Origin of the sequence: Rhizobium sp. ERR 1071 (assembly GCF_007828675.1) — a bacterium.
Taxonomy (GTDB): Bacteria; Pseudomonadota; Alphaproteobacteria; order Rhizobiales; family Rhizobiaceae; genus Rhizobium; species Rhizobium dioscoreae.
Genome location: NZ_VITM01000015.1, coordinates 1 through 57,671 on the forward strand (window position 1 = coordinate 1; position 57,671 = coordinate 57,671).

The window sequence follows — 57,671 nt, forward strand, 5'->3', positions numbered from 1 at the left end:
GGCCGCCTTCAAATCGGAACGCCGGCCGGAATGAAATCGGAATGACTGGCCGGCTTCAAATCGGAATCGATGGCCGGCTTCGTCGGAATACGCACTCGTCAAAAGCGGCGGGATCATATTCCGCGACGCGGTCCTCAACCAAGCGACTCTTGCGGGATCCTCAAGCGGATGCGCAAGCCGTCCGACATCCAATCTCGTGTAATCGAGCCCTTGAGGGCTTCCACTGCGACACTTTCCAATTGCGAGCCAAAACCAGTTGTGCCGGTCGGCGCCTGAACAGGGGGGCCGCCGGTTTCCACCCAATTCAAGTCGAGGCCATCTTCGTCCCGGACCTCGACATTGACTTGGCCTTCCGGTGACGATAGCGCGCCGTACTTTATCGAGTTCGTGACCAATTCGTGAAGAACCAAGGCGATCGACGTCAGTGCAACCGCACCGACCTCAATGTCGTTGCCTTTGGCAGTGATGCGTACGCTCTCCGAGTCCAGGTGGGCTGCGAAAATGGCTTGAATGAGCGCAAAGAGGCTGGCCGAACCGCTGGAGTGTGCCACGCCGCCGCCCTTGCCCAAAACGAGGTCGTGGGCGACGGACAGTGCTCTGATACGCGCGCGTAGGTCACCGGCAAGGTCGCCAGCGTTCGTGGTTGTTCGTTCGCTCAGGGACACGAGCGAATGCATGATGGCGAAGAGGTTCTTCACCCGGTGGCTCATCTCGCGCAACAGAAGATCTTGCCTCTCAATCAACCGCTTTCGCTCCGAGATGTCCCGGACAATCTTGGAAGCGCCGACAATTACGCCATCCTTGTCACGGACGGGTGAAATCGTCAGTGAAATCTCAACAAGGGTACCATCTTTGCGGCGCCTCACCGTTTCATAATGCTCAATCCGCTTGCCAGCCCGAATTGAGGCGATGATGGCCGCTTCCTCGTTCAGTCGATCGGGTGGCACGATAATGGTGATGGGCTGTCCGATTGCGTCGGCGGCGAGAAAACCGAACAACCGCTCGGCGCTCTTATTCCAACTCGTGATTACGCCGTCGACGGATTTGCTGATGATGGCGTCCTCGGAGCTTTCGACGATGGCGGCAAGCCAAGCGTCAGCCGATAGGGACAGGGCGGCCGAATGAACATCTTTGCGTTCCTGTGACAATTGCTTCTCCTTCTCTTGCGCTGTCGCAGATTGCGAGAATCAATTCACCTTTCCGTCTCTCCGATTGACCGCGTTTCGACTCCTTGGATCGATCGGAGGAACCGCATGATTATTTCCACTGTATAATGACTACCGGGCCCAGAAGTTTCAACATTGATGATGTCTCCAGCGGGCGCGCGGTAGAGTCTCCCGCTGGACATGGCGATTGTCCATTTAGAATGCGCAACCCTCATAGCCTGGCATCCGGAACCTTTCTATTGATGAGATGTTGTAATGCCTAAAAGCGCCGCCGCCTGCCGGACCAATGATGTCCAGCAAGGTGCACAAGAGCCTCTTCGGGACCTCCATGCGAATTCTTGTGGTTGAAGATGAAGCCCTGATCGCCATTGATATGGAATATGTCCTGCGCTCGTCCGGCTATGACGTTGCGGGGCCGGTCGGCAATCGAGAGGATGCGTCCCGGATGGGAGCCAACGTCGATATCGCCCTTGTCGATGTTCATCTCAGCGATGGTAAGACAGGTCCGTTACTGGCAGCAGATCTTGCTCAGGTGCACGGTGTCACCGTTATATTCGCAACAGCCAATCCGGAAATCGTCGCCGCCGATCCTCACGCCATCGGGGTGCTTGTGAAGCCTGTCTTTGCTTCCGATCTCCTTAACACCATAGAGTATGCCGTCGCCCTTCGCAACGGCGTGCCCGCCGAGGCGCCCCCTTGTCTGATACGGCATCAGCCATAGCCTTCTTGCCGCCGACCTCCGGCGATGTCGACGCTCAACCAGCCTAGGAGCGAGCCGAAACATCGCCTGCCTGCCGGCTTAACCTGAGGAGAAAAGGTGATGCGCAATCAAATTCTCATGCCTCCGGCTGGCCTCAGCTTGACGCCCGCGCGACCGTATTCGCATCGGGCGGGGAGTAACTGGATTTTCGGATTTGGAAGCCTCCGCAGAGGTAGTCAGAAAGACTTGTGAGCGCGGAGACGACGCGGGCATGCGCGACATGGACGATGAAGAGAACCTCTATCCGGAAGGAAGCACGCGCACCAAGGTCTTCGAGCATGGTTATCTTAATGGTCAAAAGGCACGGCAATAGGACATGTTCGCCAGCTTGAACGGTCGGACCTTGAGATGTCAGAGAATTCCTTGAGATTCTTCATCATGATTCATGGTATTCGCAGGCACCGCAGAGGTTTTCTCCGCGATGCCGAGGGAAGCCGGTGGGCGCCGTCATCAATATGGGATTTTCACTTATTTGGGAGATGCCAGTTCTCATTCACTGGGATGGCTTTTGTACCAGGCCATAAACGGTCCAAGAGGGGCGCTGCGGTATCTGCAGAATGGGTTTGAGCGACATTCGGGCCAACGTTATTGGCACGCGGCATATTCCTGCCAAACCGCCCTTCGCTATCGCTCCGCTCCTGAAATTGCTCGCGAGTCTTTTATCTCCGCCTGTGACAATGCCAGAACCGGAGCTAGCTGGGTCGGCTCGTATGCGGCTTTCATTTAGATGCCGCGAAAGATCTATCCAGGCGTGCCGAACTGATCAGCGATCTTACGTCCGACCGTTGATAATGCGGCGCGCTGCATCATTTTCGTTGAGAATAGCACAGAAGATGCGCGCCTCCTCTCTCCGGCAAGTTGTCGAGCTCCCAAGTCGTGGGCTTGGCGGTTTTGCCGGTAAACACATCCTAGACGGTCCAGGAGAAGTCCGGCTCCTGGCGGAGGGCATATCGTCTTGTCGTTGGCCCCATCGCATTTTCGTGAAAGATGGCAACGGCCGAATTGGTCTTCGCGTTCATCGATCACGGCGAAACTGTCGGAATAGTCTGTGCAGACGCCTCATCTGCGGAAGTCATTTGCCTGCTTCCTGATTATATTTTCCGCCATGACTTGTCATATCGGAAATAGAGCCTATGTTACCTCCATCGACCATTGCTTGTGACGTCGCTCAAGAGCCTCGTGCTCTTCCTCGGATTCCCTCTCAACTAATCGATCTCATCCCGCAAGGTATCGCGGGAACAACAACGATTGCTTCGAAAGGAAATCGTTATGAACACTGGCACCGTTAAGTGGTTCAATTCCGCAAAAGGCTTCGGCTTTATTCAACCCGATAATGGCAGCACGGATGTTTTCGTGCATATTTCCGCCGTTGAACGTGCTGGAATGAATTCCCTGAATGATGGTCAGAAGATCCGCTACGACATCGTGCAGGACCGAAGGTCGGGCAAGAGTTCGGCCGACAATCTTCAGGCTGCTTGATATTGTCATTCTCTCTTGCTGACCACGGATGTACTGGCAGCTGGGGTGAATGGTGCTGAGAGGTCGGGGTAACGCCCGGCCTTTTATTTTTTCACGGAGCGGGACATGAAAAACCGGCAATACCGGATCGGCGACACCATCCTGTTGAAACACGGTGTTCTTGGAGCTTCCGGCCCATCGGGGCGCGGTCGAATTGTCTGTCGTTTGCCCGACTCCCAGGGCAGTGTGCAATATCGCGTGCAGTTTGAATTCGAGAATTTCGAACGGCGGATCCTCCAAATCGACATTGATGTTGTCGCATCGCCACCCTCGCTGCTGGAGAAAAGTTCCCCGCGAGAAGGAAAGCCGTCCAACTGGCTCAATTCACACGCAATTCGTATCAAGAAAAACTAATCGAAGGAGCAATCTTGCTAGTAGATGTAAGGGACAACAATGTCGATCAGGCGCTTCGCATTTTGAAGAAGAAGATGCAGCGCGAGGGCCTGTTTCGGGAAATGAGAGCGCGCCGCGCCTATGAAAAGCCGTCAGAAAAACGCGCCCGCGAGAAATCCGAGGCGATCCGCCGGAGCCGCAAGCTCGCCCGCAAGCAAGCCCAGCGTGAGGGGTTGCTTTCCGTCCGCAAAAAGAAAGCGGTCGCAAGTTCACGCTAACCGATTCTTTTCGCCATCCCTCGTTAGGAGATGTCATGACCGTGACGAAAGAGAAGCTTTTCAAGCAGGCAAGGGTTTCGCCTCAGGATAAGATATCCGCGACCGATTTAGCGGCGAGGGAAATTACCGCTGCTGAAACCGCTAGCCGCGAGAAAAAGACGGAAAAACTCCGTGCGCTCCGCCTGGCGCAGCCCGTCGTGGAACCCGCCAAGCAGTCGAAAAAGCGGCAAAAGTTAGCTTAAACCTGCTTCCGCCGCTTCATTCAGACTCATGGGAACTGCGTACATGAACGCGCTGTGGCCCCACCGCTCCCCGTGCGCGTGAATCTATTATACCGCACAGCATGATGTTCCACGAGCTGGCAACGAATGCGTTGAAATATGGCGCATCATCCGCTCCGGACGGTGAGTTGCAGGTTCAATGGTCGTTGGAGGAGGGGCTGGGGACCGCTCGGATTTCTTATGCCGGTGGCGTGAAGCGGGTGGCCCTGGGGTCCCGCCGCCGAAGAGAAAAGGGTACGACACCGAATTGATCGAAGGTACCTGCCGGCATCTTGGTGGAACCGCGGAACTTAACTTCGATCCAAAAGGTTTGACAGCAATTATCAATCTCCCCTGGACACGCTTGTGAGCGAACCTGAAAATGGCGAGGTCATGCGCAGGATCGTTCTCGTAGTCGAAGACGAGTTTTTCATCGCGATAGAGCGGGAAAGCGTCTTGACCAAAGAGGGATTTGAGGTCTTGGGGCCGGCGAGCTCCGTGCACCAGGCGTTTGAACTGTTGAAGAGCCAACGTCCGGATGCCGCCGTGCCGGATGTCACTCTCAATGGCGAGAAGGTTACGCCCGTCGCTCTCCTTTTAAAGTCCTGAGGCGTGCCGTTCGTCCTCGCCAGCGCGAGCGATGCGGCCGAACTTGCCCGGCATGATATCTTCGCCAAGGTGCTCAATCTCGGGAAACCACGGACATGAAACACCTTGTGGAGGTTGTTCGGTCGCTTTGAGGTTCCGCTGGAGGATCGATAATCGTCGCTTTGTGAGCCCCGATCCGATTCCCGCTCGTTGGAACCGACGACGGCACGAGAAGTTTCCCTTTGAAGGAGACTGCCATGACTGAGAAAAAGAAGATCGTTGAAGTGAAGGTGAGGACCGACGAGGGCGAAGCGGTGCCGATGGGCATCATGAACGCCAGCCAAGCGACCAAACTTTCGGAGGGTCTTGATGTCGTGGTCTCCCCCTCGGATGGCGAGACAGGTGCCGGCGATCATGAAGAGCTGAAACCTGTGGTCAGTCATGGCGCTGCGAATCCTGTGTTTCCGTCACCAACCGCCAACACAGAGGCTGACCGCGCCAAGGAAGCGCGGTCCGTCGTGCGCGATGCTTTGGACAGTCTGGTTGCATCGGCGAATGAAGCGGGCTGGAGCACGCGCGAAATCGTTGTCGCGATCCTCGAAGCAGGAAGGTTCCTCGAAAAAGCAAATGCCGCCGATCCAGATCCCGCCGAAGATCCGGCCATCAGCGATATCGCACGCGAGCAGATTGGTCACGGGGAGCAATATGACTAGAGGATCGGCTAATGCTCGCCTGTGCGAGTCTGGATCAACTCTTGATAGAGTAGCTTGAACATCCGCGGCTGACAATCACTCGCGATACTTTACTTCGCTTGCGCAACGAAACGAAAAGCTTCAACCACGTCGAAGCTCAGAGTCTCGAAAATATAGGGGAAGCGACGCATAGCGAAGTTATTAGGAGGCACATTCATTGGTAACGACAATGATTTGGCTCTCCCCGCGGCCCATCGCCACCGATCGGATATGTGTATTTTGGTCGGCCATTGGAACGTACGTGATGTCATTCGCGTTATTGCTTGCCGGATAACGCGAGGCCAATATGAGCAAAAGCACTGCATCGAATTTCTTTTCCCAATTCGCGACAACGATTGCCGACTGGTCTGGTCGTCCAGCAACTTTCGTGCTCGCCGTAATACTTGTTCTGGCTTGGGCAATTACTGGCCCGATTTTTAACTATTCGGAGACGTGGCAGTTGGTGATTAACACTGGAACGACCATCATCACTTTCCTGATGGTCTTTGTTCTCCAGAACTCGCAAAACCGCGACGGAAAGGCACTTCAAGCTAAGCTCGATGAGTTGATCTTGACGTCACAGGCCCATAACAAATTCGTAGGCATTGAGAAGCTTGACGAAGAATCCTTGCGGAGGATGAGCAAAACGCTGGCCGAAGAAGCTGACTGTATCGAAGAAGTCGCCGACGGAAAGACGAACGCGCGTCAACCGGTGTGATCTGTTGCTTTTCTCAACCTGGACGTTGAAAGCGATCATCGACGGAATCACTCCGCCGATGATCGAGCCCATCCTATCGAATATTGGCCGGCATTCTTGCCGCCGACATCAGTGGCTGCGCGACCTGGTCAAGTAGTTGGCCGGCATTTTGTTCCTCTCCCAGTGATAACGTTAACAATTGGGCAATGCGCGGCTGAGCGAGCTGAAGGGCGAGGTTGCGGGCCGCGGTATAGGCGGCGATCTCGTAGTGCTCGACGCGCAGGGCGGCGCCAATAAGCGCAAGATCCGCCGGCGCGTCGTCCTTCTTTTTTCCCTCCGACATCACTTCCTCACCCTCTTCCACTAATCCCATCATCCCCTTGCAGGGCTTCGCCCTTGCGGATGATCCCAGGATGCGCAGACATTCGTTCAGGCGCTCCACCTGAGTTTCGGTCTCGGCCAGATGTTTTTCCAACAGAGTCTGCAGCTGTACTGAGCGTGCACTCTTCTGCATTTTGGGAAGCGCCTTCACCAACTGCTTCTCCGCATGCAAGAGATCTCGTAGTTCATCGAGAAGCACGGCTTCAATCGCCTCTGATGCTTCTGGCGGGGCGCTGCGGGCCGCGATCTTCGTGGCTTTGTCCGGGGCGCCTCTCAAGTCTTGAAAGGCCGGAGCTTCGACAAACTTCCACGGCTCGCCCTCGTTCCAGGGGCCGCGCGTGTCTACCTCGCCAAGATCGCCTTCCCCGGTCGAATCGTTGAAGAACTGATCAACCAGCCCGGCCGTGGGCGCAATCCTGCCGACGCTGAGCGGCGGCTTTCCCATGCTTTCGAGCGCAAGCTGGAATGCCCGCATGTGAGTGATTTCCCTGGTCATCAAGAATTGAAGAGCGTCCTTCGTTCCGGGATCGCGACAAAAATCGATCAGGCGCTCGTAAACGATCTTGGCGCGCGCTTCCGCGGCAATATTGCTTCGGAGGTCGACATCGAGTTCGCCTGTGATCTTCAGATAATCGGCTGTCCACGGATTACCCATCGAGTTAAACAGGTTCACGCCACCACCTCCAGCGATAGCGATCAGAGGATCGGCCTCGGCTTCTTCGCGCACTGACTTCAGTGGCTTGAGGTGCATTCTTGCGAGCGTACCGACAATTTCAAGGTGGCTGAGCTCCTCGGTGCCGATGTCCATCAACAGGTCCTTGCGACCAGCGTCTTCGCAGTTAAGGCCTTGGATCGAGTACTGCATCGCTGCGGCCAGTTCGCCGTTTGCCCCTCCAAACTGCTCCAGCAGCATGTTTCCGAACTTCGGGTCCGGTTCGTCCACACGAACGGTATACATAAGCTTCTTGACATGATGATACACGGGCGGCGTCCTCCTTGGTTGCCGCGCTCGAACACCAGCGGCTGAGGTTTGTTCCGGCTCTCATCAAAAATGGCTGGCCAATGAACCAGGCGGAAGCAATCCGCGCGAACCTCTCTTGGCCGCTAGGTTTAATTCCGCCCATGTTCGTTGACCGAACTCAGAAATAATTGTCGGTAAGCATGCCAGCTATGCGAGCCCGGGAAAAAACGACCGGAAGTCGTTATTTTGAGCGATTGAGAGTCTTTAGCCCGTTAGGTGGTGGTCGATCTCTCCCGGGCGAAATTCACACGGATAGATGAGTGCCCGCTCGACATCGGCTTTGCTCAAGAGTTTTTCGATGACGCCAATGGCTGATTTGTTGGTAGCGACCACCTCCGGCTTCGCGATCGCAAAGATCACCGTAACGTTGTACTCCTGAACGAGATGGTCCGCCACCATCGGACCGCTTCTCCCGTCGCTCAAATGGACATCGATCAGAGCTATATCGGCAATTGCGCCGAGGGCCTGCTCTTCATTGAAGCTTCTTGCGAGCCCGACAAGGGCATAACCGAGCGATGATATCGTATGCTCTAGATCCGCCGCGAGCTAGGAGGCGTGACGCAGGTTGCCGTCATACGTCGATCCGCGAAACTCGGCGATGAGGGTCGGCCATACGAAGGCCAGGTTCTTTCCCTTGAGCGGCACGGCAAGTCGGCTGGTTTTCAGGGTGTCGAGTGTCTTCCTGAGGTAGGCGGCATCCTTGGCATCGAAGCCGGTTCCCACCCACCGACATAGATCCAGTCGCGTCCCTTGTGGCCGGCAACAAGAAGACTTCCGATGCCCCGCGGGCGGAGGCTGATTGCTCATAGCCGACGATCATTAAGCTTTTGCTTTGCACACATTTGATCTTTATCCAGTCCCCAGTTCGCCCGCAGCGATAGGGTCGATCCCAGTGTTTCGCGATCATACGCTCGAGCACCCTGGAACAGGCCTTGGCGAGAAGTGCCGCGCCATCGCCTCGAATTCTTCGGAGCTGTATTGCGCCTGCGGCGCCATCGAGAGAATCCTCAGGCAGATGCCGGCGGACGGAAAGTTCCATTCCCGTGAGATCATGGCCGTTGAAATAAAGCGGATCGAAGGCAAAAATGACCGCTTCCGCCGGGGCTCGCTTGCCGCCGCGTCCGACGAGCGAGCGCTGCAACGCCCCAAAAGTCCGAGTACCCCTTGTTATCGAACACAATGGCCTCGCCATCGAGAATGGCGGTGTCGACATCCAGTTTCCGCGCGGCATTGGTGATAGCTGGAAAGTGATGGGTCCAATCGTGGCCTCCGCGTGTAATGACGCGCATACGTTTCCGCTCAATATGGACATATGGGCGATAGCCGTTTCACTTTAAACGCCCGGTCAGGGCCTTCCGGCGGATCCGTCTTCAAGAGAGCGAGACACGGCTCGATACGGTCCGACATTTAGCCAAAGGGAAGATTTGGGCTGGGCAGGGTCACGGCGTTGGGCGGGCTTCGACCGGGCGACCCAGGCGAGCCGTGTTGCAGGGGCAACTCGGTCATGAGCGATCTTAAAAGTGAGTCTGGAAAACGGTCACTTTTTATTCAGCGGGCATGAGTTTCGCGTTCGGCTCGGCCTTGTGTCGCGAAGCCTACGACTTCACCTGTCTAAACAGCCAATCTCTAGCAGCGTTGATGTAGAAAAACTTCCGCGCGGAACCCATGTGGTCGACACCCTTGAATGTGAGAAATGTAATGTTGCTGTCCTCATTCAGGTAACCGTTGATCTGATTGCTCAGTACTTTCTGATTATTGACTGGGAATATAAGTGCTGGATCGAGCTGCTCGGCTGGCCGAGTTACTTTGGCACCCGCGTTTCTCCATACTGGCACGCACTTCTCGTTCCAGGGTGTCGCCTTGTTGTCCTCGGTACCCGTGATAATCAGGACCTTCTGCTTGGCAAGCGCGACAACATCGCTAGGTCGCTGCTGGCCAGCGATTATGAGCCCGGCTGCAAAAGTCTCTGGATGTTTTGCCATCAGCCAGAGGGAACTCATCGCGCCCATCGACCATCCGGTGCAGTAGACCCTCTTTGGGTCGATCTTCAGCACCTTGTCTCTCCGGTCGTCTAAATTCGGGTTGCCGTAGTTCCATGTGTTGCTCAGCAGAGACTCGACCAGCCGATACGTATTTTCAACGTCGCAAGTGTGCTCCCAATAGTCGTTCATCGTGGTGCGCTCGTAGCGCGGCGTGATAACCACGCATTCATGTTTGTCTTGCTCCTCCGGTAAGGTCCATATGCTCGCGATGCACTGTTCAGTCAGCGTCTGAGCGCATGTGCCGTCGTAGCTCGTTCCCGAATGGGTGATAGCGAGGAGGAGAGGGTAGGCTTTGTTCTCGCCGCCTTTTTCCAGGAACGACTTCGGCAGATAGATACTATATTCGAGCCAAGCGGAACGCGTATCGTCCCACCACCAATGGTTCTGCTCCCAGGCGTCGACGCCGCGGATCACGACGCTGTTTCCGCGCCGGCCGGCATTCGTCCATACAGTTCCGGTTGCGGCGTAGACCGACCCGCCCACTGTTCTGACGTTCTTGGCCTGTGTCAGCGCGACCTTGTCGCTGTCTGCGGTTGGAAGGCTGAGGTCTGGGTTATGCTCGAATTCGGTGATAACGTACCGGCCGGCAACACTCTTTTGGTCAGGACGCAGCGCCGGCTCTGCATTGGTATAGATGGTGGCGATCGCCCTTGGTTTGGCGGGGGCGGTCGTAGCGTTTTTGTCGGGTTCCCGCGGCATTCCCGGGAAAAATCCTTCGGCGGCCGGGAAGACAGCAGTAGCGTATGTGTCAGTCGTTAAACTGGCTGGATCGATATCGACGTCATATTCAACCGCAATTCCATAAACCTGTTCGCCACCGCCGGTGACTTCGCAGAGTGCATAAATGTTCCGAAGACCTGGACCCTTGTGGCTATTTGATCTCCCGAAGTCGTCTGGTGCGGCCGCCGCGAAGCCGTTTCCAACCTCTGCGCGGGCCTCCCTGCCTCCGAGACCTATTACGGAGGCGGCGCCGGCCAAGGCCGTCCCAATTGCAACAAAATCCCGTCTCGATAGATTGGCCATGAGAGTCTCCTCTTGATGTCAGGCTGGGGCGTCTTGGGACACGCGGGCCGAGTTGTCGGTTTCGATGACATAGAAATAGATGAGCATGCCCACGAAAATCACTCCCGTGAGAAGCGTGCTGGGGATCAGGTCGACTTTGTGGGCAAGCGCATCGCCCGCGCCTGGCCGCCAGTGCGAATAAGGGCTAGTGTCGTCCAGTAGGGTATTGCCTCGCTTAGTTTGCCGTCCTGCCTCCAAAGGGTCGTTGCAAGCGCGACCAGGGCAAAGAGCACGACGGCGGTACCGATCGGCGTGAAACCAAGTCTGAATGATACTGCGTCTCCCCCGATCGTGCCCAGTACACCCGCCAACCATTGTAATCCAGTACATCGGGTTGACGCCTACCGACGTAGCTCCCGAACGCAGCCAATAGGCTCGATAAAGAAGCACGCTCACAACATAGAAACCTAGGACAACAGCCGCGGATATAGAGAAATCGATCTTGTGGTCGTGGAATGCGTCGCCGATGGTCGGAGCGCCGGCGCGAATTATGATGATTGCGGCCCAGAAGAAGAGCGCTGTTTTCCGGGGGCTCGCATGCTCGGCCATGAATACTAGAAGCAGAGCGCCGATGATCCAGGGAAGCCCGGTCACATGCCCAAGGCCAAGACCGTCGGACATAACATCCCCGGTGTTGGTTCCGAAGGTACTGGCTGGCACCAGCGTAAGCCAGTATCGGGCGTTGAGTTTGGGCAGTGTATGCATGACAGGCGCCGTCTCTTCGTCTGGACAACAGTGCAATTTATAGGTACTTATAGGTACCATAATTGTGGCGAACGTTCGACGGGTAACGAGGAGAGGCTTCTTGAGCGATGGCACCGACCAGCCTCCAACTCGTAAGAAACGAGGTCGCCCGCCAACGATGGCGCCAGAGGCGCGTCGCGCTCTCGTTGTCGATGCGGCCTACACGGTTTTTCTAGAAAACGGCTTTGCGGGGACGACCACCGAGATGGTCGCGTCCAAAGCGAGCATATCGAAGCGATCCATCTATGAGCACTTCGCGGGCAAGATCGAGCTGTTCGGGGCAGTAGTGTTGAACAACCGCCATCTGCTCATCGATCTGCCACGCCCATCCGACGAAGGCCTTCCGATGATCGACAAGCTTGTGAAGGTGTTCCGCCTCGATTTGGACAGCCGACGCGACCAGGAACGGGAAGCGCTGCTGAACCTCATCTTGCGAGAGTCCGTCCTCTTTCCCGAGTTGGCGGACTATCTTTACGGGCAAAACATACTCCGGACGCGTGAAGACCTAATCGAATGGCTGGAGGCCGAGCGTGATCGTGGTGCCATAGAGCTGAATGATGTTGTGCTGTGCGCCGGCATGCTGATGGACATCGCCTTTGGAGCGCTGCTGCCCAGAAGGCGACAACAGGGCGACGAAGCAAGAGACCAGCGGAAGCAGGAGATTCGTCAGCGCTTTCAGATATTTCTCAGAGGCATCGCGCATTACGCCGAGCGCTAAGTGGGCTTACCGGCGATGACCGCTACGGAATGATCGGTAATAGGCTGGGAAGGGTCGGCATTATAGCCTAATCACGCGGGACGTGGTCAGACTGTTTTCGGCGTGGGATATCCGACGACGTGGCCGTGACGCCGGCGCGTCGAGCAACCTACTTGCACGATCTCAAAACGTCCTATTATATTCAACAGGCTGGTCTGCTCGATCTGGGAGACAAGGGATGATCCCACTGACGAAATTGAAGCCGAGCGCTTTCTATTGGGCGACGCGGAAAGACGATCGGGAGGAAGGAGCGCAGATTGTTCAAGTGTCCACAATATTTGGTGAGGACCCAGAATATTGGACCGTTGCTTGTCTGGGCTCGGACGAGCATCGCATGCCTGCAGATTTCGAATTCATTGTCAGGATTGTTCCACCGGGTTCCAAACTCGCGATTGATTTGGCCGCGCAGTGATTACATTCGCATCTCTTTCGCCAGCCGCGACTTAGATCTCTTCGCCGCCGCGCGCATTTTTCCCAGCCCAACTCCCGGACCTTGTTTCCGGGGTTTTTTATTTCGATAATAAACCTCCACCTGCGGCGGAGGGCTGGACGAGTTCTACACGGTATTTGAGAGACCTCCTGCTTGAACCGCTGGGGTGGCCCAGACTTCGAACAAGGAGGTTTTATGGATGAGCAGACGCTCTCGCATGCGCTGCTTTCCCAGATCGGCACTAATCATGCTGTACACCATCGAACGGAAGAAGGTCGGGGTTTATCAACTATTATGAATCCTTCACCTTCATTCCGAATGTGCGAGGTGAGATCGGAAAGTGGCAAGAAAGAGATGACGCTGCACGGCAACATTGCCTCCTTCCGGAGCATCTTCATTCGAGATCGATACGCGCATCATCGTGTTCTCCCATATCGATGATAAAGGACATTATCATGCATTTCAGGGAGCTGGTGAACGGCCAAATGGTCGTGCGTTCGAATCTCATCATCTCCTTTAGCCGCAAAAAGCGATCGGCCAACGACATCTCTTGGTAGCAGGCGCTCTCAAGACCATAATGCGGGGGAAGGCGGGAATGATCAGTACTTCAGAGGTTGTGAATACACGCACGGCGATATTTGCCCGATTAGAAAATCCAATCGCGTAAACGGTTGGGCTGCCCGTCTCCTTGATCGACACATCGCATGATTTTCGAAATTCAATTCGCTCTGATGATTCGTATTTCAGGCGCTAAGCGGCCCGAATGAGGCTGTTCAGAGAGCCGTCAAAGAGGTGCTGAACTCCTATTCGGTTGCCATTTGGACACAATGGTAAACAACCGAACTGTCACAATTCACTATTTGTTAGGTCCGGATATTGCCTCCCGCCTTCTGGTTGATATTTCTGCCTTGCTTCTAACATCCGAAGGAGATTCCGGAATGCGGAAATGGGCGGCGATTTTACCCTTGGTTGCACTCAGCGCCTGCGCGGGACCATCCGATGGACCGAGCGCCCTCAATATTCGCAACGCAAGGATGCCCGATACCCAGCGGAAGATTCCGGTCGTGCCGCTCTCGGAGGCTCCGATGGGTGCGCAGATCGTCGCATCGTCCCATGCGTACACGGATCAGGGATTGGCAAGCCTACGCTCGGGCGGCGTTTCGGATGCACGCCTGCGGCCGGGCGACGTGTTCGACGTAACGGTGCTGGATACCGGCGAGGACGGATTGCTGTCCGCCACCCAAAGCAAGTCCCTCAATCTCGGCCGCTTCACCGTCGATTCTCGCGGTTTCGTCACCATGCCATACGTCGGCAAGCAGCGCGTCATCGATTCCACGCCGGAAGGCCTGCAGTCGAAGATCGTCACCGCCCTCAAAGGCTCCTCGGTCAATCCTCAGGCTGTCGTGACGGTCGTCGACAAGCCGTCCAGCGCCGTAACAGTCGATGGCAAGGTGCGCTCCGCCGGCCGCTTCCCGTTGACAGCCCGTGGGGAGCGCGTGCTTGACGTTCTTGCGCTCGCCGGCGGCGCATCGTCCGCGCCGGCCAACACGACGGTGACGCTGACGCGCGGTTCGCAAAGAGCAAGCGCGCCTCTGGATCGCATCCTTCAGGATAGCAAGCAGAACGTGCGCCTCCTGCCTGGCGATCAGCTGTTCGTCAGTGGCTCTTTGCAGACGTTCACGGCGCTCGGCGCCTTCAAGAGCGTCGGCGAGTTCCCACTTGAGCCTGGCCAGACCACCTTGGCGCAGGCGCTCGCCCGTGCCGGCGGCCTGCTCGATGACCGCGCGGACTCCCGCAACTTCTATCTTTTCCGAAACCAGAAGAGCTACTCGCAGGTTGCGTCGGGCGCAGCCAAGAGTTCCAGCGCTCCGGCCGTTGTTTCGGTCAAGCCGATCATCTACAGCGTCAATCTCAAGCAAGTCTCGAATTTCGTGCTGATGCAGCAGTTCAAGATGCAGGATGGCGACACGATCTTCGCCAGCAATGCGGACACGGTCGATTTTGCCAAGCTGTTGACCGTCTATCAGAAGAGCGCGCCGACAGCTGCGGCCCCGCTTCCAGGTAGTTCCTCCTCGAATTGACAGGGCTGAAACTAGATCGCCTCTATCAAGGCAAGGGCCGCCATAGCGTTTGGCGGCCTTTGGGAAGGCGCCGGGTCCGCCAGATGTCGGGCAGCGGCCTTGATTTGAGCGATTGATTCCTGGGCCTCGTCACAATGGTCCAGAAGCAGGTTGATGACGCATCCGGCCGAGTAAAGATCGGCGCTGATCTGCATGGCGGTATCGCCTGAAACCTCCGGCGCTGTGAAGCCAGGCGTCATCGCTTTGGCGATGTCGAGATCGCTGTATCGGCTTCCACATTCTACCGTTGTCCCGAAATCGGCGATTTTCAGCTGATTGAGATCACCATCTTGAAGCAGAAGATTGGCCGGCGAAATATCTCCGTGGACATAACCGGCGTGATGGATCGCGCTCAGTCCGGCGAGCATGGACTTCGCCGCGGCCCTGACATCCGCCTCCGACAGGGAAACTTCCGCCAATCGTTGAGACAAGGATGGCCCAATCCATTCCATAATGAGCGCCGGTCGCCCATCGGGCAGGCGGATGGCACACTGAGTAGTGGCAAGGTCGTTGCAGCGTAGCGACATGCCGATGCTCGCTTCCCGCAGCAGCAAGGCCTTGGCGGTTGCCTCATTCATCCGATCCGGCGGGATCGTTTTCATGACATGAAAGGTGCCGAGATCGCGATGGCGCAACCGCCTGATTTCGGTCCGGTCGTTGCGGTGTACAATTGCTTCGACAAGAAAGGTATTTCCGATCATAGCCGTTTCTCCCTCGGGAAGGGATGGCAGGCGTCGGTCCAATGCATCGCGCAATCGATCGATCAGAAGATCGCGCATCATCTTCGGTCGCTCGACATTGCCATCATGGGTGAGGAGATGCAGCAGCTCAGCAAAGCTGGCCGCAATCCTTTTAATGCCCTCGTCGTTGGTATCGCCACTCATGTCGCGCCGATGACAATTGCGCTGACATTTTCGCGGCAATTGGCGATGAGTGCTTCCTGGATCAGCGCCTCGGCCGCTTGTTCCAGCGGCGTCTCGATCAGGATTTCCGCGATGACGCGATCGGTCAGCGTGCGCGAAAGCGGACCGCTTGCAAGCAGGAGCCTGTCGCCGCGTTGAAGCTGGTCGCCAACGGTTTCCGAGACGAATTGATCCTTCAGCCCCAGAGCTCGGCCAAGTGTGCGCCGCAATCCTATGTCGATATGGTCGTGGGTCAACAGCCGCATCATGCCGTCGCGAAGCAGATAGCAGCGTGCATCTCCCGCCCATATCGCCACAAACTCGCCATCTAGCAAGGTCGCGGTCACGACGCTGGCGACGAGAGGCTCGCGTTCGGCGGTGGCAGCCTTGGCGCGTAGGATCGCATGGGCATGGTTGAGCTTGCTCTTGATATCCTGTACCAGCGGCTGCAGCGCTTCACGCTGCGAAATACCGGTAAGGATTCCCGTCGTTATTCTTGCCGCCTCGATGGCGCTGATGCCATCGCCGACACCATCCGCTATCGCGAAGATATGCGGTGCGGCGCTTATAAGAAGCGCATCGGCATTCAATGAGAGACGCGTTCCGGCATGGCTGGCATGGCTGTACGCTATCGCAAAATCTGACGATTCAGTCTTCGCCGTTTGTGGCGCTTCGATTGCGGCAGCAGAGTATATATCCGGCTCGACGCTGACAGGGGTTTTCGGGGCTTCTACCGTGACGAGCTTGACGAAATCCTGTGCGGTGGGAGCGGCCGCGGTGCGGAACCCTTTGCCCTGGCGCGTGCCGGGATTGATACGCCACCAAAGCGAGCCCGGTGCGGGAGCATTGCTCATTGCGGCGGACTGCATCACGCTTGAGTGCTTGTCGATGAATGGCGGGCGAAGCCGCTTGATGCCCTCGACGAAACGGCTCATCGCGAAATCGGCCTTGTCGGAGGTCTCCGCCAGGGCTTCGGCAGCGGTAAACCAGCTATCGTCTTCGCACAGATCACGCAGCTGTCCGGAGAAGCGCTGCAATTGAGCGGCGATAATCAGAGGAAAACTTCGGCCGACGCGGTCACGGCTGGGCAGAAGGACGCCTGCGACAGCAGACGGCCCCCAGACGCCCTTGCCGACGACGAAGCGCCAGGCGGTCGTCGCATGAAACAGCCGGCGCCAATCCGATCCCAATGTCGCTTCCAGTGCGATCAGGCCATTGTGAACCCATTGGTCGAGTTCGCTCTGGAGACGCGAGCCGAGCGCGGCGGAAACGAAATCTCCATGCGTCGGCAATTTTCCGAAAAAGCCGACCGCATCTGCTTGCATCGGCGATTGGGTGCGGGCGAGCGGCTCGTTCATCGGCGGACCGTCAGAATTGCGCCGGGCAGCTGAAATCGGACAATGCCTGCAGCCGGAAGGGATTAAGCACCGAGCCGAATTGGACGTCGAATTCCGCCGTCTGGCCCTTGTCCTCAAATCGAGCCCGGAAAAGATCGGGGGCCTGGACCGTCACCTTGGCGGCATCGAACAGGCGGAAGGGCGACCAGTCGCCGGTCTGTGTGATGGCCGGTTGCAGATCTCCCGGGAAAAATCTGACATTGGACTGGTTCACTGCGCCAGCGGGTGGCCAGGTTATGGATTTTGGCACTATTTGTCCGTGATTATAAAGGACATGCTCGCCGACGATATCAACCATCACTGAATTGGCATTGTCCGACAACGAAACGGGCTTGATATTGATTGATATCGAGGGTTTCTCACTGCCGGCCGGAAAGAAGGCATGCTCGATCTTGCTGGCATTTTCGAACTGCGCGATTGCCTGGCTCGGAATGCTGTCGCCGCCGAAAGTACCACGCCAGCCCCAAGGCTGAGCGCTCGTGTCGACAAATGCATCCAGCCGGTTCTTGAAGAAAGACTGGAACAGGCCTTGCGGTCCGAACAATCGGATGAAGTCCGCCATGGCGATGTCCTGGCTGGATTTCCGGTCGAACGGATAGCGACCGGTTACGATGCGGGCGCAGAGATCGGCGCCTTCCGCAGCCCATAGATCGTTGATGCGGGCGCGGGCCGTCTTGACCGCCAGCGAGCCGATATCTGCGGCAACCGCCACCATCCATGCATCGGCCGGCGCCGGCAGCCCGCGGGCCTGCTGCAGCAAGTCCTGATTGGCATTGGCGAGTTGGCCGCCGGCGTCGAAGACACGTGCCACTTCCGCCGTCGAGTTCGCTGCGCGCGACAATTGGCCGTAGATATTCTGGAGGATCGGCTGGAGACTTTGGATCTGGGAGCGCGGCTTATCGTTGCCATTGGCGTTGCCGTCCTGGGATGCCGGTTGCGCATTGACGGCATTCGCCTCGAGCGCGGCCCGCAACGGACCGTAAGGATCGGGCGCGCTGACCGCGCCTGTGGTGGCGGCTGTCAGCGCCACGTCCGGCACGTCGTCGAGCGAGGCAATCTCGGCACTTACGTGAGGGCGCAGGTCGGTGGCGGCTGCTATGGATTTCAGCGCCATCTCCACTGGGCTTGGATTGGCCGCCAGGATGCGCGCCGTCTCGGTCGCATCGGCAAGATTGCTCGATGGGCGCACCTGAAGATCGGCCAGCAACGAAGACCATTGCTGCTGGAATGCGTCGAAATAAAGCTGCAGCGTCGCCTGGGAAATCGCGTCCGTGGTCATTGTCGAAGGAGCCGCGCCGCCGTCACCGCGGACCCATTGTTCCTTGAGCGCTTCGGAGGCTGCGGTCGCGACCATCGGCAGCACCACGTCACGATAACCTTTGCCCGTGAAAATTCCCGGAATGCCCTCCCGCAGCGCTGTCTTGGATTTGCGTTGGAAAATCTGGGCTCCGAGCGGCCCCAATGCGTCGGTAGGGAGCCAGGCATCAAGCTGGCGAGCCTGCCGGGAATGGATGAGGATATCATAGGCTCGGGCCGCAAGACTTTGCGAGTGGATCGTTTCCCGTGCCTTGGCAATCAGGGCATTGTCCAGCTCGATCGCGGGCAGGCTGCCCGCTGCCATGGCCTCTGCGTGAGCAGCGAGCGCCTTGCGCGTGGCCGAGCGTCCTTCGCCGGGGTAAAGTGCAGCAAACATGTCTTCCGATTGCTGCGCGACGAAATCCCTGTCGGACGGCCCCAATCCACCCAGCATGCCGTACAGTTTCAAGGCGTCGAAAGTCTTCTGAACGTCCGATGTCTGCTTGAGCTCGTTTTGAAGTGCCACGAGCATACGAGGCAGAAGCAGCGCGTTCAAGGCGCGCTGATAGGCTCCGCGCTGGCGGCTGGCGATCTTGTCACCTTGGTCCAGGCCGAAACTGGTCGGCCAGACGCGCGCCTCATCGAAGCCGCTGTTGACCGCACGCAGATTGTCGAGCGCCGGCAGGACCCGCAGAAAATCCGCGTCGGTGACATCGCGCACCTGAATACCGCTTGCGAGCTTCTCGTAATTGTCGATCCGCCGCTCTGCTGCCGCGATCGCGCGCGAGTTCTGAAAGTAGGTTGCCGTCCAGCCGGTGAAGACGATCGCAAGCGCGACGGCCGCCGCGCCATAAGCGATCCGTCTGATCATGGCTTGCCGGCCCGAAAGGCGCCTGTCGCGGGCGACCAGCGACGCCTCGCCGAAGATGACCTCCTTGAACAGACGCGACAGGAAATAGCTGCGTCGCGTGCGCGGAGTGTCCGTCGCGCGGCTCTGCGTGCCCGAAGCAAAATAGACGCCGCGAACGAGAGGGGATTCGATGAGGCTGGAGGATGCACAGAGCTCGGTCAACAGCTCCTGCAGGCGCTCTCCCAATGAGGCAAGCTCCGCAGGAAAGCGGAAGATGCGACCGCGAACCTCGATATTCGGCTCCTGCTGCAGGCGTTCAATCAGCATGGCATCCACGCGCTGCTGCAGCAGCGCGAACTCTTCCATGAAACGCTCGGGCAGGTTCTCGCCCTTATAGCTTTCATCGAGATTGAAGGTCGTGCCCCAGACCTGCTCACGATCGGTTTTGGCAAGACCGTCGAAGAATTCGACAAAGCCGGTCAGAAGATCGGCCTTCGTCAGGACGACGTAGACGGGTACGCGCGCATGCAGGAACTCGTCGAGCTCCGACAGGCGTTTGCGAATGGAACGCACCTCTTCGAGCTGTGCCTCATGATCGCGGCTGAGAAGGTCGCTGATCGAGAGCGTGACGAGCGCGCCGTTGATCGGCTGCGAGCGGCGGTACTTGCGCAACAGCCCGAGAAAGCCTTCCCATCCGGCCTTGGACGCACCATTCAAATCGTCTTGCGTGGTATAGCGGCCAGCGGTGTCGATCAGGATCGCCTCGTCGGCGAACCACCAATTGCAGTTGCGGGTGCCGCCGGCGCCCTGCACGGAATTGCTGCCCATGGCATCGCCGAGCGGGAACTTCAACCCCGAATTGGTCAGCGCCGTCGTCTTTCCCGATCCCGGCGCGCCGAAGATGACATACCAGGGCAGTTCGTAGATATAGCCGAAACGCTTCTTGCTGATGCGGCGCAGAAGCAGCAGGGCTTCCTTCAGGCGGCTATGGATTTCGCCGACTTCCGCCTGCTGGCTGGCGGCATCGTCGGCAATACCTTCCACGAGCGCCTTGTCCCTTTTGCGCGCGCGCATGGTCGTCACCAGCATGTAGATCAGCCAACCCGCTACGATCACGCCGATCGCGATCATCCGGGCGGTGCTGCTCGACAGCGGCTTGAAAGCACCATAGCCGGCCATGGAACCGTAGAACCAGATGACGACGCAGATCGCCACGACCCAGATCAGCGAGATGAAGCGCTGACCGAGAAGACCGGCATAGGCCGAGACATAGGAGCGAAGCGTGTAAAACGCGCCAAGCGGATTCATCGAACTCCTCCCGTCGTCGCGGATGTAGCCGGTGCATTAGCGCTCGGCGTTTGTGGTGTTGCCTGCGGATTGAGGGCTGCATCGCCAAGACGTTGTGTTGGGTCGGTCAGCACCAGGATCTCCGTCCGGCGGTTGGCTTCGCGGCCTTCCGCCGTGTCGTTGCTTGCGAGCGGATCGCTGTCGGCGCGCCCTTCCGTGAGAATGGCCTCCTTGCCGGTATAGGCGGCAAGAATATCGCCGACGGCGCGGGCGCGAGCCTCGGAAAGATGCCAGTTCGACGGGAACTGCGCCGTGCGGATCGGCACATTGTCGGTATAGCCGACGACGACGGCACGGAATTTTTCCGAAGCCAACGCTCCGCCGATGCGCTGGAGGAGATCGCGGAATTTAGCGCTGACTTCGGCGCTGCCCGTGTCGAACAGGCCGGAATTGTTGATGCGCACCAGTAGCCTGCCATTGGAATTCGACAGCGTGACCAGTTTGCGGTCGACTTCTGGCTGCAGGAAAGCGAGCAGATTGTCGAGCGGCGTCGGCTGCGGCTTGACCTGCGGCGGTATTTCCGGCTGCTTCTTCGCGGGAGGGGGCGTCTGTGCGACTTCTTTCGGCTTCGGCGCGTCGATCAGAACGCTCGGCGTATCGCGTGGCGGCAGGTTGGCCAGGCGCTCGAATGTGGCGTCGGAGGCGTTGTTGAGCGAAAGCGTGAAGAACATGTAGCCGAGCGCGAACAGAAGCGCGAGGACGGAAAGGATCGTCCAAAGCGCGACAGCCGTGCGCAGCGGCTTGTGGCGCGCCGAAACGCCGCGCCAGTGCGGCGACAGCTCGCGTTCGAAAACACCATACTGACCAAGCAACGTCTTGTAGAGACTGTCGCGGATACGCCCGAGTTCCAGCGATCCGCGCGGCGAAACGCGCGTGCGGCCTTCGAAGGCGAGCGACAGGCAGAGATAGATGAGAAGCAGCAGGTCCTTGTTGGTGCCCGGGCTCTGCTGGAAATGGTCCAGGAGATCGAAAACCCGGTCGCCGCCGGTCACGTCCATGTGGAAGGTCGAGACGAGGCCGGATCGCGCCCAGCCGGCGCGTACGCCCCAAGGCTTGCTCAGAACCACGTCGTCAATGGTCGCGCAGATGACATAATGCGCCGCGCGTGCTCGTTCCGGGCTGATGCGCGCACCCGCGAGATCGCGCTCATAGCGCCCAACCGCATCGATCGTCACCTGCCTGAGCTCGGCAATGTCGGGCTGTTGTTCGGTGTTGCGCAGGCTGTGAGCGAGATTGAGCAATGGTGCGGCCGAGCGCACGATGGTTGGAACATCATCACCGCCAAAGCGAAAGCCGCGGATCAGCGCATCGACGGACCAGCCGCCGGCTGCATTGCCCGATTTGTCGTTCGGCTGCTTATCCAGCTCCTCGTCGAGAATATCGGCCACCTTGCGGGCTGCTTCGTTCTTGCGCGCGCCGTCCTCCGTCAGCTCGATGATCGTCGGCAGTTCGTGCCAGGGTGTTGAGCGTGGTGTGTTCATTCTCTGAGAGCCCACAGTTCCATCTCCAGACCAGGGAAGTCGCCCGCGAGATGCAGCGCGATCGCGCCGGAGGTATCAAGCTGTTTCCAAAGCGGATTCTTCGTATCGAGTTCGAAGTAGATCGTGCCGGACCGGTATGGCAGCTGCCGCGGCAGCACGGGAAGGGGCCTGACGGGAATGCCGGGTAGTGCGACATTGACAAGTTCGGCGATCCGCTCCACAGGGCCGATCTTGATCTGCGCGGGCAGCTTGCGTCTGACATCCTCGGCCGACATCTCGGCGCGAACGGCAAGCACAAAGCCCGCATCCTTGAGCAGCGAGCGGTCGTTGATGGTGCCGACGCGCACGTCGTGACGCCGTTCGATAAGTTCGATCGCAACGGCGGCCTGCTCGAGCACCGCGGAAAGCGAGGCGCGCAGATCGTTGAACACAGCGGCAAACGTCGCCTTCAGATCGTCATGGCGATAGGGCGGAAAATCGGTCGCCCGCTTGCGATCGGTTGTGAAGGTGGCGAGTTCGCCGGCTAGCTGGATGCATTCCTCGTAGAAGATGATCGGATGCATCCGCGAAGCATTCGCCGCGATATGCCGCAGCATCGGATCGGCACGATTGAGAATATGCAGCAGAAAATAATCGCCGACCTCGGCGGTTCCACGCACCGTCGGGTCACCAATGCGCTCGGCGATTGCTTCAGCGCGATGCCGCACGATTCCGAGCAATTCGGTAATGAGCTCATTCAAACGTGCTTCGGCCGCGCAATTCAGCGACGGGGCGATATAATCCGGATCGAGAATGACCGAACGGTCGGAGCGAACCTCGATGATGCGTGCAAGGCCGATCAAGTCGTATCCAGCGAGTTCGTCGCCGGTCTTCAGGTAGCGCAGGTTCAGGCGGCCGACATCGATCGGCGCCATGAAGTCGGTTTCCACATTCGCATCCGGCGCCTCATATTGCGAGGCTGTTATGCGCACGCTGTTGCGCATGGCGCTGCCGTTCATGGCGACGTCGGCTCTTCCAGGCTGACGGCTGGGCAGGGCCAGATAGACGATAGCGTTCTTCGTTGAATCGTCGAGTTCCAAGGGGGGCGGCAGATCCGCATCAACAGGCGCTTCGAAGGGCGTGCCATCGGGCAGGATGCCGCGCAGGTTCGACAAAGCAAACTGGCCGATCGCGAGCGCGCTGCGATCGATGCCGATCTCGGCGATGCCCCAGGGGTAAGGTGCGAGCCCCCGCGCGGTCGTTCGGACCAACCTCTCCGTCCAGCGGTCGGCTTGCTGGAAATGCTGCACGCGAAGGAACATACCCTCGCTCCAAGCCACGCGATTTTCGTTCTTCATCGGGTGTTGCCCGTCCTCTCTGCCAAACTGGCGGTATCGTCTTCGTCGCGGCCATGGGCGTGGGCGCTGAACGCCTCGGCCAGCAGGTCGCGGACCGAGATGCTTCTGCCGCCTCTTTCGAACTGCGCGCGGTAAGCCTTCCAGTAATCGCCGTTGCCGCGCCAAAGAGCCTTGCGCTGGGAGGCATCGACATGCGCCTCGATCATGCGGGGCTCGAACATCCGATTGGCTTCGCGAACAAGGTTTTCAAGACCGGCGTTAAGCGTGGATTGCCTCGAAATGAGCGATCGAAGGCGGTCGGCCAATTGCTCCGTCCGTTCGCGACTGAACAATGACGTAGACGCACCGGCCCGGCTGTCCTCAATTCCGAAGATGGAGGCTTCGTCGTCGAGTGTCTGCTCCAGCGTCGAAACGAGCGCTTCGAGCTGCCGCAGCGGATCGAATTGCAGCGCAAAACTCGCATCGTCTAGGCCTTGATCCGTATTGTCGGCGGCGCGCATATCATTGGCCGGAATGATCGTCTTTGCAGTTTCGACCGTCTCGGAACCGGAATCGCGGGCAACGGCAACGGAGACATGGGTTGCCGCGCCATGTTCCAGCTGGCTGCCCAGCTCGAAGTCCGAATTCCAATCATCCGGAAGTATCGGTTTGATGCCGTTGACATCGGGCGGGCCGTTCCAGCCGATGTCGACATTCCTACTTGGCGACTTGCCATTTTTCGACGATTGCGCCAGCCCGGCGATCCAGTCGTCGCCATTGCGCTGCCCGAGTACGCCGGTTGCCGTGCCGCCGCCGGGCGCGATGTCGGCAAGGATCGACGAGATCGTCAACCTTTCGTCGCTGAGGCGCAGATCCGCTGCCGGATCGTCCATCTCGCGATCAGCTTCCCCAGTAATGACGACGGTGAACGCGACGTCGCCGAATGCGATTTTGGACTTATCCGTAAGTCTCGCCGTCTCGCCTTCGAAAATGGTCGCGCCGTCCACACGAGTGCCATTGGCGCTCTGGTCCCGCACGAAAAAGCCGGCGCGATCGCGTTCGATCGCGCAATGAATTTTCGAAATCAGCCGCTTTGGATCGGAAACCTGCCAATCGCAATCGGGCGATCGACCGAGTGTGCGTTTGCCCCGCTCGAAGAACCACCCCTTGCTGGAACCTTCTCCGGCTGTCTGCCGCAGTTCAAGCCGCATGGGGGACTCCTTGATCGGATTGGCGCTTCACCTTGCGTGGCTCGGCGACAATGGCATCGCCACTGTCTCTATCCGCCGCCGCGACGCGCGCCCAGCTATTCCATCCGAGCCTCGGCGGATCATCGACGTCGCCAAGCCTGCAAAATGGGATGTGTTCCTTCTTCAGAACCACCTGAATGTCAAAATCGAGCGACGGATCCACATAAAGGCGCGTCAGGGCAAACAGCGCATTTATACTGGCGCTGCCCGGAGAAAGAGACCGGTAATCCTCATAATCGACCGGGCCGATCACGACGCGGAAACTGCCGCCGAAATCATGGACTGCCGCGCCCGCGGTCGAGTTCACGCCAAGCTGCACACCCTGCGGCTGCCCCATGCGGCTGCGCTCGCCCTCGGGAATGGAAAGCCATCTGCCTTTGAATAATTCGATCGCAACCGGCAGGCCGCTGAACTCCTGCAGCATGGCCTGCAGATTGACCGCATTGCGGTTTCTGGCCGAAAAAAATCCGGAAAATCGGAGGATCAGTTCGTCATCGGGGCGTACCTGCTCCCTCAGCCGGGCGGTACCGAAACCCGTCAGTGCGAACAGGGTCTTGATAAAGGCGTTTCCGTTTCTGTCCCGGCTCCATCGCAATCCGCGCGCAAGACGATATTTCTCGCAGGCATCGACGAAAAGCTCCGCAAGGCGGCTCGTAAAGAGATCAAAAAAGCTTGAAAGGCCATGAGCTCGATTGCGCTCTTCGCGCATGACTAGCTCGTTGTAACTCGGCGGCATGGCACCGAGTGGCCCGAGCAGACCGGCCATGCTTGCCTTGATCGATCCCGCTCCGCCCTTTCGCTTGAAGTCGCTCATGGCAAGCGGCACCGGCGAAACGCCAACGGGTGAGGACACCGTCAAATGATCACCGGCCGCGTGCTGGGCGATACGAAACGCCGTCGATGGCTCGAAACGACCGGGGTCGCGTTCGAGCAGCGCGGCAAGCATTTCGCTATCACTTGGCCGAAACTGGTCCATCGCTTGCGTTCATCTCCCTCGTCACAATAGCGGCCGCTCGGCGGCGCGCGCCGGCCAGACGACGATTGGTTTCGATTGCCCCTTCATCGAGATGGAAAGGCGAGTGAAGCTGTTGATCGAGGTGTAAAGCCCGAAAAACCGGTCGAGGACACTGCCGAAGAGATAGGCCGAAGGCCTGTCGATGGCGGCCGGATCAAACTCCAGGGTGATATCGGTGCCCGTCACCATCCCGCCGCCGCCAAGCCGCGTCATCGAGCTTTTGGCGTCGACCCGCACAAGAGCATCCGCGAGCAGTCTGGTTTCGCGGCTGTCCCTGAAAGCATAGAGCGCAAGAATATCCTTCAGCGCGGCGCCATCATTGTCGAATATGGAAAGATGATTGAGCTGGAGATGCGACATGAGCCGCCAGTTGCGCCCTTGCTGCTCGTTCATTCGCACGGAAGGCGTAGGTGCCATCAAGGCTTCGACTGAGCCGACTGCCTCGCTGCCGGAAGCCAGCTGCAGATAGGGATGACCGCCGCCAAAGGGCAATTGCTCCGGCAGTTCGCGGTTAAGGCACAGCGCGTCGATGCTGGCGATCTTGTCAAGCGGACCGCTTGCCCGGCGAGCGCGGTCTACGAACGCGATTTCCATGTCCGAGGTATGGTCATCGGCGTCAAAGCGGCGCGTGCATTGCCAAAAGAGCGTAGAGGCTCCGCCCTTCAGGCTGCGACCGAAGAAGGGTTGGCACTCTTCCTCGTCCCCAGTGCGCGCCGACACGACCACCTTCTCGATCGTATAGATCTCCCGCGTCTTCTGCCGTCTAGCATCGGGAAGCACGCGATATTCGGTGCGCGCACCGTCGAGTGCGATCGGTTCGCAACTCTGGCGAAACAAGTTTACGATCGGAGTGGCATTCAGGACGAAATCCCGGGCGGAGATGGCGCGCTCCAGCTTTACGCTGCTTTCATCGAGATAAATGAAGATTTCCAGCGTTTCGCCACGCCAGGCCTTCAGGCCGACGATATCGATGAAGAGGAATTTCTGCGGCAAGGCGAAGAATTCCGTCAGCAGACGATAACCGGTGAAGCTTGAGTTGGGATAGGGCAGGATCGCCTCGTCCGGTTCGAAGCCGACCGGGCGGAGCGCGGCCGCCGGCAGCGTGACCGGCGCTCGATCATCGGCGTGGTGGGCAAGTGCGATGCCGAGCGTGTGATTGACGAGAAGCTCGTAAATGGCGACGGCCTGCTGCCAGGACGAACCGATATGAAGCCGCAGCCTGTCCACGCCGATCTCACTGAGCGGTTTGTTGGCATCTCGTGCCCGGATCGACAGGCGAAGACAACCGGCCGCACCTGCATGAGGGGAGGGCGGCGCGCTGATCGGGTGGCCAGTCAGCGAAGCCGAGACGATCTCGATCGGCGCGACCAGCGTATCCTGTGTCGTGCGGAAGCGGCAGCTCTCGCCGCCAATCGGCTCCGCGAAGATTTCGGTGTGACGCGGCAGGGTTTGCACCGATGTTAGCGTGCTGCTTGGCGTGAAGCGCACGATGCTCATCGAGGGCAATGGCGCGAGATAATGCGGATAAAGAGTTTCCAGCAACCCATCCGTCAGTTCCGGAAACTCGTCGTCGAGCTTCTGGCGCACGCGGGCGGCGGAATAGGCAAAGCTCTGGATCAGCCGTTCGACATGCGGATCGTCCGCAACCTCGCCCGTCAGGCGTAGACGACCAGCGATTTTAGGGAAAGCGTCGGCAAAACGTGCCGCACGCCGACGGATCGCGGCCAGCTCGTCGTTGTAACGCTGCAGGAAGCCGTCAGCCATTATTGGCCTCCACCAGGAAGCGCTGAGTGGAGGGGTCGATCGTCGATTCAAAGCTGATCGGCGGCATACCCTCATGCACGCGGAAGGTCGCGTGGATGCGCAGCCGCAAGGCTCGTTCGCCATTTCCGCGGCTCTTGAGGATACTCACCTGCACATCGGAAAGCCGCGTTTCGAACAGCGTGATGCGCCGCTCGATCAGGCGTGCGAGACGGCTCTTGGCTTCATCGGTGACGAGATTTGCCGAGACCATGCCATCGACGCCGAAGGACACCAGCGCATCGCCGAGTTCATCGTAAATGGAGGGCGGAGCAGTCGGCCGGCGGCGCGTGTTGAGTAGAGCTTCGAGATCGCGGCGAATGCATTCGCGCAGTTCGCGCAGTTGCTCGGCCGCCGTCAGCGGTGGATCCTGCAGGCGATCGGGGTCCCCGTCGATCAGTCGATCGATGATCGACCTCGCGACGATCCTTTCTCGCGGCCTGTAGCGCTCCAACGGATCAGCCATGGGCAGCGCGCCTCGTCCCGGCAGAGTTTGCAGCAACTTCCAGCGACTTCAGATCATGGAAGGAAACCAGATCGTCGCCCGCCAGGAAGCACTTTTGGCCGCGGCCGGTCGTAATGCCCGTCGGCTCGTCGACCCATTCGGTCTCGCGGCCCAGCAGCAGCTTGGCGCCTGTCGTGCCGTGATAGATCGCCGGCAGCAGCACGGGTGCGCTAGCGCCGTCCAGGAGCTCAAGCTCGGCCCTGCGGAAAGCGAGATCGCGGGGGCGGGCAATCGGCTCAAGGCGAAGCGCGGCAATCCTGGAAAAGTCGATCCACAGATAGGAGCCGCCGGTCATGATGACCTCAAGAGCATGCGGGATCCGATCATCTAGATCGCGAAGGTCCGAAACGAGTTGACCATTCCAGCGCAATGGCCGTTCACCCCTGATCGCCTCAAGGGACTGCAGTGCCGCGGCCGTATCCGAAGAATGGTCGCGATGGGCGATCGCCACCTTCATGGTCGCCTGATCGAGCGCCGTCGGGCCGTTCGGGAATTCCGGCACCGCCGCTTCCTCGAACCAGGCCAAACGTGCAGCCATCGCACGAAGCTGGTTGCGCAGCATAGCGAAGCCCATCATGTCTTCCGGCGCGAATGTTGCCGCGATATTGCACTGCGCATCGGCTCGCGCGTAATCACCGGCAAGGATCAGAAGATCGATCAGAATATGCCTGCCATCCTTGTCCGTCGGCGCTGCCTTTACATGTGCCTTCGCCTGCTCAATTGCGTCGTCGAGCGCGTTTTCGCTAAGAGCTTCGGCGATCCTGGCGGAGAGCGTCATGCGGACATCCTTTGCGTGTTCGCGGGGCGGGAGAATGCATAGGTCGCATTCGCCGTTTCCGCGATGAGGTGAAAACTTGTCGAGACGTCGTCGAGCTGAAAATGCGGCTGCAGCCGTACCGTGCAGGCGAACATGCCCGGCTTGCCGGGAATTTCATCGACGCTGATGCCGGCCGAGCGCAACGGGAAACGCGTGCGCAGCGACAGGTCGGCGTCGTCGTTGCCAAGCGTGTAGGTTGACAGCCAATCGTTCAGCTTGCGTTCAATGGAGGCACTATCGGCGAGCTTGCCGATGTCATCGCGCATGATGACCTTGAGATAGTGCGAGAAGCGCGAGGCGCACAGCACATATTGCAGCATCGCTGCGATGCGGGCATTTTGCCGGGCGTGCTCGCTCGAATAATGCGGCGGCGCATGCAGGGACTGATTGGAATTGAAGATCGCCGACGAGGAGAGATATGTCGTAGCTACAGGGACGATGCCGAGCTCGCACAACTGCTGCTCCTGTCCACTGGTCAGACGTATTTCGACGGGAGCCTGTTGCGACAACCCGTTGCTTTCGATGCCGAGATCATAGGGAGCGAGCTCCTCCGCGCTCAGCATGCCGCCATCGATGGCGTCCTGCGTCACGCCGCGAATATCGGCGAACCAGCCGGTTTCGATGAAATTGCGGATGACGATCATCGCGAAAGCGAAGGCACCATTGCCCCAAAGCAAGGTGCTGCCATCGGCTGCGATGCTTTCGCGGAAAGGGAACCGATCGTCGCGCTCGCGCGAAAACGCCTCATAGGGCGCGCGCATCAGGATCCGTGGGGCGACCAGCCCGAGGAAACGGGAATCCTCGCGCGCGCGAAGCCCATTCCAGCGGATGCGGGTGGGATCATAGGCCAGCCAGGAAAAATCCTGGACGCGATTGAGCTCGTCAAAATCCTGCAGGCCGATGGCCTGTGGTGCGGCGGCGGCTACGAACGGGCAGAAGGCAGCGGCGGCGGCCATGCCGATCTGCGTGAGCGCGCCGACCGTATCGCTGCTGACCCGATCTTGTGGAGAAAGCTCGTAGTCGCCGATCAACAGACCGAACGGCTCTCCACCGGGCATGCCGAATTCGCGACTGTAGATCAGCTCGAAGAGATGGCTCTGGTCGAACTCCGTCGTCCGCTCCAGATGCCGCGTCAGCTGAGCCCAGCTGACGCTGAGGATCTTGACCTTCACCTCTTCCGATCGGCCGGTGTGGCGCATCAGCATGGCAAGTCCGCGCCACCGCGCTTCCATTGCCTGGAAGTCCGGATGGTGCAAGATGGCATTGACCTGCTTGTTGAGCGCATCGTCGATCATGGCGATCACGCGATGCACCTGACGCGGCCAGGCTGCTCTCGGTTCCGTCGTTGTCACGGTCATGGCGCTGACTGAAGGCGCGCGGCGAGGAGATCGCCGCGCCGCCCCTCCTAGTTCTTGCTCGGAATGCGCGCGACCATGCGAAGCGACGTGGTCAGCTCTTCCATCTGCAGCCAGGGGCGCATCCAGGCGACGGCGTTGTAGGAGCCCGGCTTGCCCGGAACTTCCTGGACGGTCACCTTGGCATCGCGCAACGGATATTTGGCGCGAGATTCCTCGCCTGCATCGTCGTTCGCGTTGACGTAGTTGGCGATCCAGCGGTTGAGCCAGTTCTCGCAATCCTGCGCTTCCATGAAGGAGCCGATCTTGTCGCGGCCCATGACCTTCAGATAATGGGCAAAGCGCGAGGTGGCCATCATGTAGGGCAGGCGCGCGGAAACCGCGGCATTGGCCGTTGCTTCAGGCTTGTCGTAAACCTTCGGCTTGTGAGTCGTCTGCGCACCGAAGAACACGGCGTAATCGGTGTTCTTGTAATGGCAGAGCGGCAGGAAGCCCAGCTTGCCGAGTTCGGCGTCGCGACGGTCGGTGATGCCGACTTCGGTCGGGCACTTGAGGTCGAGGTCGCCATCGTCGCTCGAGAAGATGTGCATCGGCAGGTTTTCGACCTTGCCGCCGTTTTCCGCGCCGCGGATCGCCGTGCACCAGCCGCTCTGGGCAAAGGCATCCGTCAGCCGCGTTCCCATCACGTAGGCTGCATTCATCCAGCAGTAGGAATTGTGCTCGAGCTCGCCGGTCTTCGAATGATCGGTTTCATCGAAAGCGAAGTCGTCGATCGGATTGGTCTTCGGGCCATAGGGCATGCGGGCAAGCACGCGGGGGAGGGCGAGTGTCACGAAGCGCGAATCCTCGCTCTCGCGCAGGCTGCGCCACTTGGCGTATTCGACCGTTTCGAAGATCTTTTCCAGGTCACGCGGACGGGCGAGTTCGCGATAGTCGTCGAAGCCGAACATGCGCGGGCTTGCGGCCGAAATGAACGGCGCGAAAGCGGCGGCCGCGATCGACGAAATCGCCTGCAGCGTCTGCACGTCATCGAAGGAATTGTCGAATTCGTAATCGCCGATAAGGGCGCCCATGGGCTCACCGCCCGGCGTGCCGAATTCGTCTTCGTAGATCGACTTGAAGAGCCGCGACTGATCGAACTCCACTGCCTTTGCGAGATCCTTGGAAACGTCGCGCTTGGAAGCGTTCAGCACACGGATTTTCAGGTTGACGCTGGTCTCGCTGTTCTTGACGAGATATTGCAGGCCGCGCCAGCTGCCTTCCAGCTTGGTGAATTCGGGCGACTGCATGATTGCGGCAAGCTGACGGGAGATTTTCCGGTCGAGCTCGGCAATGGCCTTGTTGAGCGTTACCGTCAGGTTGCGGTCATAGGTGACGGTGCCCTTGAGTGCCTGATCGGTCAGCGTTCTAAGGAGATCCTGCGCACGATCGGGCTCGGTCTGCCTGGTGGCCGCCACGATCTGCGACAGCAGATTTTCCTCGGGCGCGAACTCGGCCTCTTTGGTCTTCAGTTGGCTTTCAGCGCTCATTTTTCGATCCTTGCGGAAATGCGGGCGATACCGATGGAGTTCAAATCTGTCGTTATCGGCCGCTTGAAACGAAACTGGGCGATCGGCTTAGGCTGATCGCCGACGACGATCAGCTTGCGGCGGGCTTTTCGGCCAATCCGAGCTCGGACATCAGCTTGGAAAGATCAGCCTTGTTCTGGAGCACGTCTTCCAGCAGCCGCTCCAGCTCTTCCGAACGGTCGGCCTTGCTCATGAGATCGCGGAGCTGGTTGCGCGCATCGAGGAGGGCCTTGAGCGCCGGGACCTGACTAACGATGGAACCCGGCTCGAAATCCCGCATGCTCTCGAATTTCAGCGAGACGGGAAGCTGCGAACCGTCGCCTTCCAGCGTGTTTTCGACAGAGATGTTCAAGCCGGGCGTCATGCGGCGCATGACATCGTCAAAATTATCGCGATCGATCTGAACGAATTTGCGCTCGCCGAACGGTTTCAGCGGTTGGGTCGGGTTACCCGAGAAGTCGCCGAGAACGCCGACGACGAAAGGCAATTCCTTGACGACCATCGCACCTTCGGTCTCCACCTCATACTTGATGTGGACCCTGGGCTTGCGCACTCGCTCCAGCTTTTCGTGAACACTCGCCATAAAGTTTCTCCTTCCATGCCAGCGGCAAATTCGCTCTACAGATGTGGCGCAACTCGACTTTGGAAAGGGCCGGTTGCAAAAAGTTAAGAAGAAGGTTGTATTTCTCACCCATTCTTATTCGATTTCAGCTGGATGCCCGCCGCCGTCAGCACGGCGTTGCGAGCCTGCTGCTCCGGCAGTAATTCGGCCAGCAGTTCGGAAAAATCCATGCGACCGCGCCTGACCATCGTCTCGATCGACATCGAGATCGGAGAGTGGGGTTCAGTGCGGCGGAAGTAGCGCGCCACGGCAAGCAGCAGCTCGAAGGCCTCCTCGCGCGAGCCGATCTGTTCAGCACTTAGCGCGCGCGGACGTGTTTGCGCCTGCTCGCCGTCCTCCGGCTGCGGTTCCATCGCAGCCACGGACTCAGGCGATTCAATGCCGGCGAGAGAGCGAAGCGCCAAGGCCGCCTCCTGCAGAACATTATGCGTGTTGGAACTCGGCGGTGCCATCTGCCCGCAGCGCTCGTTCAGAACCGATACGAGCCGGCCGAAGGCGGCAATGCAGCCATTGACCGTTTCAAGATGCGAACTCATCGCCGCCGTGCCTGCATCGAGAACTGCCTGACTTAACTCGTCACGCCGCTTCACTTCGTTGGGCCGTTGCGAGAGCTGAAAGTCCCAGAGGGAAAACTGGCCGAATTTCGCGCCAGGAATGAGCGGCGACAACCTGATCGCTTGGATGATGGTTCCTTCGCCGCCGATGCCATTGAGGCCCGAAAGCGGGGCAAGTCGTTCCTCGATATCGTCGACGCCGACGGAATGAAATTTCTCCCAGTGCTTGTCCAAAAGCGACGCGATTGCATGGTAGACGTCCCGCAACCCTTCGAAACCGCGCAGCCGTAATTCTGCCTCAGCCAACCATGCTAATACTTCGAGATCCTTACTTTTTGAAGAAATAATCTGCAATCCGAGATTGCTGACATCTGTCCAAAGAGGCGAGATGCTAATATTTTCACCCGGAGATATACCTCGTTCCGCTGCGCGAGCTTGGTTTCTAGCATCCTTTATTCTGTAGTATATTTCGCGCGCAGAAGTGTTATTGCGAATATTTTCTCCGCAAGGCGCGTTTTCTTCAAATGGATTTTCTATGTCGCGAACGTTCAGCAGGGAATTAACTCCATATCATGCACTACATCGTTAGAGGGCGTGATAGTTAGATCGATATATTCCTTTGTCAACCATGTCTATTCTGCAACAGATTTATGACGATTCCATTTTTTGACCACATGAAAAATTTTTTGTAGTCCATCTGGACGTATGGAAATAACCGCCCTAGTTGTTGCCGCGATTTGGAGCGTGTGGTTGAAATGTAACCAGAGGGAGGAAACTTCTAGGTGTCGAACATCGATCTCAATCGTCTGATCAGAACGCTTGAGCCAGCATTGCGCGTCGGTCTCGAGGCTGCAGCATCGCTTGCAGCACGTGATCGCCATGCGAATGTCGATGTCGCACATTGGATATTGTCGTTGCTGGATATATCCGAAGTTAGCTCTTTGTTTGAAGAGCTTAGCGTTTCTTCCGCGGCGCTCCGCGCCGAGCTTGATAGCGCCATCGCCGACCTGCCGAGAGGCGATGGTGCCGCACTGGTGCTCTCTCAAAATTTGCTCGCTCTGATGCGCGAGGCCTGGCTTGTCGCGTCGCTCCAATGTGGGCGGAGCCACATCACGGTCGCCGATCTTTTGACCGCGTTGAGCGACGACCAGTCGCTGCGAATCATGGCGCGGGGCATGGCGCCTTCGCTGCGCGGCCTTGATCGCAACGCGCTCGAAAAAAAATTGAACGCGACTTCCGCTTCCGATGGCGCATCGTCATTGTCAGAGAATTCCGAAACCGTTACCGCCGCCGGCGAGAACGAATTCCTGCGCCTCTACACACGCGATATGACGGCGGATGCAAGGCTTGGCCGTATAGATCCGGTTGTCGGACGTGATCGCGAGCTGCGCCAGGTGATCGATATCCTGATGCGCCGCCGCCAGAACAATCCGATGCTGGTCGGCGAAGCGGGTGTCGGCAAGACGGCCGTTGCCGAGGCGCTGGCACTGGAAATTGCGTCCGGCAACGTGCCTGATATGCTGAAGCCGGTACGGATTCTTCTTCTCGACCTCAGCCTGCTGCAGGCCGGCGCCGGCGTCAAAGGCGAGTTCGAGCGCCGCTTGCACGGCGTTGTCGCGGCCGTGCGGGCCTCCGTGGAGCCGATCATCCTTTTCATCGATGAGGCGCATGGCCTGATTGGTGCCGGCGGACAGGCCGGGCAGGGGGATGCCGCCAATATTCTGAAACCGGCGCTGGCGCGCGGTGAGCTCAGGACGATCGCGGCCACGACTTGGAGCGAATACAAGCGCTATATCGAGAAGGATGCGGCGCTGACCCGGCGCTTCCAGGTCGTTCAGGTGCTTGAGCCCGACGAAGAAACGGCAATCCGCATGTTGCGTGGCGTGGTCGGCAGCTTCAAGGCTCATCACAAGGTACGTATTCGCGACGAGGCGCTCGCGGCAGCCGTCCGCCTCTCGGCGCGCTATATCCCGGCGCGGCAATTGCCCGACAAGGCAATCAGCCTCATCGATACCGCGGCGGCAGCCGTCTCGCTGGCTCGGCAGACCGTTCCCGAGGCGCTCAAGGAATTGCGTAACGAGCAGCAGATGCTCGAGGTTGAAGCCGCCGCGCTTTCAGCCGAGCCGCCGAGCCCGGATATCGTCGAGCGTCTTGCGATCATCGAACGCGAAAAGGTCGAGGTGGTAGGTGAGATCGAACGGCTACAGGCCAAGCTCGACGCCGAAATCAGGCTATCGGCTGAGGCCGATCGCATCGAAGCCGCGCTCGGCGGTCCTGATGATCAGCAGGTAGAAGAGGGCATTCGGCAGCGCGGCGGCAACGTCGCTCTTTTCCCGCCCAATGGCTCATCCGTCGAGGTCGCTCGCGCGGCTCTCATACAGGCCGAGCGCAGCCTTGCCGACGTTGCCGGAGAGGCGCCTCTGGTTCCCCGCGTGGTCGATAAGGAAGTGATAGCCGGGATCGTCGCGCGCTGGACCGGCATTCCCGTTGGCAAACTGCTGTCTGATCAGGTCGAGACCGTCAAGACGCTCGATGCAAGGCTGAAGGAGCGCGTGCTCGGACAAGATAACGCGATCGCACGGATTTCGGCCGCTATGCGGTCCGCCCGCGCCGGCCTTTCCGACCCACGTCGTCCGCCCGCCGTCTTCCTACTCGTCGGCATGTCGGGAACCGGCAAGACCGAGACGGCGCTTTCGCTCGCCGATCTTCTTTATGGCGGCAGCCAGTATCTGACGACCATCAACATGTCCGAGTTTAAGGAGGAGCACAAGGTTTCGCTGCTGCTCGGATCTCCCCCCGGTTATGTCGGCTATGGCGAGGGCGGCATCCTGACCGAGGCCGTTCGCCGTCGTCCTTATGGCGTGCTGCTGCTGGATGAGATCGACAAGGCGCATCCGGGCGTCCAGGAAGTATTTTACCAGGTTTTCGACAAGGGAACGCTGCGCGACGGCGAGGGCCGGGACATCGATTTCAAGAACACCACCATCGTGATGACCGCCAATACCGGCTCCGAACTGCTGGCGGCCCTGGCGGCAGACCCGGAAACTATGCCTGAGGGCGAGGCGCTGGAAGCACTACTGCTTCCCGAATTGCAGAAACACTTCAAGCCGGCCTTTATCGGCCGCGCGACCGTTCTGCCCTTCATGCCGCTGAACGGCGAGACGCTGAGCGGGATCGTCGACATTCAGATCGGCCGCATCCGTGATCGCGTCGCCGCCTCGTACGGCACAAGTGTTTCGCTCGCCCCCGAAGCCCGCGAGGCGCTGGTTGGCCGCGCCAAGGCGAGCGAGATGGGCGCGCGTGCCATCGAAACCATGATTGGCCGCGATCTTCTGCCCGAGCTTTCGACCTTCTTCCTAGATGCGGTTGCGCAGGGGCGCAAGGTTGGCGGCATCACCATCAGCTTTCACGATCACCGCTTTCTCGTCGAGGAGGATCCGGTGGGCGACCACGAATTCGCTGGCCCCGAGGAAGGCGGCACGGCGAATAAAGCAGCCCCGGACGAACACAGCGCCCGGATGCGGCATTAGACGGAAGGGTAACCCCGCCCTGCAGCGACAGGGCGAATTCAAATCTCAACAGGAGAGTTCAGAGCATGCCGATTTATCTGCAGATCGACGGAATTCAGGGTGATGCAACCCACGAGCAGCACAAGAAGTGGATGGACATCGAAGTCATCCACTGGAATGTCTCGCGCAACATGAAGACGTCAGCCGGTTCGGCTGCCAACCGCGAAGCTTCCGAGCCGACCGTTTCGGAAGTTATCCTGACCAAGGTCAGCGATTCCTCGTCGACGAAGCTGTTCCAGGAAGCATGCTCGGGCCGCACCGGCAAGCAGGCCGTCATCCATCTGGTAACGACCGGCAACCCGGGCGATACCTACATCGAGTACACGCTCACCAACACGCTGATCGCCAGCTACTCGGTCGATTCCAACGGCGACCGCCCGGTCGAGACGATCAAGCTCAACTTCACCAAGATGGAAGTGAAGTACACGCCTTACGACGACTCGCAGACGCCGCAGTCGCCGATGATCGCATCCTACGACCTGGCAACGACCAAGGCTGCCTAACATCAGTATCGTTTTCCGGCGCGCTGGCATCAGTGCGCCGGAATCGCGTCCGCTGCCAGATCGTGCTTTGGCGCGATCGGCATGTCTCGGCAAACGTCCATCAAAAGAGATCGCCATGGTAGATTTTTCCGTTTCGTCAGCGGCACTGCAAATGGAGCCCGTGAAGCAGGCCGATCTTCCGCCCGTGAAGCGCGCAGGCCGCGGGCCGTCCTACGACTACTTTTCCTATCAAAGCGGCCCGCGCGAATTCGCGGCGCGTGGTCAGGCGATGGGAGCCGCCGCATCGCTTTTCCGGATGTTCTCCGAAAAAGCCAACGAGATGTCGCTGACGCATTGGCTCCAGCGATGGCTGCGCAACAACGAGGCGCATATCATTCGCGAGATGGATACCAACCATCATTCGGTGTTCGTTGCGCAATTCAATTATTCCGTCACCGACGGCGAAACACGGGTCCTGATGGCGCGCGGTGCCTATCTGCTTGGCACAGTGCCGAACCGCGCCGATATCGGCAAGATCCTGACCCCGCAAGTACTCTATGGCCCGGGCATGCACGAGACGCTGCCGAACGGCACCCTGTTCCAAATCGTCTATCTGGTTGGCGGCCGCAAACAGCAGATCGGCAGTACCGGCACCGTAGGGTCGGCAAGCTCATTGGTAGGATAAGCGCAGATGAACGATCAGCCCTCGGCCAATGATTTCATCCAGGCGACCCGAAACCTCAGGGTTTCCTCACCGCTTGGAACGGACCAACTCCTGCCGGAGCGAGTGATGATCACGGAAGGCGTTTCGTCGCTTTTCGACATCCGCCTCTCCGTACGCGCCAAGCGTGAAGTCATCAAGCCGGAGGAGCTGATCGGTCGACTGATCGATATATCCCTGGAAGTCCAGCAGGATGACGGCGGTGGGGATGGCGTTCGCCGCCCGTTCAACGGCTTGGTCACCGCGCTTCAGGAGGGGCCACCGATCACGCGCGGCCTGCGCTCCTATTCGATGGTGCTGAAACCGCAGATGTGGCTGCTATCGCAGCGCTCCGACTGCCGCATCTGGATGGACAAGACCAGTATCGATATTGTCGAGACGCTGTTTTCCGAACACGGAATTCCCGCCCCGGATGTGTCCGGCGTCGTCACACCGCCGCCGCCACAACATTATTCCGTGCAGTGGAACGAAACGGATCTGGATTATCTGACGCGCCGCTTCGAGGAAGACGGTCTCTTCTACTGGTTTTCGCATGAAGAGGGTAGCCACCGGCTGCATGTCGCCGATGGCGCCAACTCATGGGCCGGCCCGTCTCCGTCGGCGCAGGGAGAGGGGCGCGTGCGCCTTGCCCAAGGCTCGACAGACCGCAATCACATCAGCGATTGGACGAAGCATTACGCCTATGTTCCAGGCCAGCGTGCCGGCGCCGACTGGAACTTCGAGACACCGCAAATGGTGCCGGGCACCACCACGCCGTCATTGGTGCAGATGCCCGGCGCGATAAAGCGGGAGCTTTACGAATATCCGGCCCGCATTTCATCCGTTGCGGAAGCCGAGAGGGCGCAGAAGCTGCGCATGCAGGCGAGCGAGGCCGACCATAATCGGGTCGTCGGCCGATCGTCATCGCGCATATTAGAGGCCGGCCGGCGATTTACGCCTTACGAAGTGGCGCATCCCGAACATGTCTATGAAGAGCATGTGATCATTCGCGCCACTCATTATGCGGTCGATCCCTCTTACGAAACCAATGCGGATCAGCCGGAATATACCAACGAATTCGAAGCCGTGCCGTCGCGCGTGCCGATGACGCCGCATCGCACAACCGAGCGCCCACGCATCCGCGGCACGCAGGTCGCAATCGTCGCCGGTCCGCCCGGGGAGGAAATCCATCCGGACCAATATGGCCGCATCAAGCTCTGGTATCCCTGGGACCGCCGCGCCAAGAAGGATGGATCCGACACCTGCTGGGTGCGTGTCGCCCAGAGCTGGGCCGGCGGCACATGGGGCGGCCAGGTCATTCCCCGCATCGGCATGGAAGTCATGGTCTCCTTCATCGACGGCGATCCGGATCGCCCGCTGGTGACGGGCGTGGTGCCGAACCCGAGCAACGGCGTGCCCTACGACCTTCCCGCCAACAAGACCCGCATGGTCTTGCGCTCCAATACCCATAAGGGCACCGGCTTCAACGAGATGACCTTCGAGGACGATGCCGGCCGGGAAAACATGTTCTTTCACGCCCAGAAGGACCAGACGACGCGCGTGCGCAACGACCGCACCAAACGCGTCGACCGCCACGAAGTCGCCTCCATCGGCGGCAATCGCGCCGTTGAGGTGAGCGGCAACCAGAAGCACGAAATCGGTGGATCGGTGAATACGGTGGTCGGCGGCACGGGACCGATGGCGATGGCGTTGATGGGGGCGGTGCAGGGACTTTCGGGGCAGACGGCCGGATTGCTTTCTCAGGCGGGTCAGATCGCAGGCGGGGGTGGTGAAGGACTTGCCGCATTCGCTGGCACCATTGCCTCCTCCGCCTTGGGCTTCCTCGGATTAGGAGGGCTTGGTAGCCGCGAAGGTGTGGTCTCGGGGCCAAATCCGAGGGCGGACGCAGGAACGAATCTGTCCGGTTCCGGCAGTGGGTTGGGCGAAGCGGCAAGCGGCCTCTTTCCGCTCCCAGGCATCATGAACACTGTCGTGGGGTCGTTCAAGTCCGACACAATCGGTATCGCACGCGCCGAGCAGATCGGCATGAGCAAGGTCACGCACGTCGGTCAGACCTCGCTCGAAAAGGTCGGAAAATTCAAGAAAGTGATCGTTGGCGACGAGTTCGTCATCGAATGCGGCGCCTCCAAATTCATCATGCGCCAGGACGGCACGGTCATCATTCTGGGAACACATTTCAACTTCACCGCATCGGGGCCGACGCAGATCAATGGCAAGGTTGTCGATCTCAATAAGCCGGGCGGCGGCTTTGCCGAAGCCTCCCCGTCATCGTCGGATACGACAGCACAGGGCTGAGGCGCTATGTCGGTCGACAATCGCACACCTTTCCCGGCGCTCGCTTTCCGGCAGTATAATTTGGAAGGAGAACTTGCAGGCATCGTCGTGGCCAGAGGCACGTTCAAGTTGACAGATGGCGGTCCGCTTGTAATTGCCGAAGAGCAATATCCTCTAGTTATGTCAGACACTTACGAGGGGGATCCGCACAAAACACAGCAGTTGGCTTGTACCGACTTGGCGCCTTTCAAGCCGGGAACCGATGTTACTTTTCTTGGTGCCGCCTTTCCACCGGGCGGAAAGGCTTCGTCATCCTGGAATTGCGGTTTGAGGGTCGGCCCCGTTAGCAAGCGATTGCGTGTGCATGGCCCTCGTGTGTGGCGTGCCCATATTCGCAAGACCTGGCGTGGCCTTCTCGATAGCGCCAAGGAGGATGCTCTTGATCATTGGGAGCTGACCGAGGGAGAACCGATTGAGTATCTGCCCTTGGACTGGAGGCTTGCTTTTGGCGGCTCCGGCTCGAACGACAAAGGGACACTGCTGGCGAACAACCCGATAGGAACGGGTGTTGTCGCTCACCAAGACTACCTCAATGGGCCGGAATGGCCGGCGCCACAGATTGAAGACGCGGCGAGGCCTATTTTGTCGGTCGATGATCGACCAGCACCGGCGGGATTGGGGTTTCTATCTCCATTTTGGAAGGATCGGGCAGAACGCGCCGGAACCTATGATGATGTATGGTTGAAAGAACGGCATCCGCTGCTTCCCAGGGATTTCGACTATCATTTCTGGCAGGCTGCGCATCCCGACTTGGTAGCTGAGCCGTGGCTTCAGGGCGATGAAGATTTCGAATTGGAAAACCTCCTTCCGGGGCGAGAAACGCTAAAAGGCCGCCTACCGCGCCTCGGTCTTTATGTCGAAATCGATCAGAAGCCAAACGCCGCCCAAGGGTGGATGGTGCTCGATGGCGTTCATTTCGATATGCGTCCCGGTATTGGTCGTGTTTTTCTCACATGGCGCTGCAATTTTCCTTGGCCGGAGCGAAAAGGACTCCCCAGGATGAGTATGGTTGATCTTTCCGAGGGTGTTAGCTGATGGCCGACAATCAACCCGCAGAAAGACCGCCGGAACCGGAGCCTTTAGAATATGTTCGGATCGTCCCGAGCAATGAGAACCCGTTACCGCACACCGGCAAGAAAGCCGCAAAGGGGCCAAGGGTAAAGCCGACAGCGCCTAATCCGGCGCCACCGGAGATCATCCCAAAAGAAGATACCGCATTGGCGATCGTCACTTCACCGGACGTATGCCGATCGCCGGAGCATCCAATCCCCTACATGACATGGGGAAAGGGCTCCGATAATCAAAACTATTCGCCTGATGTGCGCGCCAATGGCCAGGTGATCAAGCTCCAGAACTCAAAGTTTTCTTGTTGTTACGGGGATGAGCCGGGCGTTGGACGCGGCGTAAAATCCAACACCGTGGGCGATGTCGTCGAGCCCGTAACGTCATCCACGATCGTGAAAGCGAATGGTCAATGGGTTCAGCGTCACACCGACCGCTGTACGCTTAACAAGGGTAACGCTCCCGGCGAATATGTTTATGTCAAGTCGACTGAGACCGACAAGGCACCTGATGGAAAGGACAAGCAAGATAAGACGCGGGACGAAAAAATCGCGGATTATGCGGATTCCAGGCATTATCGCCGTGCTCCGGATGGCGGCTGGTATACCGATCCGAGCAGCACGAATGGCTGGGTTTCCAATGACAAACTTGGGGAGGAAATGGACTATGTGAACAGCGGGCGAGGCAATATCCAACCGCTTTCACTCGGTTCAGGCCCATCGGAGATAAAGGCCTACACACCCTCATGGACGGAAAAGATCGAGGGCTCTGTTCAAGATGGGCTTATGTCCATGGGCATGGGCACATACCAGGCTGGCGAATATGGCCGGAAGGTAGGCGGCTTGGCCGGCTTTGTGCCACTTGTTGGAAACGGACTTTCGTATGACGATGCCCGCCGCTCCTTCGCTTCGGGCAACTATCTGCTGGGAAGCATTCAGTCGGTCGGTGTTGTCATTGGCTTCGGCCCGGGACGGCTGGCCGAAAAAGGTTTGGAGAAGGGCGCGGAAAACATCGTCGAGAAGCAGCTTGAACGGGCTGCGGCAAAAAAGCTGGAAGAACAGGCTGCGAAGAAACTGGCGGAGGAGCGTGCAGCAAAAGAGGCTGCAGAAGCTGCTACCGAAAGCAGTGCAAAAGGCGCCAGAGTTACTGAGAGACCAAAGCAAGTTCATCACTATGCTACGAATAAACATAAATTCTACTCAGCTGAGATGAAGAAAATAGCAGATAAATATGGACTCGATTTGGATGATACGTGGAATAAGGAGTTGTTGCCGCATTTAGGTAGACATCCCAACGAGTATCATGAGTTTGTTCTTGACGGGTTGCGTGAGGCTGATAGCCTTGCTAGAGGAAACAAAGATATCTTCTTGCAAGAATTTGATAGGCTTGTGAAAGAGCCGGTGCGTAACAATCCAGACTTACTTAGGAAAAGTGGCTATCAATGACTGCCGAATTTGATGTTTTTAGGATATCGCATCCAGAACCAGGTAAGGTTTCTTTCCCCATTGGTGTCGCTACCTCACGAGCCACAGAATATAGCGATACATTTTACTTTGAGAAATTTGAGAAGCAATTTTCCTACCCTTTTAAGAATTTCGATTTGAAGGATGGTCAATTTAGCGACTTCATGCCATCGGATGTTGCTCATTTCTTGTGCTCCGACCGGTTTCGTGCGCTCATCGACGAAAATTGGGGGGCGGAAGATCGCTATGAATGGTTTACGGTGGATGTTCATAATGCAGCTGACGTTCGACCCTACCATGTCCTACATATTCTCCGCGACCCAGATATCCTTGATGTCGAGCGGTCCAAATTCGCGGGTCCGTCGCTTGTCGTCCCAGCATTCAAAAATCTGTTGGGTCATAATATCTTCAGCCCGCCGAATTATGCTGGCGAGGTAGTTTTCATACGAGACAGCGTTAAGCGCCGCTTTGCACTGGCCAAATTATCTGGCGTGGAATTTCGCAAGGTCAGGGCAGGCGCTGACTAAACTCTAACTCACGAGCTTCAGAGTATAGCGACACATTTTACTTTGAAAAGTTTTAGAAACAGCTTCCTATCCCTTTAAGAATTTCGATTTGAACGAAGCGCAGTTCAGCGATTTGATGCCATTGGATGTCGCTCATTTCTTGTGCTCCGACCGCTTTCGTGCGTTCAACGACGCGAATTGGGGGCGGAAGATCGCTATGAGCGGTTCGCGGTCGATGTGCACGATGCGGATGATGTTCGACCTTACCATGTCCTCCATATTCTCCGCGACCCAGATATCCTTGATGGCGAGCGGTCCAAATTTGCCGGCCCATCGCTTGTGTCCCAGCATTCAAAAATCTGTTGGGTCGCAATATCTTTAGCTCGCCGAACTATGCTGGCGAGGTAGTATTCGTGCGAGACAGCGTTAAGCGCCGCTTTGCTTCCGCCAAATTATCTGGTGTGGAATTTCGCAAGGTCAGGCCTGGTTCCGATTATGGGAGGCTGTCCATTGGGCGATATTAATCAACCGGCTGGCGCCAGGAAGAACAAAGGAGCAGCCGTTGCCGAGCGGTGAGGCGGAAGTTGTGCTCAAACGAGGGCATTATTGATGAGTGTTAGTGATTGGAAGCCAATCATGCGCGCGGCCAGTGCGCTCAGCATGGACCGTTTCGCAATGTGTTGGGGTGAACTGGAGTACGATGATCCCTTCACCGCAATAATCTCTTATGATGGTCGCTCCGCTCAGCCATGGAGCCGCGTCGACGTGCGAAGAGAAATTGTGGATGTCGGTTACGGAAACTTCGATGGAAAGGCCGACCCTATTCCCGTAGCGCTCAGTAACGAAGGCGATGTTTATACGCTCGTCGACGACCGTGCAGAGTGGTCCAAGATACCTGGAGCGGGTGTGTTGAGCAATGACTCAAAGGGGCTAGGAGCGGTACATACACTGTTGCTGGATGGATCGACGCAATATGTTCTCGGCGATGGTCGTCAGCTTTATCAACGACAGATCCCTGGTGCATGGCACTGCGTATCTGCAGACGCGGCGAAGCCGCCGGGATATGGCCGGGAAAATTTTGGCAAGGCAATCCGTCTCCCGAGTGGAGATTTACTTATTGAAAGCATCCAGCGGCCTTACTCGAGCCGAGATCCAGCTCAATTTGATCCTTCCTTCTGGGCGAAGATGAGTGTCGAAGAGGTGACACAGATGATGCTCAGTCAGCAAAAAAAGCTTGCGGGTGGTCAGCCTGTGCAGCGTCTCTACACCTACGTCCGCGGGCAGTTCAACAAGATTGAGTTGCCTGAGGATATCCGCATTCAGGATATGTATATTGACCCACAGCACCGGGTCTGGCTGTTAGGTTTCGGTGGATTGATTTTGCGCGGCAACCCGCAATCCGGCTTCGAGCGACTAGGCTTCCATGGTGACACCGAAGCACTGTTCTCAGCAGCATGGTTTCACGACGAGCTCATCTTGGCGACAGATGATGGCTTGCGGCGGTTCGATGGACACAAGCTCAAGAGTTTAAAGCCAGTGCTGGATAATGCCTTCGTCAATCGCAATGTGCCCGTGCCTTTGCGAGTACAGGCAATTGGCGACAGGATCATCTATTTCGATGCAAAACATGGCGTTGCGCATTGGGACGGCGATTCTTGGACCTGGATTCAAATACCTAAGGAGTTATTGAAGCGAGACTTTCAGGGTTTGATACCATTGCCTTAAGCCGTGGCGCTTCATTGATTATGGCGAGGCAACCGATGCATAACTCAAGGGACTGCATATGCCATAGGGTTCATTGTAATTTGCATATATAGTTGATTTGAATTTTAGTGGAGCAACGTTCTGAGAGTGATCGAATTTACCCGCGCCTGCGCTCGGTCCGAAAATGTCGTGATTGTCAACGCAGTGCAGGAGATATCAGACACTTATGATCCTGATTGCCGAATTTATCGCTTTGAGCATGACGGTAAAGTTGGCGAACAATGGTATTATGACAACTTTAATTTCCACATGCAGGACATAACGTTGTTCCGCAATGAATTAGCCCCCGAAAGGCTCGGACATGCTCCCCCACTTAGCTAAGTGGGTAGGAATAATGTTGGTAATATGACTAGCAGCAATTTTAAGATGGAAGTCCTCTCCGGGCCGGAACGTCGGCGGCGCTGGAGCACAGCGGAGAAGCTGGCAATCATCCACGAGACCTATGAGGCGGACGCCACGGCATCCAGCCGAACCAGTTGTTCGCCTGGCGCAAGCTGGCGTCCCAAGGGGCACTGACGGCGACGGCCGCCGAAGAGGAGGTCGTTCCGGCTTCCGAATACCGGGCGCTTCAGGCCCAGGTGAAGGAGTTGCAACGCCTGTTGGGCAAGAAGACGATGGAGAGCGAAATCCTGAAGGAAGCCCTCGAAATCGCCGGTGGCCCAAAAAAACATCTGTTGCGCTCGCTCTCTCTTCCCAGGGGGATTTTGGAATGAAGACCGTCTGCGAAACTTTAGGGGTCGCCCGCTCGAATATCGCCGCGCGTGCCGCAGGCTCCCCTTCCAGAGCCAGAGGACGCCCGCCACTCCCGGATCGGGAACTGGTGGAGGACATCAAGGCCGTCATCGCCGACATGCCCACCTACGGCTATCGGCGTGTCCATGCCATCCTGCGCCGGAATGCCCGGAAAGACGGGCGTTCGTGGCCCAATGCCAAGCGCGTCTACCGGGTGATGAAGCTGCACAACCTGCTGCTGGTGCGTCATACCGGAGCGGTCGATGATCGCCTTCACGACGGCCAGGTCGCCGTTGAACGTTCGAACATCAGATGGTGCTCCGATGGCTTCGAGATCGGCTGCGACAACAAGGAGAAGGTCCGTGTCGCCTTCGCCCTCGACTGCTGCGACCGCGAGGCAATCGCCCATGTCGCCACCACGGAGGGCATCAAGAGCCAGGACGTGCAGGACCTCGTGATCACCGCCGTGGAGAACCGCTTCGGCCGCATCAACATGCTGTCCGAACCCATCGAATGGCTCACCGACAACGGCTCCTGCTTCATCGCCAAGGACACCGCGTCCTTGCTCCGCGACATCGGCATGGAACCGTGCACGACGCCGGTGCGCAGCCCGCAATCGAACGGCATGGCCGAGGCCTTCGTCAAAACCTTCAAGCGCGATTACGTCGCGGTGAACCCCACCCCGGATGCTGAAACCGTCATCGCTCAACTGCCGTTCTGGTTCGAGCATTACAACAATCTTCACCCGCACAGTGCGTTAGGATATCAATCGCCGCGCGAGTTCATCAGCTCGCAATCTCAAACCTGAGCATGTCCGGTCTTTTGGGGGCAACTCCAGCGAGCTCGGACCCCGAAACATCTGTCAGCGTCGACTTGTAGGGAAAAGCCTTGTGCCAATAGGCGGCGCTGGCGATGTTGACGCCGAGGTCGCCAAGCGACTCGATGTCGGAGGGAAAGAGCCCAGTCTTGGCGACCTGGCAGATCTTGAACTGCTGGATGAGACCCTGCTGGGCCGCCTGGCGCCAGAAAGCGGCGAAATCCGGCGGAATCGGGAAGCTGTTGAAGATCTCGACGCCTTCCTGGCGGAAGAGCGCGATCTGCGAGGAGAAATCGGTGGTGCCGGTCTCATAGGCGCCGGGATCGACGATGGTGAAACCGGCCTTGGCAAGCGCCGGCGCCAAATTGGCACGGATGGCATTGCCATCGGCATCGTTCGGATACATGACGCCAACCTTCTTGTTGGTCTCGATCAGGTTCCATTGCGATATATAGGTCTTCAGGAATTCGCCGACGCCGAAGCCGAAGTGGTAGGTCCATTTGAATGGCGAGGGAGCCCCGGGCTTGGCTCCGCGACCGAAATACCAGGCTTCCCACGGCATGACCGTCGAGGATATCGACCTTCCATGTCTTGCCACCGGCCCGCAATCCATTGGCCAGCGCCTTGCGCGCGAGATCGAGCACATAGCCATCCGTTTCGCCGAAGCCACCAAGCGGCCCGGTCCGCGGGCTGATGAAGCCGACCTTCAGTGTGTCGTCGGCGGCAAAGGCCTCGCGGCCGCCAAAGGCCAATGCGGTTGTTCCCGCCGCGGCCGCGGCCATGAAATCGCGCCGCGTCAGTCCGCCGCCCAAAATTCGTTCCCTGAAACCAGTCATGCCATTTCCTCCCTTTTGGCGGAGCCCTCTTAACTCCGTATTCCCTCGTTTCTTGCCGATCCGCGGCGTCAGATCGGATAGTTCCGTCTGCCGGAAGCGAGCGTGATCCAGCGCAGTTCCGTGAATTCGTCGATCGCCGCCCGGCCGCCGAAGCGGCCATAGCCGCTCGACTTGACGCCGCCAAACGGCATTTGCGGCTCGTCCGCGACGGTTGCCTCGTTGATGTGGCAGATGCCGGTCTCGATGCGTCTGGCGACGGCGAACGCCTGGTTGATGTCCTGGCTGAAGACAGCTGACGACAGGCCATATTCGTTGTCGTTGGCGACGGTCACGGCTTCGTCGATGCTGTCGACACGGATGATGGCCGCCAGCGGCCCGAAGCTTTCCTCGCGATAGATGCGCATGGCCGGTGTTACGTGATCGATGACGGTCGCGTCGATCAGCGTGCCGCGGGCGTGACCACCGCAGACGACCACCGCGCCCTTCTGTGAGGCATCCTCGACCAGCGCGCGGACACGGCGTGCGGCTTCGGCCGTGATCATCGTCCCGAGCGGCGTGTTGCCGTCGCGCGGGTTGCCGGCCACGAGCGTCTCGGCCTTGACCCTGAACTTCTCCACGAATTCATCGGCGATCTCCTCCATGAGGATGATCCGCTCGGTCGACATGCAGATCTGGCCCTGGTTCATGAAGGCGCCAAAGGCGGCGGCGCGAACGGCCTCATCGATATCGGCATCGGCAAGCACGATGAAGGGCGCCTTGCCGCCAAGCTCGAGCAGACAGCGCTTGAGATGACGCGCGGACGTTTCGGCGATCAGGCGGCCGACGCGGGTCGAGCCGGTGAAATTGATCCGGCGCACGGCCGGATGTGCGATCAAGACCTCGACGATGGCGGCGGCATCCTTCGGCGCATTAGTAACGACATTGACGACCCCGGCTGGAAATCCGGCTTCGCGCATGATTTCGCCGATCAGACAATGGGTCTTGGGGCAAAGCTCGGATGCCTTCAGAATGACCGTATTGCCGCAAGCAAGCGGCATGGCGATCGCGCGCACGCCGAGAATGATTGGCGCATTCCACGGCGCGATCCCAAGACAGACGCCGGCAGGCTGGCGAACCGCCATGGCGAGGCTCCCTGCCTCGCCGGACGGGATGATCTCGCCGGCAACCTGCGTTGTCATGGCTCCGGCTTCGCGCAGCATGTCGGCGGCGAGATCGCAATTGATCCGCGCCCAGAGCGCGGTCGCTCCGGTCTCGCCAACCATCGCCTCGACGAAGCCTGCCGTTCGGGCCGCCAGAATATCGGCGGCCTTGTTCAACAGCGCCCTTCGTTGATGGGGGCCTATTTCGGACCATGCGGGAAAGGCGGCCGCGGCGGCATTGGCAGCGCTGGTCGCGTCGGCCAGAGAGGCGGCCGGTGCGATCGTCGCGACATCGCCCGTCGCCGGATCGATGCATTCGAATGTCGACGCATCCGATGCGTCGAGCGCTTTGTCATTGATCAGCAGTTTCGCCACCAACATCGCGATCATCCGCTCTCTGGCAGGCCACGCTTGCCATCATCTGACTGGGAAGGGATGCACACGGATTCACGCGGCCGGGATGCAGCCTCGTCGAGCATATGTTTCGTGTGGAGACCTCCTCCCAAAGGCTCATGGGAAGAGATTACGTGGTTACCGAGAGCTTTGAATGTGATTTTCTGGGTTAATATTGCAATTATCTGGCAATCATGTCACGTTTTCGTCACCCCAAGCCAAGGAGAATGCATTGGTTTTCGACAGCGGCATCCATCTTCATGCCCGCGGTGAATGGCACGAGCCATCCCTGACGCACCGCACGATCCGCTTCCAAAAAGGTCTTTACGTCTCCTTCCACCATATCGTCCTGCTGCAGGCGGGCAGAGCCACATTTGTCCTTGACGCCGAAGATGAGAGAACCCTGCGGGGGCCGACCATTGCCTATATGCCGCCACAGGCGCGCGGCGAGCTGCATATGGCCGCCGGCGCGGCGAGCTTCCTCGTCGGCGCCTCGCCGCAGATCATGGTCGATGCGATTGGCAATCGAGCAGAATCCTACGCGCTCAGAATTTTCAGCGAGCGCCCCTGGTTCATGATCGAACGCAATATCAACGCCGTCAATGAGGTACAGCCGCTGGTCGCCGGCTTCGTTCGAGAACTCGGCGATCCCGCGCGCGCGTCCTGGATGGCGATTTCGGCCTATATGCGCCTGATCCTTCTGACGCTTTGGCGGGCCGGAGGAGCAGAGACATCGGAGCAGCGCGGGCGCGGTGGCAATGCGTCGATCCTGCAGCGATATCGGCAGCTGGTGGAAGCCTGGTTCCGGCAGCATCGGCCGATCACGGACTATGCGCGAGAACTCGGCGTCACGACCGATCGCCTGCACGCCATCTGCCAGGGCGCGCTCGGGCGCTCCCCTGTGCAATTGCTGCATGAGCGGGTGGTGCAGGAGGCAAAGTTGCGGCTGGAGCGCTCGGCCCGCACCGTGCAGGAAATCTCGGACGGGCTTGGCTTTCGCGACCCGACCTATTTCAGCCACTTCTTCAAACGGAAGACCGGCTTTTCGCCGGCGGCCTATCGTGAGGTTGCCCGTAGTAGCGAGGTCGCGGAAAGCACGCTTTCGTCGGGCTATGCCGATTGGCCGTAATTTCGAGCGGGCAGGCTTTGCGGCTCAAGCGTCGGTAGGCTTGGTTACTGCCAACATCAAGGCATCCAGCGCCACCGCACCTTCGCCGTCGGGATAGATCACGACAGGATTGAGGTCTATTTCCCGGATAGCCGGTTCGGCCAGCAGCAGCTGGCCGAGCGCAGCGATGATGCGGGCGGCGGCATTCACGTCGAGCGGCGGCGAGCCGCGGAAACCGCGCAGCAGAGGCGCATTCTTCAGCCGATGTAGCTCGCGGCTGATAGCGTCTTCAGGCAGATCGGGCGTCAGAATCCGAACATCCTTCAGGATTTCAGCCGTAACGCCGCCAAAGCCCGCCAGGATCACGGGTCCCCAGTCAGGGTCGTTGCGTGCTCCGATGATCAGCTCGATGCCGCGTTTGCACATGGCTTCGATCAGTACGCCGTCCAGGGTAAGGCCTGGGCGATGGCGCGCGATATCGGCATGCAGCTTGCTCCAGCCCTCCTGGAGGCTGGCTGCGTCCGACAATCCAATGACGACACCGCCGGCGTCGCTCTTGTGGCTGAGCTCGGGCGATTGCGCCTTCAGCACCACCGGATACCCAATCGCGCCGGCTGCGGTGAAAGCTTGTTCGAGGGTTGTTGCCAGGCGGCCTTCAGGAAACGGAATTCCAAGCGGCGCTAGCATTTGCTTGGCTTGATATTCGGGAATGACACCTCCCTGCCAGGGGAGGCCGGCAATCGCGAGCGGAGCGGAGGTGCAGGTGGCAATGTCACTCGCCGCGAACGCATCGATGCGCTTCAGCGCGCGGAAGGCCCGTTCTGTCGATGGGAAATAGACGATACCGAGCGCCCGCAACTGCGCAATATAGTTCGCCGGGATGGGGGCTCCCTCATCAAGCCCGGCGAAGATCAGCGGCTTTGTCGGCTTGCGCTCTCGCACGGCTTTCAGGATCGGCGGCAGTTTGATGGCTAGGGTGACGGGATCGGTCTGGATGATGCAAGCGACAATGCTGGCGAACCGGGTATCGTCGAAGAGGGCCGTGAGCGTTCTGTCGTAAAGGTCCGGCTCCACGAGACCCTGTGCCGTCAGATCCAGCGGATTGCTGACACCGACGAAGGGCGGCAGAACAGCGCGCAGCGCTGGCGCTGTCTCATCGTTAATTGGAGGAAGATCCAGTCCAAGCTCCTCACACAGGTCGAGCGTCAGCGCCTTGAACGCGCCGGATTCGCCAAGCACCGCGAGGCCTCCAGCCGGAGGCGCCAGGCATCGCAGAGCGATCTCGGCGATGTCACCAAGTTCCTCGAGCGTTTCGGCCAGGATAACGCCGGCATGGGCGACCTTGGCGCGCATGAGCTGATAATCGCCGGCCATGGCACCGGTGTGGGTCGCGGCGGATTCACGCGCCGCGCTGCTCCGGCCGGGATGAAGAAGGACGATCCGCTTTCCCCTCGCATATGCTTCGCGCGCCGCGGCAAGGAAACGGGCGGGCTTGCGGAATTGTTCGACGATCATCGCGATGACCCGCGTGGAGGCATCCTCCACCAGAAATTCCACATAGTCCTCGACGCCGCTTGCAGCTTCGTTGCCGGTGGAGACGGAATAGGAGAGGCCCAGATCACGGCTGGCGAAGGTCACGCCGAGGACGGCGGCCATGGCGCCGCTCTGCGAGACTATCGCGATACCCGGCCGATCGCCCAGTGCCTTTGAAGCGGTTTCGATAAAGGTCAGGGGGATGCGGTCAACATGGTTGACCATGCCGAGGCAGTTCGGCCCCTCGATCACCATTCCGACTTCCGCCGCCATGCGGGTGATCTCGCGTTGTTCGGCCACCCCTTCCTCACCGCCCTCGGCAAAGCCCGCCGAAAAGATCACCGCCGCGCCAACGCGGCGACGGGCAAGCGCCTCGATCGAGGAAAGCACGGCAGCGCGCGGAACGGCAAGAACCGCCGCATCCACCCCGTCCGGAAGGTCACTGATCGAGGCGAGGCAGGGCCGGTTGCCGATTTCGGTCCGTTTGGGGTTGATCAGATGAATGGCCCCGGCATAGCCGCTGCGATCGAGGTTGGAAAGTACCGAAGCGCCAAGCGCGCCGGGCTTGTCGGAGGCGCCGACGATCGCCACCGATCTCGGGCGCAGCAGCCGTTCCATGGAGCCGCTAGGAAGAGCCGATGGGTGTGCGCTGGTGATCTCGACCGTCATGTAAGGCTCTCCTCAGGCCTGATGCTTGGATTTGTCATAGGCACCCAGACCGGGCTTGTACGTCTTGTCGTCGATGAACTGCTTGATACCTTCCTTGCGTCCCTCGTTATCATAACTGTTGGCCGCTTCCTGGGCGCGGACGAGGTAATCCTCCGCATTGTCGTAAGTCATCTCCCGCACGCGCCGAATGACATCCTTGGTGGCTTTGAGCGCGACGGGGTTCTTTTGCAGCAGGATGTTGGCGACATCGGTTACCCGCGCTTTCAACTGTGCAAGCGGTAGGGACTCGTTGACGAAGCCCCATTCGGCCGCCTTCCTGCCGCCGATGTTTTCGCCGGTCAGCGCGTGATACATGGCGTTGCGGAAGGATGTAAGTTCGCTCGCCACCTTGGCGGCGCCACCGCCGGGCAGGATGCCCCAGTTGATTTCGCTCAGTCCGAATCTGGCTTCATCGGCGGCAAAGGCGAGGTCGCAGGCGAAAAGAGGTCCGTAACCGCCGCCGAAGCACCAGCCATTCACCATGGCGATGGTCGGTTTCTGATACCAGCGCAGCCGACGCCACCAGCCGTAGCTTTCGCGCTGCGCCTTTCGCGTACCCTGTAGACCGTAAGCCTCGGTCTCGCGGAAATATTCCTTGAGATCCATACCTGCTGACCAGGCCGTGCCCTCGCCGGAAAGAACCAGAACACCGACATCGGCCCGAAACTCGAGCCCATCCAGAACCTCCGTCATGCGCCGATTGAGCGTGGGGCTCATCGCGTTGCGTTTCTCCGGGCGATTGAAGCTGACCCAGGCGATGCCGGCTTCAACGGTAAAGGCGACGGTATCTTTTTCGGGATGCTCTGTTGTCATGATGGTGTCCTTCTTGCCGCCAGGGCCTGCACATCAAGGGGAGCGGGCCGCAAGGAGGTGACCCGCATCGAATGCGGTAAGCTGTACCGGGGCCGTTTGACGGCAGCGCGATCGAAATGAAATTCCTCTCATCTCCGCCGGCGGCAATGCGGTTAACGAGACGTGGAGCGCGCTGTAGCGTCGCTGATCAACGGATCGCGGCGCTGCTGCCGATATTCTTCAAAAGAAAATTCCTCCAATACCGGCATATGACCTCCTCGCCGATAATGTTATGTCTCATAGCATTGTTTGATTGTTATGTGCAATAGCATTATAGGCGAATTATGGATATCGACACCCGTGCATCAAGATTGAGCGACCCGCTTGACGCTTTGCTTGGCTATCAGCTGAGGAGGGCATCCAATGTGATGATGGCCGACCTGGGCTCAAGGCTTCAGGCCATTGAACTCAGGCCGGTCGAAGCTTCCATTCTGACACTGATCGATGCCAATCCCGGCTGTACCCAGAGCGATCTTGGACGTAGCCTCGGCATCCAGCGTGCCAACATGGTTCCCCTGATGGTCGGGCTGACCAAGGCCGGGCTTGTCGACCGGGCTCCGGTCGGCGGCCGATCGCGGGCTCTTCGCCTGACAAGGACCGGCTCGGCGAAACTGGAGACGGTGCACGCCATCATCGAGGCGCACGAGGCGCGGTTTCGGCGTCTTTTCGCGCCCGAGCTTAGGGAGGCAGCGTTGGAAGTCCTGCGAGGCATCCGGCAAGAAGGCGAAGGGGTCTCGCGCCAGTATGATCGGGAACCGCCGGCCGGTGCTTGATGGGGCTCGAGCCGCGACGGCTGGCCGTCGGGGCGCTGTACCAATTATCCTGCCGCGGCAAGCTCACGGCGATAGCCGACATCGATGACGATTCGTCCGCCGGAGGCCCTCGAAACGCAGGCGCACATGCGTGAATTTTCCTGCCGCTCGGCTTCGAAAAAGAAGACATCTCTATGGTCGATCACGCCATCTGTTTCCACGATCTTGACGGCACAGTGCCCATATTCTCCATCGGGAATCGAAAACCATGCCGACGCCCGCCTCCAGCCATACGTCTAACATCGATTGATCGGCCCGAACCCGAACAGGAGCACCGAGCTCCGCGACTTCGACATGGAAGGCGTGCTCTGCAAAGCGACCATTATCGCCGAAGACCTCGCAGCGCAGCCGGCTCATGGAGCGGCCACCTTTATGCTGAGCCTGGCGCGCCGCTTCCAGGAGGGCCGCGCGGGCCGCAGATATGGGCCTCGTCATCTGGTGGCAGGGCCGCGAATTCGGCATCGAGATCCGGTATTTCGCCGTCATCTTCAGCAAAAACCTGCAGCCGCTCGTCAAGCAGTGCGGCAAACTCGTCGAGAAAAGCCATCTGGTTGCGGATTTTCGCGGCATAGGCCAGCCGGAGCGTCTTCGCCCGTGAGGCGAGTACTTTTGCCATGCCGTAGATCGGGGTAATCCCGATACCGCCGGCAATCAGGGGTAGCGGGAGGCGTGCCAGGAAAGCTCGAAGCGGTTTTCGGGTTCGGTCAGTTCTATGTCGTCACCCGATGGCTTGGATCCAGGATTATTCGCCTCAAAAGCCGCGCACCGTCCTGTCGTCTCTGGTGATGACCAGGCGGCCAAGGAAGAGCTAAGGCTCGACTAGAGTCGGCGGAATTTTGGCCTCGCACGTCCGTGGTCGATCTCATGATTGGGCATGCTCATTGTATCGATTGCTCGCGCTTTTAGTCCCGCATGAACCCTAGCAGGACAGGGACTCGCCGTCCTTATCGTTCGCGGTACCCTCGAGAAGATATTGCGGCGCGTAGCTCGAGCGGCGGAATTCACGGCCTCAAAGCACGCTTAATTGCGCCCAAGATCGAGCATAAACGCAAGCATTTTATCGAATTACTCACCTTTGCCGTCAAGTTTCACATTGGACAATTGGAGCCAAGGAGGATTGTCGGCGTACATCTCGCGGATCAAACGCTTGATTTGCTCGATCCGGGCGTTGGGCTCATTGTGCCGATAGCTCATGATCACCGGGGAGGTCGCTCTTTCCTCCGCGATTGTCCGATAGCACACGTCATCTGGCCGCTGCCGTTGAGATGCAGCAGGGATGAGACAGACTCCGGCGCCGGCGGCGACCATGCCTAGCGCACCCTGGATGTCGCGAACCTCCTCGACCTTCGAGATCCCAATTCCGAACTCTGTAAACAGAGATAGAACTTCGTCGGCGAAACTCGGCCGCGGCGCAGAAGGATAAAGAATGACAGTTTCCTGCGAGAGCGAGGCAAGGTCAATTGGCTCTTCGGAAACAGACAAGGGGTGAAACTTGGGTATCGCCGCGACAAGGCGCTCTTCGCGAAGCGTAAGACGTTCGACCTCCCTATCGTTGAACCTGACCCTACCGAAGCCGAGATCAATACGTCGCTCCTTCAAAGCGCTGACCTGCTCCGTCGACATCATCTCCCGAATTTCGATATCAAGATCGGGCCAGACCTGCCTCATACGCCGAACCAGATCAGGAATGCCGCCGTAAAGCGTTGAGCCCACGCATCCGATAACAAACCGCTCGCGTTTCGAGCTGCCGATCTTGCGGGTCTGATCAATAATATGCTCAGTCCGTACGAGGATATGGCGAGCCTGCTCATAGAGAAACCGCCCGGCCTCCGTCAGCGCGATCGGACGTTGATTGCGATCGATCAGTTGTACGCCCAGTTCTTCCTCAAGCTGCTGAATTTGTCGGCTAAGCGGCGGTTGGGCTATATGGAGCAGATCGGCAGCTCGTGAGAAGTTCCGCTCACGCGCCACCGTTACGAAATATCTAAGTTGGCGAAGATCCATCCGCTGGCCTCCCGATGCATCTTTTGGGACTATCGCTGGCGATCGCCAGGCCGTCCAGCCGGATTGCATCGGCCGTTACCGGCATAAAAAATCACAAACCGCCGCATTGAAAGCGTCTGGACTCTCCACGTTTAAAATATGTCGGCCTGGTAGGCAAAGATGACGGCCGTCGCACACCCCCTTTGCTATCGCTTCCAGATCGTTCGGCGGACATACACTATCATCGGCACCGGACAGAGTGAGGATCGGGTTCGAGATCGAGCCAATATCCTCTCGGAGGTCTGCATCCCGCAACGCTTCGCAGCAGCCGAGATAGCCTTCCTTGGAGGTCCTCGAAAAGCTATCAAGTACCCTCGCGGTTGCGTCGGGGTGGGAGGCGCGAAACTCCGGCGTGAACCAGCGCTCGGCCGTGGCGGGCACCAAAGCCTCCAAGCCGCTGGCCCTGACGTCATCGATCCTCGCTGTCCAACCTTCGGCACTCCCGATCTTGGCCGCCGTTGCGCAAAGTATTATTTTCTCAAATCGAGCCCGATGATGGATCCCGAGCCACTGTCCCGTCAGGCCACCGATGGAGAGACCACAGAAGTGGGCACGCGGGATACCGAGAGCGTCCATTAGCGAGATCACATCACCGCCGAGGTCGGCAAGCGTATAGGGCCGAGGGGGTGCGGATGACAACCCGTGCCCCCGGCGGTCATAGCGCAGAATCCTGAAACTGTCAGCGAGTTCGCGAATTTGGCGATCCCACATGCGCAGGTCCGTGCCAAGCGAGTTGCAAAATATAAGCCAGGCCTTGTCGGAGGTCTCGCTAGTAGTACCGTCAACTCGATAATGCAGGCGATGCGTTGGTAGGTCTAGGAATGACATTAGATCAACGTAACGCCCACTGAAACGCACTAAGCGGAGCGTTGTCTATTGTGTCATTCACACCAAAGTCGCACATTGTCTCCTCCCGAGTTGCTACGCATTCAAGAACACGAGGTCAGCCGAGGTCGCCTCCCGCGACCGGCAGTATGCTTCCAGTAATGTATGAGGCCTCGTCGGAAGCCAGAAATAGGATTGGCGCGGCCTGCTCGGCGATGCTGCCATAACGCTTCATGAAGCTTGATTGCCTTACCTGCGCGACGACCTCGCCCATCCAGGCCTTTTCCTCGCCGGTGTCGCCTTCAGCGTTCCGAGGGATAGCCCGTGCGGGAGCTTCCGTACCGCCGGGCGCGGTCGCCACGACACGGATGTTCCGTTCAGCCAGCTCCATGGCTAGCGACTGGGTGATGGCATTGATGCCGCCCTTGGCCGCCGAGTAGGGCACGCGATGAATCCCCCGGGTGGCATTCGATGATACGTTGACAATAGTGCCGCCGCCGCGCGCCAGCAGATGCGGGATCACCGCGTGGCATCCGTAGAGCGTCGGCATCAAGGATCGACGTATTTCCGCGTCGATCTGCGTCGGCTGGAATGCTTCGTAGGGACGCATTCGGATCGCTCCGCCGACGTTGTTAATCAATACATCGATGCCGCCGAAGGTTTCTACGGCAAAACGCATCGCAGCCGATGCGCCTTCGTAGGTCTCCAGATCGGCCATGAACGACGCCGCGTGCGTGCCTGCCTCGCGCGCCACTTCCCCGACAAGATCGGCGCGATCCACCAGCACGACGCGAGCACCTTCTTCGGCGGCGCGTATGGCCACGGCACGCCCAATGCCTTGCGCCGCGCCCGTCACAACGAGTACCTTGCGAGCAAAGCGGTCTCGATAGGTGGTCATCGCTATGCCGCCTCTTTCCCAACCGCATTGGGCGTGAACTTCTCGTAGTAGAAGCTGCTAGGGCTGACACCATTGTCATTAAAGTGCTTGCGCACCGCATCGACCATGGGC

The 57,671-nt window shown here is 58.8% G+C and carries 51 protein-coding genes and 4 pseudogenes (1 of these 55 running past the window's edge); 24 read left to right on the plus strand and 31 right to left on the minus strand.

The genetic code is table 11. The features are described from left to right. Positions 1–134 precede the first annotated feature (134 nt). Positions 135–1,148: a PAS domain S-box protein gene (locus FBZ99_RS29670; protein ID WP_113420301.1), complete on the minus strand. Its 1,014-nt coding sequence runs from the start codon at positions 1,146–1,148 to the stop codon at positions 135–137. A 346-nt stretch (positions 1,149–1,494) separates the two neighbouring features. Between FBZ99_RS29670 and FBZ99_RS29675 the strand changes: the two genes are divergently transcribed. The 9 genes from FBZ99_RS29675 to FBZ99_RS29720 all read left to right on the plus strand — a co-directional run bounded on the left by FBZ99_RS29675 (position 1,495) and on the right by FBZ99_RS29720 (position 6,352). Then, positions 1,495–1,887, plus strand: coding sequence for a response regulator (locus FBZ99_RS29675; protein WP_210248403.1), 393 nt, complete (start codon positions 1,495–1,497; stop codon positions 1,885–1,887). 460 nt (positions 1,888–2,347) lie between these two features. Continuing rightward, complete coding sequence (locus FBZ99_RS33945) at positions 2,348–2,653, plus strand: DUF982 domain-containing protein (protein ID WP_442966526.1); 306 nt, start codon at positions 2,348–2,350, stop codon at positions 2,651–2,653. A gap of 542 nt (positions 2,654–3,195) precedes the next feature. Continuing rightward, positions 3,196–3,405 carry a cold-shock protein gene (locus FBZ99_RS29685; RefSeq protein WP_069614189.1) on the plus strand — a complete coding sequence of 70 codons (210 nt, stop codon included), beginning with the start codon at positions 3,196–3,198 and terminating at the stop codon, positions 3,403–3,405. 105 nt (positions 3,406–3,510) lie between these two features. Continuing rightward, on the plus strand, positions 3,511–3,798 hold the full coding sequence (locus FBZ99_RS29690; protein ID WP_113396159.1) for a cold-shock protein: 288 nt from the start codon (positions 3,511–3,513) through the stop codon (positions 3,796–3,798). A 14-nt stretch (positions 3,799–3,812) separates the two neighbouring features. Beyond that, a complete protein-coding gene (gene rpsU / locus FBZ99_RS29695; protein ID WP_113420298.1) occupies positions 3,813–4,055 on the plus strand; it encodes a 30S ribosomal protein S21 in 243 nt (80 codons plus the stop codon). Positions 4,056–4,090: 35 nt separating this feature from the next. Next, positions 4,091–4,297 carry a hypothetical protein gene (locus FBZ99_RS29700; RefSeq protein WP_113396157.1) on the plus strand — a complete coding sequence of 69 codons (207 nt, stop codon included), beginning with the start codon at positions 4,091–4,093 and terminating at the stop codon, positions 4,295–4,297. A 384-nt stretch (positions 4,298–4,681) separates the two neighbouring features. Further along, a complete protein-coding gene (locus FBZ99_RS33850; RefSeq protein WP_308936554.1) occupies positions 4,682–4,924 on the plus strand; it encodes a hypothetical protein in 243 nt (80 codons plus the stop codon). Between the two features lie 236 nt (positions 4,925–5,160). Further along, the gene (locus FBZ99_RS33950) at positions 5,161–5,616 is read left to right on the plus strand and encodes a hypothetical protein (RefSeq protein WP_442966525.1); all 456 of its coding nucleotides are present in this window, start codon (positions 5,161–5,163) and stop codon (positions 5,614–5,616) included. Positions 5,617–5,941: 325 nt separating this feature from the next. Then, positions 5,942–6,352 (plus strand): low affinity iron permease family protein, encoded by a 411-nt coding sequence (locus tag FBZ99_RS29720; RefSeq protein WP_113352241.1) that lies wholly within the window; start codon positions 5,942–5,944, stop codon positions 6,350–6,352. Positions 6,353–6,425: 73 nt separating this feature from the next. Here the strand turns inward: FBZ99_RS29720 and FBZ99_RS29725 are convergent, their stop codons facing one another. The 6 genes and pseudogenes from FBZ99_RS29725 to FBZ99_RS33955 all read right to left on the minus strand — a co-directional run. Beyond that, positions 6,426–7,694, minus strand: a complete 1,269-nt coding sequence (locus FBZ99_RS29725; RefSeq protein ID WP_113352240.1) for a DUF892 family protein — start codon at positions 7,692–7,694, stop codon at positions 6,426–6,428. 243 nt (positions 7,695–7,937) lie between these two features. Beyond that, positions 7,938–8,132 carry a hypothetical protein gene (locus tag FBZ99_RS29730; RefSeq protein ID WP_113352239.1) on the minus strand — a complete coding sequence of 65 codons (195 nt, stop codon included), beginning with the start codon at positions 8,130–8,132 and terminating at the stop codon, positions 7,938–7,940. Positions 8,133–8,279: 147 nt separating this feature from the next. Further along, positions 8,280–9,246: pseudogene (locus FBZ99_RS29735) on the minus strand (ATP-dependent DNA ligase). Between the two features lie 82 nt (positions 9,247–9,328). Next, a complete protein-coding gene (locus FBZ99_RS29740; protein ID WP_113352238.1) occupies positions 9,329–10,798 on the minus strand; it encodes a prolyl oligopeptidase family serine peptidase in 1,470 nt (489 codons plus the stop codon). A 125-nt stretch (positions 10,799–10,923) separates the two neighbouring features. Further along, positions 10,924–11,148, minus strand: coding sequence for a hypothetical protein (locus FBZ99_RS33675; protein ID WP_246661226.1), 225 nt, complete (start codon positions 11,146–11,148; stop codon positions 10,924–10,926). A gap of 232 nt (positions 11,149–11,380) precedes the next feature. Further along, positions 11,381–11,602: pseudogene (locus FBZ99_RS33955) on the minus strand (hypothetical protein); the annotation flags it as partial. Positions 11,603–11,642: 40 nt separating this feature from the next. Here FBZ99_RS33955 and FBZ99_RS29750 point away from each other — a divergent pair. The 3 genes from FBZ99_RS29750 to FBZ99_RS29760 all read left to right on the plus strand — a co-directional run bounded on the left by FBZ99_RS29750 (position 11,643) and on the right by FBZ99_RS29760 (position 14,849). Beyond that, positions 11,643–12,299 carry a TetR/AcrR family transcriptional regulator gene (locus FBZ99_RS29750; protein WP_145322882.1) on the plus strand — a complete coding sequence of 219 codons (657 nt, stop codon included), beginning with the start codon at positions 11,643–11,645 and terminating at the stop codon, positions 12,297–12,299. 217 nt (positions 12,300–12,516) lie between these two features. Beyond that, positions 12,517–12,750 carry a hypothetical protein gene (locus FBZ99_RS29755; RefSeq protein ID WP_113352235.1) on the plus strand — a complete coding sequence of 78 codons (234 nt, stop codon included), beginning with the start codon at positions 12,517–12,519 and terminating at the stop codon, positions 12,748–12,750. Positions 12,751–13,706: 956 nt separating this feature from the next. Then, a complete protein-coding gene (locus FBZ99_RS29760; RefSeq protein WP_113352234.1) occupies positions 13,707–14,849 on the plus strand; it encodes a polysaccharide biosynthesis/export family protein in 1,143 nt (380 codons plus the stop codon). A gap of 11 nt (positions 14,850–14,860) precedes the next feature. Here FBZ99_RS29760 and FBZ99_RS29765 read toward each other — a convergent pair whose 3' ends face one another. The 14 genes from FBZ99_RS29765 to tssA all read right to left on the minus strand — a co-directional run bounded on the left by FBZ99_RS29765 (position 14,861) and on the right by tssA (position 33,515). Continuing rightward, complete coding sequence (locus FBZ99_RS29765; RefSeq protein ID WP_113352233.1) at positions 14,861–15,772, minus strand: protein kinase domain-containing protein; 912 nt, start codon at positions 15,770–15,772, stop codon at positions 14,861–14,863. Then, positions 15,769–17,148, minus strand: coding sequence for a type VI secretion system-associated protein TagF (tagF, locus tag FBZ99_RS29770; RefSeq protein WP_113352232.1), 1,380 nt, complete (start codon positions 17,146–17,148; stop codon positions 15,769–15,771). Before tagF ends, FBZ99_RS29765 begins: the two co-directional genes overlap by 4 nt. A 10-nt stretch (positions 17,149–17,158) precedes the next feature. After that, positions 17,159–20,641 carry a type VI secretion system membrane subunit TssM gene (tssM, locus tag FBZ99_RS29775; RefSeq protein ID WP_113352231.1) on the minus strand — a complete coding sequence of 1,161 codons (3,483 nt, stop codon included), beginning with the start codon at positions 20,639–20,641 and terminating at the stop codon, positions 17,159–17,161. Then, a complete protein-coding gene (tssL, locus tag FBZ99_RS29780; RefSeq protein ID WP_145636488.1) occupies positions 20,638–22,161 on the minus strand; it encodes a type VI secretion system protein TssL, long form in 1,524 nt (507 codons plus the stop codon). Before tssL ends, tssM begins: the two co-directional genes overlap by 4 nt. Then, positions 22,158–23,498 (minus strand): type VI secretion system baseplate subunit TssK, encoded by a 1,341-nt coding sequence (gene tssK / locus FBZ99_RS29785; protein ID WP_113352229.1) that lies wholly within the window; start codon positions 23,496–23,498, stop codon positions 22,158–22,160. The genes tssL and tssK overlap by 4 nt, the downstream gene beginning before the upstream one ends. Beyond that, a complete protein-coding gene (locus FBZ99_RS29790; RefSeq protein WP_113390701.1) occupies positions 23,495–24,688 on the minus strand; it encodes an FHA domain-containing protein in 1,194 nt (397 codons plus the stop codon). Before FBZ99_RS29790 ends, tssK begins: the two co-directional genes overlap by 4 nt. Continuing rightward, positions 24,678–25,703: a type VI secretion system baseplate subunit TssG gene (gene tssG, locus FBZ99_RS29795; RefSeq protein ID WP_113352227.1), complete on the minus strand. Its 1,026-nt coding sequence runs from the start codon at positions 25,701–25,703 to the stop codon at positions 24,678–24,680. Before tssG ends, FBZ99_RS29790 begins: the two co-directional genes overlap by 11 nt. Positions 25,704–25,724: 21 nt before the next feature. Continuing rightward, positions 25,725–27,506, minus strand: a complete 1,782-nt coding sequence (tssF, locus tag FBZ99_RS29800; RefSeq protein WP_145636490.1) for a type VI secretion system baseplate subunit TssF — start codon at positions 27,504–27,506, stop codon at positions 25,725–25,727. Next, positions 27,499–28,008 (minus strand): type VI secretion system baseplate subunit TssE, encoded by a 510-nt coding sequence (tssE, locus tag FBZ99_RS29805; RefSeq protein ID WP_113390699.1) that lies wholly within the window; start codon positions 28,006–28,008, stop codon positions 27,499–27,501. Before tssE ends, tssF begins: the two co-directional genes overlap by 8 nt. Beyond that, on the minus strand, positions 28,001–28,825 hold the full coding sequence (locus FBZ99_RS29810) for a type VI secretion system accessory protein TagJ (RefSeq protein WP_145636492.1): 825 nt from the start codon (positions 28,823–28,825) through the stop codon (positions 28,001–28,003). The genes tssE and FBZ99_RS29810 overlap by 8 nt, the downstream gene beginning before the upstream one ends. Next, a complete protein-coding gene (gene tssC, locus FBZ99_RS29815) occupies positions 28,822–30,222 on the minus strand; it encodes a type VI secretion system contractile sheath large subunit (RefSeq protein ID WP_145322886.1) in 1,401 nt (466 codons plus the stop codon). Before tssC (FBZ99_RS29815) ends, FBZ99_RS29810 begins: the two co-directional genes overlap by 4 nt. Before the next feature lie 47 nt (positions 30,223–30,269). Beyond that, positions 30,270–31,748, minus strand: a complete 1,479-nt coding sequence (tssC, locus tag FBZ99_RS29820) for a type VI secretion system contractile sheath large subunit (RefSeq protein WP_095437909.1) — start codon at positions 31,746–31,748, stop codon at positions 30,270–30,272. Positions 31,749–31,857: 109 nt separating this feature from the next. Then, the gene (tssB, locus tag FBZ99_RS29825) at positions 31,858–32,370 is read right to left on the minus strand and encodes a type VI secretion system contractile sheath small subunit (RefSeq protein ID WP_069613678.1); all 513 of its coding nucleotides are present in this window, start codon (positions 32,368–32,370) and stop codon (positions 31,858–31,860) included. A gap of 104 nt (positions 32,371–32,474) precedes the next feature. Then, the gene (gene tssA / locus FBZ99_RS29830) at positions 32,475–33,515 is read right to left on the minus strand and encodes a type VI secretion system protein TssA (RefSeq protein WP_145636494.1); all 1,041 of its coding nucleotides are present in this window, start codon (positions 33,513–33,515) and stop codon (positions 32,475–32,477) included. A gap of 230 nt (positions 33,516–33,745) precedes the next feature. Here tssA and tssH point away from each other — a divergent pair, with 230 nt between their 5' ends. The 10 genes and pseudogenes from tssH to FBZ99_RS29880 all read left to right on the plus strand — a co-directional run bounded on the left by tssH (position 33,746) and on the right by FBZ99_RS29880 (position 46,404). After that, positions 33,746–36,493: a type VI secretion system ATPase TssH gene (gene tssH, locus FBZ99_RS29835; RefSeq protein WP_145636496.1), complete on the plus strand. Its 2,748-nt coding sequence runs from the start codon at positions 33,746–33,748 to the stop codon at positions 36,491–36,493. A gap of 65 nt (positions 36,494–36,558) precedes the next feature. Then, a complete protein-coding gene (locus tag FBZ99_RS29840; RefSeq protein WP_069613675.1) occupies positions 36,559–37,035 on the plus strand; it encodes an Hcp family type VI secretion system effector in 477 nt (158 codons plus the stop codon). A gap of 115 nt (positions 37,036–37,150) precedes the next feature. After that, on the plus strand, positions 37,151–37,699 hold the full coding sequence (locus FBZ99_RS29845) for a hypothetical protein (RefSeq protein WP_113352219.1): 549 nt from the start codon (positions 37,151–37,153) through the stop codon (positions 37,697–37,699). Positions 37,700–37,705: 6 nt separating this feature from the next. After that, positions 37,706–40,030 carry a type VI secretion system tip protein TssI/VgrG gene (gene tssI / locus FBZ99_RS29850; protein ID WP_145636499.1) on the plus strand — a complete coding sequence of 775 codons (2,325 nt, stop codon included), beginning with the start codon at positions 37,706–37,708 and terminating at the stop codon, positions 40,028–40,030. 6 nt (positions 40,031–40,036) lie between these two features. Beyond that, positions 40,037–41,104, plus strand: coding sequence for a DUF2169 family type VI secretion system accessory protein (locus tag FBZ99_RS29855; RefSeq protein ID WP_145636501.1), 1,068 nt, complete (start codon positions 40,037–40,039; stop codon positions 41,102–41,104). After that, complete coding sequence (locus FBZ99_RS29860) at positions 41,104–42,576, plus strand: PAAR-like domain-containing protein (protein ID WP_145636503.1); 1,473 nt, start codon at positions 41,104–41,106, stop codon at positions 42,574–42,576. The genes FBZ99_RS29855 and FBZ99_RS29860 overlap by 1 nt, the downstream gene beginning before the upstream one ends. Beyond that, positions 42,573–43,121: a hypothetical protein gene (locus tag FBZ99_RS29865; RefSeq protein WP_145636505.1), complete on the plus strand. Its 549-nt coding sequence runs from the start codon at positions 42,573–42,575 to the stop codon at positions 43,119–43,121. The genes FBZ99_RS29860 and FBZ99_RS29865 overlap by 4 nt, the downstream gene beginning before the upstream one ends. Before the next feature lie 615 nt (positions 43,122–43,736). Continuing rightward, a complete protein-coding gene (locus FBZ99_RS29870; protein ID WP_246661227.1) occupies positions 43,737–44,825 on the plus strand; it encodes a hypothetical protein in 1,089 nt (362 codons plus the stop codon). A gap of 126 nt (positions 44,826–44,951) precedes the next feature. After that, positions 44,952–45,185 carry a hypothetical protein gene (locus FBZ99_RS29875; RefSeq protein WP_145636509.1) on the plus strand — a complete coding sequence of 78 codons (234 nt, stop codon included), beginning with the start codon at positions 44,952–44,954 and terminating at the stop codon, positions 45,183–45,185. A 24-nt stretch (positions 45,186–45,209) separates the two neighbouring features. Further along, positions 45,210–46,404, plus strand: a pseudogene (locus FBZ99_RS29880) (IS3 family transposase). A 28-nt stretch (positions 46,405–46,432) separates the two neighbouring features. Here the strand turns inward: FBZ99_RS29880 and FBZ99_RS29885 are convergent. Together FBZ99_RS29885 and FBZ99_RS29890 are read right to left on the minus strand one after the other, a co-directional pair. Further along, positions 46,433–47,249: pseudogene (locus tag FBZ99_RS29885) on the minus strand (ABC transporter substrate-binding protein); the annotation flags it as partial. A gap of 68 nt (positions 47,250–47,317) precedes the next feature. Next, positions 47,318–48,769, minus strand: coding sequence for an aldehyde dehydrogenase (locus FBZ99_RS29890; protein WP_113352309.1), 1,452 nt, complete (start codon positions 48,767–48,769; stop codon positions 47,318–47,320). Positions 48,770–49,013: 244 nt separating this feature from the next. On the opposite strand from FBZ99_RS29890, the gene FBZ99_RS29895 reads away from it, so the two are divergent. After that, complete coding sequence (locus FBZ99_RS29895; RefSeq protein ID WP_113352203.1) at positions 49,014–49,910, plus strand: helix-turn-helix transcriptional regulator; 897 nt, start codon at positions 49,014–49,016, stop codon at positions 49,908–49,910. A 24-nt stretch (positions 49,911–49,934) separates the two neighbouring features. Here FBZ99_RS29895 and FBZ99_RS29900 read toward each other — a convergent pair whose 3' ends face one another. Further along, positions 49,935–52,091, minus strand: a complete 2,157-nt coding sequence (locus FBZ99_RS29900; protein WP_145636511.1) for an acetate--CoA ligase family protein — start codon at positions 52,089–52,091, stop codon at positions 49,935–49,937. Positions 52,092–52,103: 12 nt separating this feature from the next. Beyond that, positions 52,104–52,943: a p-hydroxycinnamoyl CoA hydratase/lyase gene (locus FBZ99_RS29905; protein WP_145636513.1), complete on the minus strand. Its 840-nt coding sequence runs from the start codon at positions 52,941–52,943 to the stop codon at positions 52,104–52,106. 407 nt (positions 52,944–53,350) lie between these two features. Between FBZ99_RS29905 and FBZ99_RS29910 the strand changes: the two genes are divergently transcribed. Beyond that, positions 53,351–53,755 (plus strand): MarR family winged helix-turn-helix transcriptional regulator, encoded by a 405-nt coding sequence (locus FBZ99_RS29910; RefSeq protein ID WP_233788533.1) that lies wholly within the window; start codon positions 53,351–53,353, stop codon positions 53,753–53,755. Positions 53,756–53,799: 44 nt separating this feature from the next. Here FBZ99_RS29910 and FBZ99_RS33295 read toward each other — a convergent pair whose 3' ends face one another. The 6 genes from FBZ99_RS33295 to benC all read right to left on the minus strand — a co-directional run. Beyond that, positions 53,800–53,940 (minus strand): hypothetical protein, encoded by a 141-nt coding sequence (locus FBZ99_RS33295; protein ID WP_186450367.1) that lies wholly within the window; start codon positions 53,938–53,940, stop codon positions 53,800–53,802. A 224-nt stretch (positions 53,941–54,164) separates the two neighbouring features. Then, entirely contained in the window at positions 54,165–54,410 is a 246-nt protein-coding gene (locus tag FBZ99_RS29915; protein WP_113352199.1) for a hypothetical protein, read from the minus strand. Between the two features lie 449 nt (positions 54,411–54,859). Then, positions 54,860–55,798, minus strand: coding sequence for a LysR family transcriptional regulator (locus tag FBZ99_RS29920; RefSeq protein ID WP_113352198.1), 939 nt, complete (start codon positions 55,796–55,798; stop codon positions 54,860–54,862). Positions 55,799–55,873: 75 nt separating this feature from the next. Then, positions 55,874–56,665: a 3-oxoadipate enol-lactonase gene (gene pcaD, locus FBZ99_RS29925; RefSeq protein WP_145636515.1), complete on the minus strand. Its 792-nt coding sequence runs from the start codon at positions 56,663–56,665 to the stop codon at positions 55,874–55,876. 115 nt (positions 56,666–56,780) lie between these two features. Next, positions 56,781–57,560, minus strand: a complete 780-nt coding sequence (gene benD, locus FBZ99_RS29930; protein WP_145636517.1) for a benzoate diol dehydrogenase BenD — start codon at positions 57,558–57,560, stop codon at positions 56,781–56,783. A gap of 2 nt (positions 57,561–57,562) precedes the next feature. Next, on the minus strand, positions 57,563–57,671 hold the 3' end of the coding sequence (gene benC, locus FBZ99_RS29935) for a benzoate 1,2-dioxygenase electron transfer component BenC (RefSeq protein WP_113352195.1). The gene runs 920 nt beyond the window's last position; only the last 109 of its 1,029 coding nucleotides appear in the window; the start codon falls outside the window, past its right edge; its stop codon occupies positions 57,563–57,565.

Bases quoted from the DNA above. Each gene is read 5' to 3' on its own strand.
- FBZ99_RS29675 (WP_210248403.1), top strand. From the start codon at position 1,495: ATGCGAATTCTTGTGGTTGAAGATGAAGCCCTGATCGCCATTGATATG.
- FBZ99_RS33945 (WP_442966526.1), top strand. From the start codon at position 2,348: ATGCCGAGGGAAGCCGGTGGGCGCCGTCATCAATATGGGATTTTCACT.
- FBZ99_RS29685 (WP_069614189.1), top strand. From the start codon at position 3,196: ATGAACACTGGCACCGTTAAGTGGTTCAATTCCGCAAAAGGCTTCGGC.
- FBZ99_RS29690 (WP_113396159.1), top strand. From the start codon at position 3,511: ATGAAAAACCGGCAATACCGGATCGGCGACACCATCCTGTTGAAACAC.
- FBZ99_RS29700 (WP_113396157.1), top strand. From the start codon at position 4,091: ATGACCGTGACGAAAGAGAAGCTTTTCAAGCAGGCAAGGGTTTCGCCT.
- FBZ99_RS33950 (WP_442966525.1), top strand. From the start codon at position 5,161: ATGACTGAGAAAAAGAAGATCGTTGAAGTGAAGGTGAGGACCGACGAG.
- FBZ99_RS29720 (WP_113352241.1), top strand. From the start codon at position 5,942: ATGAGCAAAAGCACTGCATCGAATTTCTTTTCCCAATTCGCGACAACG.
- FBZ99_RS29730 (WP_113352239.1), bottom strand. From the start codon at position 8,132: ATGGTGGCGGACCATCTCGTTCAGGAGTACAACGTTACGGTGATCTTT.
- FBZ99_RS29740 (WP_113352238.1), bottom strand. From the start codon at position 10,798: ATGGCCAATCTATCGAGACGGGATTTTGTTGCAATTGGGACGGCCTTG.
- FBZ99_RS29755 (WP_113352235.1), top strand. From the start codon at position 12,517: ATGATCCCACTGACGAAATTGAAGCCGAGCGCTTTCTATTGGGCGACG.
- FBZ99_RS29760 (WP_113352234.1), top strand. From the start codon at position 13,707: ATGCGGAAATGGGCGGCGATTTTACCCTTGGTTGCACTCAGCGCCTGC.
- FBZ99_RS29765 (WP_113352233.1), bottom strand. From the start codon at position 15,772: ATGAGTGGCGATACCAACGACGAGGGCATTAAAAGGATTGCGGCCAGC.
- tagF (WP_113352232.1), bottom strand. From the start codon at position 17,148: ATGAACGAGCCGCTCGCCCGCACCCAATCGCCGATGCAAGCAGATGCG.
- tssM (WP_113352231.1), bottom strand. From the start codon at position 20,641: ATGAATCCGCTTGGCGCGTTTTACACGCTTCGCTCCTATGTCTCGGCC.
- tssL (WP_145636488.1), bottom strand. From the start codon at position 22,161: ATGAACACACCACGCTCAACACCCTGGCACGAACTGCCGACGATCATC.
- tssK (WP_113352229.1), bottom strand. From the start codon at position 23,498: ATGAAGAACGAAAATCGCGTGGCTTGGAGCGAGGGTATGTTCCTTCGC.
- FBZ99_RS29790 (WP_113390701.1), bottom strand. From the start codon at position 24,688: ATGCGGCTTGAACTGCGGCAGACAGCCGGAGAAGGTTCCAGCAAGGGG.
- tssG (WP_113352227.1), bottom strand. From the start codon at position 25,703: ATGGACCAGTTTCGGCCAAGTGATAGCGAAATGCTTGCCGCGCTGCTC.
- tssF (WP_145636490.1), bottom strand. From the start codon at position 27,506: ATGGCTGACGGCTTCCTGCAGCGTTACAACGACGAGCTGGCCGCGATC.
- tssE (WP_113390699.1), bottom strand. From the start codon at position 28,008: ATGGCTGATCCGTTGGAGCGCTACAGGCCGCGAGAAAGGATCGTCGCG.
- FBZ99_RS29810 (WP_145636492.1), bottom strand. From the start codon at position 28,825: ATGACGCTCTCCGCCAGGATCGCCGAAGCTCTTAGCGAAAACGCGCTC.
- tssC (WP_145322886.1), bottom strand. From the start codon at position 30,222: ATGACCGTGACAACGACGGAACCGAGAGCAGCCTGGCCGCGTCAGGTG.
- tssC (WP_095437909.1), bottom strand. From the start codon at position 31,748: ATGAGCGCTGAAAGCCAACTGAAGACCAAAGAGGCCGAGTTCGCGCCC.
- tssB (WP_069613678.1), bottom strand. From the start codon at position 32,370: ATGGCGAGTGTTCACGAAAAGCTGGAGCGAGTGCGCAAGCCCAGGGTC.
- FBZ99_RS29840 (WP_069613675.1), top strand. From the start codon at position 36,559: ATGCCGATTTATCTGCAGATCGACGGAATTCAGGGTGATGCAACCCAC.
- FBZ99_RS29845 (WP_113352219.1), top strand. From the start codon at position 37,151: ATGGTAGATTTTTCCGTTTCGTCAGCGGCACTGCAAATGGAGCCCGTG.
- tssI (WP_145636499.1), top strand. From the start codon at position 37,706: ATGAACGATCAGCCCTCGGCCAATGATTTCATCCAGGCGACCCGAAAC.
- FBZ99_RS29855 (WP_145636501.1), top strand. From the start codon at position 40,037: ATGTCGGTCGACAATCGCACACCTTTCCCGGCGCTCGCTTTCCGGCAG.
- FBZ99_RS29860 (WP_145636503.1), top strand. From the start codon at position 41,104: ATGGCCGACAATCAACCCGCAGAAAGACCGCCGGAACCGGAGCCTTTA.
- FBZ99_RS29865 (WP_145636505.1), top strand. From the start codon at position 42,573: ATGACTGCCGAATTTGATGTTTTTAGGATATCGCATCCAGAACCAGGT.
- FBZ99_RS29870 (WP_246661227.1), top strand. From the start codon at position 43,737: ATGCGCGCGGCCAGTGCGCTCAGCATGGACCGTTTCGCAATGTGTTGG.
- FBZ99_RS29890 (WP_113352309.1), bottom strand. From the start codon at position 48,769: ATGTTGGTGGCGAAACTGCTGATCAATGACAAAGCGCTCGACGCATCG.
- FBZ99_RS29900 (WP_145636511.1), bottom strand. From the start codon at position 52,091: ATGACGGTCGAGATCACCAGCGCACACCCATCGGCTCTTCCTAGCGGC.
- FBZ99_RS29905 (WP_145636513.1), bottom strand. From the start codon at position 52,943: ATGACAACAGAGCATCCCGAAAAAGATACCGTCGCCTTTACCGTTGAA.
- FBZ99_RS29910 (WP_233788533.1), top strand. From the start codon at position 53,351: ATGATGGCCGACCTGGGCTCAAGGCTTCAGGCCATTGAACTCAGGCCG.
- FBZ99_RS29915 (WP_113352199.1), bottom strand. From the start codon at position 54,410: ATGGCAAAAGTACTCGCCTCACGGGCGAAGACGCTCCGGCTGGCCTAT.
- FBZ99_RS29920 (WP_113352198.1), bottom strand. From the start codon at position 55,798: ATGGATCTTCGCCAACTTAGATATTTCGTAACGGTGGCGCGTGAGCGG.
- pcaD (WP_145636515.1), bottom strand. From the start codon at position 56,665: ATGTCATTCCTAGACCTACCAACGCATCGCCTGCATTATCGAGTTGAC.
- benD (WP_145636517.1), bottom strand. From the start codon at position 57,560: ATGACCACCTATCGAGACCGCTTTGCTCGCAAGGTACTCGTTGTGACG.